Source organism: Corallococcus terminator, assembly GCF_049194865.1.
GTDB classification, from domain to species: Bacteria; Myxococcota; Myxococcia; order Myxococcales; family Myxococcaceae; genus Myxococcus; species Myxococcus terminator_A.
On record NZ_JBLZWL010000111.1, the window covers coordinates 1 to 47,935 of the forward strand.

Sequence of the window (47,935 nt, forward strand, 5' to 3'; positions counted from 1 at the left end):
TCTTGGTGAACATGGCCACGCGGCCCTTGCCCTTGCGCATCACCGCCACCGCGGGCGCTCCGTCCTCGTACGTGGCCAGCACCTGGCTCGCACCGGGCGACGCCGGGTTGTCCGCCTCCAGCAGCATGTACCGGTAGAAGCGCGCGCCGATGAGGCCCTCCTCCGCCCTCCCCGTGAAGGGCGAGAAGAGCACGTGCTCCTGCTTCACCTGCGCCAGCCGCGCCGCCTTCGTCTCCGCTTCCGGGTCCGTCTCGCGCTCCGCGCTGGTGCGCACCACGCGCAGCGGCCTGGGCAGCACCGCCCCCAACCGCTGGTTGTAGTCCTCCGTGTTCACCCGGTCGCCCATGCTCAGGAACAGGCCGCCGCCGTTCTCCACGAAGGCCGCCAGTCGCGCCGCCTCCTCCGGGTTGGGCGCCGGCACGTTCAACAGCAGCACCAAATCGTAAGCGGCGAAGTCCTCGCGCAGCCCGACCTCCGAGTCCCGCACCGCGACCTCCACCGGTGAGCCCGGCGCCGTCAGCGCGGCGTCCACGAAGAACGCCTCGTCACGGTAGCGCGTCGCATGGGGCGCGCCATTCACCACCAGCGCCTTCAACGCCTTGGGCACCGGCAGCACGAAGGCCCGTCGGTCATCCTCCACCAGCGAGTCCGACGCCAGCGTCACCTGACCCACCACCGTGCCACCCTGCGGGAAGCGCACCGTCAGCGCCTTCTGCGTGGTGCCACCGGCGGGCACGTCGACGAAGCCCTTGGCCAGCGTCGTCTCGCCCGTGCGCACCGTGGCCTCCAAATCCTTGGCCGCCTCCGTCCCGAAGTTGCGCACCGTGAAGGTGAACTGGAACGAGCGCGGCCCGGCCTGGAGCGCGGGCTCCACCTTCAGGTCCACAATCGCGTGGTTGTTGAGCACCTCGCGTCCCTCGGCCACGTCGCGCAGCACGACCTCGGGCTTCACCGGCGCACCCGTGGGGCCCTTCACCGTGGGCGGCGGCGCCTCCAACCGGAATGCCGAGGCAGCCATGTCGGAGACCACCACCAGCCGCTTGGCGGCCATGGGGTTCTCCTCCAGCGAGCGCGACGCCATCTCCATGCACCGCGACAGGTCCGCCGCCCCATAGGTCGGCTTCGCTTCATCCACCAGACCCCGCAGCCGCGCCCGGTCGAACCCCGGCGGCGGAGGCGCGGTGGGCGTGCTGGTGCACACCAGCACCGTGGCGGGCTCCTCGGGCAGCAGGTCCTTGAGCGCGTCGCGCGCCTCGTCCCGGCCTCGCTCGAAGAGGGACGTGCCGTCCGTCCAGCGCATGGACAGCGACGCGTCCAGGATGATGGCCGTGGCGGCCGGGCCCTTCACAATCTGCGCGGCCTGCGCGTCGCGGCTCAGCTCCGGCCGGGCGAGTGCAATCGGAATGGCCAGCAGGATGAGCGTGCGCAGCGCGTACAGCAGCAGGCGCTTGAGCTTGAGGCGGCTGGCGGTGCGCTTCTGGCTGCGCAGCACGAAGGCGAGCGGACCGAACGGATGGGGACGTGGCCGACGGCGGTCGAACAGGTGCACCAGCAGGGGGATGAACGCGCCCAGCGCGCCCAGGAGCATCCACGGATTGCCGAACGTCACCCGCGCCTCCCGCGCCGCGCCAGGTAGCGCAGCAGCACGTCATCCAGCTTCTCGTCGGTGCGCACCAGCTCGTAGTCCACGTCCGCTTCCGCGCACGAGGCCTTCACGCTGGCCAGGAAGGCGTGGAACTCCTCCAGGTAGCTCTCCTTGATTTCGCGCGGATTCACCTCGATGCGGCCCTCGCCCTCCATGTCCAGGAAGAGCGTGGGGTCATCGAAGGGGAACGTCAGCTCCGCCGGGTCCACGACGTGGAACAGCGACACGTCGTTCTTCCTCTGCCGCAGCGCCAGCACCCGCTTGAGCGCGTCCTGCTTCTCGTCGAGCAGGTCCGACAGGACGATGACGGTGGAGCGCCGGGGCAGCACCTCCGCCAGGTGGTCCGCCGCGCTGCCCAGGTCCGTGCCTCCGCCCGGGGACGTGGCGTCCAGCGTCTCCAGCAGCACGTTGAGGTGGCCCGCCGACGCGCGTGGAGGCACGTCCTTCCACTTGCCGCCGGTGAGCAGCGCCAACCCCGCGGCGTCCTGCTGACGCACCAGCAGGTAGCACAGCGCACCCGCGAGCGTGGTGGCGACCTCCAGCTTGTTCAGCGCGCCGCTGCCGTAGCCCATGGAGGCGGACGCATCCACGACCATGACCGAGCGCAGGTTCGTCTCGTGCTCGTAGCGCTTCACGTAATACTTGTCGAACTTGCCGTAGGCCTTCCAGTCCAGGTGGCGCAGCTCGTCGCCAGGGGCGTATTCCTTGTGCTCGGCGAACTCCACGCTCTGCCCCTGGTGGGGGCTCTTGTGGAGGCCGGACAGCACTCCCTCCATCACCGCGCGGGCACGCAGCTTCACGCCCTTGAGGCGGGCCAGCGTCTGGGCATCGAGCAGCACGCGGCGCTAGCCCTTCACCACCGTGAGGAGCTGGTCGATGAGCTTCACGGAGGTGATGCCCTCGCTCTCCGCGGTGAAGTTGGGCAGCACGCGGTGGCGCAGCACCGGCCGCGACAGCGCCCGCACGTCCTCCACCGTGGCCACGAAGCGGCCGTGGAGAATCGCGCGCGCCTTCGCCGCGAGCACCAGGTACTGGCTCGCGCGAGGCCCCGCGCCCCAGGACACGTTCTTCGCCACGAAGTCCGGCACGCCGGGCTCCTTGGGACGGGTGTTGCGCACCAGCTCCACCGCGAAGCGCACCACGTGGTCCGGCACCGGCACGCGTCGCACCAGCTCCTGAAGCGCGAGGATGCGCTCGGGCGAGAGAATCTTCTCCAGCTTCGGCTGCTCGCCGCCCGTGGTGCTCTTGACGATCTGCACCTCTTCCTCGGCGGTGGGGTAGCCCACGTCGACCAGGAACATGAAGCGGTCCAGCTGCGCCTCGGGAAGCGGGTACGTGCCTTCCTGCTCAATCGGGTTCTGGGTGGCGAACACGAGGAAGGGCAGGTCCAGCGGATAGGTCCGGCCGCCCGCGGTGATGCGGTACTCCTGCATGGCCTGGAGCAGCGCGGCCTGCGTCTTGGGCGGCGTGCGGTTCACTTCATCCGCGAGGATGATGTTGGCGAACAGCGGCCCCTGCACGAAGCGGAAGTTGCGCCGGCCGGTGGTGCGGTCCTCCTCCAGGATGTCCGTGCCGGTGATGTCCGACGGCATCAGGTCCGGAGTGAACTGGATGCGGTTGAAGGAGAGGTTGAGGACGTCCGCCAGGGTGGAGATGAGCAGCGTCTTGGCCAAGCCTGGCACACCGACGAAGAGGCAGTGGCCTCGGCTGAAGAGCGAGATGAGCAGGTGCTCGACGACTTCCCGCTGGCCGACGACGCGCTTCTCAATCTGGCCGACGATGGCGTTGCGAGCCTCGGCGAGCTCCTCGACTGCGCGGAGGTCGTCGCTCGAGGGGTCGGGCACGGGACGTGGGGCGGGGGCGGCGCTTTCCATGGAAGGAGTCTCTTAATTCGCGGGCGGCGCCCGGACCAACGGTTTCCTCCTTCCGAGCAGCCGAGTCGTGAGGTGGCAACCGTTGGAGCGGGGGGCTATTCCGCTGTCATACACTCTGGGACAGGCCCCGAAGGAGCCCGGGGCCCCTCGCGCCTGCACGCCCCCCGAGCAGGGCCAGCCCCCCGGAGGGCAGGGGGAATGCCGCTTCGCGGACACGCTGCTTACCGTCTCCGGAGAACCGGCCTCCGACGGACGGCGGCTGCCTTCCGGGGTGCGCGCATGCGGTCTGAGCGAGCGGGACGTTGGTTCCACGGCTGGCGGGTGATGGGGCCCGTGGCCCTCCTCTGGGGGGCCGGGCTGGCGTGTGGCTCGGAGCAGGATGCCTCCGCGCCCTCCGAGGAGACCGCCCCACCGAGCCCAGGTGGCGTGTCGCCCTCCGGGCCGGGAGCGCCTCCCTCGGAGTCGACCTCCCCCTCCGAGGGGACGCTGCCCCCGGGCACCCTCTGGGAGACCCGGGTGGGGGGTCCTCAGGATGACACGCCCTCCGGTGTCGCCGTGGGCCGTGGAGGGGACGTGGTGATGGTGGTGTCCCAGACACCCCGGCAGGACGGGGACCGCGAGCCGGTGGAAGGGGAGCTGCTGGGGGTGGAGCTGGCGCGGTACTCGCCGGAGGGGACGTCGCACTGGGTGCAGGACTTCCCCCGGGAGCGGCTGTCGGACCTGCGCGTGGCGGCGTCGACGGGCTCGGAGGGCGCGGTGTTCCTCACGGGCAATGCGTTCCTCTACCCGGCGAACTTCGGGTTGGGGGCGACGCAGGATGGCTTCGTGGTGCGCTTCAACGCGGACGGTCGCGCGACGTGGCAGCAGCGCGTGGGGCAGAAGGCGCACGCGGTGGTGGCGGACCCCTCGGGCGGTGTGGTGGTGGCGGGGGAGGAGTGGGAGGGCGAGGTGCAGGACCCGGTGCTGACGCGCTACGCGGAGGACGGCTCGGTGCGCTGGACGCGGCGCTTCACCGGGACGGGCGAGGGCACGGCGCTGCATGCGGTGGCGCTGGCGCCGTCGGGGCGGACGGTGCTCGCGGGGCAGCTCTCCGACACGCTGGAGGTGGATGGCGAGTCGTTTGGAGCGAAGGGCCGGCGCGGCTTCGTGGTGCTCGCGTTCGACGAGGCGGGGAAGCTGGTGTGGGGGCGCGAGCTGCCGGGCGCGAAGGGGAGGGTGTCGTCGGTGGCGGTGGGGCCGGACGGCACGGTGACGGTGGCGGGTGACTTCGCGGGCCTGCTCGTGTGGGGCGGCACGTCGCTGGGGACGCAAGGGCCGTTCGTGCTCGGAGTGGGCGCGGAGGGCGAGGTGCGCTGGCTGAAGCAGCCGGAGTGCGGCGAGCAGGCACAGGAGGGCGTCGCGGCGGCGGTGGATGCCACGGGCGCCGTGACGGTGGCGTGCGGTGACGCGCTCACGCGCTACGCGGCGGATGGGACGCCGCAGGGCGAGCGGAAGCTGCCGGTGGAGGGCTGCGTGAGCGGGCAGTGCTCGCTCGCGGTGACGGGGCTGGCGGTGGTGCCTGGTCGCGGGCTGGCTGTCGCGGGCTGGCAGCGCGATGGCGCTGGGGACACGTGGAACCAGGATGCGTTCCTGCGGGTGGTGACTCCGGAGTGAGCAGGGCCCCGGCGTTCGCTGGGTTGCTCAAATGTTTGTGTAAAATTCGAGAGACATTGCTCGCTGCTCCGTCGTGACGGTGTGCAGGTGTTGTTTGTTGCTCGCAGTCGGACACATGGCGTTCCCGGAATGGGGCTTGAGTGATAGCTCAGGCTGGAATTCGGTATTTCGCTGTAAAAGCCGAAGCGAAGCCGATGAGCCCTGTTTTCATCCCACCCTGGAAAGAGACACCATGAGTCCCTTGAGAGTCGTTGCATCCCTGTCGCTGTTGGGCGTGCTTTCAGCCTGTGGCGGCGGTACGTCGCCAGACGAGGTCTCCGAGACCGCGTCCAGCAAGGCTGGGCTGGACTGCGCTGCCCTGAGCGCGCCCGTGTATCACCGGATTCGCGCCAGCAACGGCGACAGCCTCTACACGCCCAACGCGAACGAGGCGGCCAACGCCGCGACGAACTACGGCTACACCGATGACCGGGGCGTGGCCTTCCGAGCCTCCGGCATCACGGGCACGGGGCTGTCCCCGGTGTATCGGCTGTACAGCCCGAGCCGCAACGAGCACTTCTGGACCATCGACGCGGCGGAGAAGCAGCAGCTCGCGACGCAGGGCGGGTTCACCACGGACGAGGGGACGGGCTTCTTCGCGTCGACGACGGCGGAGCCGTGCCTGGTGCCCGTCTACCGCTATGCGAACGACACGCTCCGCAAGCACCGCTTCGCGACGACGGCGGCGGAGCGAGCGGCGCTGAGCGCGGCGGGGTGGGTGGACGAGGGCATCAAGTTCCATGTGGCGCCCACGACGGCGCAGCCCGTGGACACGAAGTTCACCCTGGTCATCATCCCCGACACGCAGAACGAGCTCGTCTCGCAGTCCACGCTGATTGACCACCGGATGCAGTGGCTGGCGGACAACAAGGACGCGCTCGACATCCGCTTCGTGGGCCACACGGGCGACATGGCGAACTGGGACACGGCGGACCACATCCAGTACGTCCGCGCGAGCAATGCGTTCCAGAAGCTGGACGCCGCGCAGATTCCCTATGCCATCGCCATTGGCAACCATGACACCGCGGCGACGTGCCCTGGTGGCAGCGCGTGCCCTGGCAACGTGAATGCGAACCTGCGCAACACCACCACGTTCAACACGTACTTCCCGACGACGCGGTTCCGGGCCCTGGGCGGCGTGTTCGAGGCGGGGAAGTGCGATAATGCCTATCACACCTTCACGGCGGGCGGGCTGAACTGGCTGGTCATCAACGTGGAGCTCTGGGCGCGCACGAACGCGGTCAACTGGGTGAAGAGCGTCGTGGAGCAGCACCCGCGTCACAACGTCATCGTGCTGACGCACTCACACCAGACGAGTGGCGGCGGCATCGAGCAGGGCAATGGCGGGTATGGAAACAACAGCCCGCAGTACGTGTTCAACACGGCGCTCAAGCCGTACGCCAACGTGCGGTTCATCTTCTCGGGGCACGTGGGCTCGGCTGCGTACAGTGAGGTGACGGGCACGCAGGGGAACAAAATCTACCAGATGCTGACCACGTACCATGACGCGTCGTCGAACCCGACGCGGCTCATCGAGATTGATACCGCGGCGAACACGTTCTCCTCGCGGGTGTACCTGCCGTACACCAACGTGGAGAAGCAGGATGGAACGAAGTTCACCATCACCAACGTGAACTGGGTGCGCTGATGAAGTGAAGGGGCCGGCGGAGCAGGTCGGCCCCTTCTTCCGACGCGTGAATCAGGGGTCGTACAGGTAGGCCCAGTTCACGACCCACTGTGAGCTCGAGAAGCTGTTGATGGCCTGGTAGGCGTTGAAGCTGACGTAGATGAGCGAGGAGCAGGAGGTGGCGGTGCAGTACTGCAGCGAGCCCGGGTCCTCTCCGGACCAGAGGCTCCGCACGCGTCCGCCCCAGTTGCTCAGCACGGGGTAGTAGACGAGCCCCAGGTCCAGCCAGGCCATGTCATAGGCCACGGGCTTGATGAGGCAGAGCTGATTGCCGGTGCGATTGGCGGCGCTGTAGAGCCACAAGGCATTGCCATTCGAGCAGTCGACCTGCTGGAGCGCGTCCAGGGCCTGCTCCACGTTCCGGCCGCCATTCTCCGCGAGCCGCTGGATGTGGGCTGTCCGAGCATCCGCCTGGGCCTGTTGCTCCTGGCGCGTGACGTGCCGCTCGCGCACCTCGAACGTTCCATCCTGGCGCGCGAGGATGCTCGTCTGGATGACCCAGTTGCTGCCTTCTTCGCCGGGAAGCGGGTCGGTGGACGCCTCCTCGGGGGCTTCACCGCATCCCAGCGCCAACATGGATAAACAGGTCGCGAACACACCCAGGCGCGTCATGTGCATCTCCTCGATGAGAGAGCCCGGAGGAGTCCGGGCTCGTGGAGCGCTTGCTGTGCGGATACGGCGGAGGTCTGTCGAGGTGTCGAAGCGCTATTCAGGCGTCGGGTCAGGATAGTCGAAGTCGGGCCTCGCCTTCCTGCGCTTCGTGGGTTGCGCCTGGGCGAAGGTCGTACATGTCGAAGGGGGGCCTCGATTCGGATGAGGACATCCAGGAACGAGGAGAGGTCGTGCTGGCGATCCCGCACCCTGTCAGGGAATGATGGCGACGCACCTCCCACGGCGACTCTCCACGAACCACAGCCCGGGCCGAAGGGGCGCGCTCAACCCCGGTCTGGAGGTTCACTGATGCGTCGTGTCCTGGTGATGTTGGCTGTGTTCGTCGGTCTGTCGTGGGTCGGCTGTGGTGGCGCGGTGGGTGAAGTCGCCGGTGAGGAACTCGAGGTGTCTTCCGAGGAGCTCACGGAGTGTGCGGCCACGTGTCCCACGGGCACGGTCAGCTGTCCGGCCTCGACGATTTCCTGCTCCGCGACGAACAATGTGGGAGTGACATGCGACGGGACGTTCTATGCCTGTCCGCCGACCCCGACCTGCCCCGACTCCCGGCCTCGGTGCTCGTCTTATCAGAACAGGGCTTGCGGCACGCTGGGGACGCAGGTGGCGTGTTGTTTCAGCAGCACCGAGCCCGGTGTGTGTACCTGCGAGCCGATCCAGGGGCGCAGGTTTGACTGCGCCTGAATGTAGTCGCTGAGTGGGCCGAAGGGGCCGGCGGAGAGGCCGGCCCCTTTGTTCCGTCAGTGAATCGCAAACGTACCGATGCGTTTGCTCGGCTCAGGACTGTTGATGAGAAGATTCTTCGAAATCAATAGTCACGAGGGTTTTCGGGTATGCACTCGGTGAGTGGGGGACAATAGCTGCACCCTTCGTCAGTCAAACCATTACAGTTGTTGTCGGCGCGGTCGTGGCAGGCTTCAAGTACGCCAGGGCAGATGGAGCCGTCCAAATCATTGCAGTCGTTGCTGTTTGTAACATAGCCTGCCGGCTGGCCGCAGGATGGGTATGGAGCGTAATAGTCTCCAAATCCGTCCTCATCCGCATCGCGGTACCACATCTGGAGGGTAAGCCCCTCGTCGGCGGAGCCGTTGCAGTTGTTGTCGGCTCCGTCGCAGACCTCCGAGGCCCCGGGTCGCACGCCGGCGTTGGTATCGTTACAGTCGGTAGTGTTGGTCACGTAGCCAGCCGGCTGTGAGCAGGCCTGGGTCGGTACGCCCGCGTTGCCGTACCCATCTCCGTCCGCGTCCCGGTAGAATGTCGACTTCACTCCTTCGTCCGTGGAGCCGTCACAGTTGTTGTCCAGGGCGTCACACGTCTCCGTCGCACCGGGCCTGATGCTGGCGCTGGTGTCGTTGCAGTCGCTCGCGTTCGATACGTAGCCCGCAGGCTGGCTGCATTTCTGCGCGGTGATGGAGGTCGCCCCGTATCCGTCGCCGTCAGTGTCGCGGTACCACGTCTGGGTGGCAAGCCCCTCGTCGGCGGAGCCATTGCAGTTGTTGTCGACGGAGTCGCAGACCTCCGTGGCTCCGGGGCGAATGCTCGCGCTGCCGTCGTTGCAGTCGTTGCCGTTCGACACGTATCCACCGGGTTGGGCACATGCGTAGGTGGGCTGGCTCACGTTGCCGTACCCGTCCCCGTCCGCGTCCCAGTAGAACGTCGACTTCACATCCTCGTCCGTGATGCCGTTGCAGTTGTTGTCCACCGAGTCGCAGACCTCCGAGGCTCCGGGACGGACGCTGGAACTGGCGTCGTTGCAGTCACTGGCATTCGACACGTAGCCCGAGGGCTGGTTGCAGCTCTGCGCGGTCGTGGAGGCTGTACCATATCCGTCGCCATCGACATCGCGGTACCACGTCTGGGTGGTGAGCCCCTCGTCGGCGACGCCGTTGCAGTTGTTGTCGACGGAGTCGCAGGTCTCAGTCGCACCTGGCCGGATGTTCGCGTTGCCGTCGTTACAGTCCCCGGCGCTCTGCGCATAGCCAGCGGGTTGTGCACAAGCCTGGGTCGACTGCGCCGCGTTGCCATACCCGTCCCCATCCTGGTCGCGGTACCACGTGCCAAGCGTGCCTTCGTCGACCTGGGCGTCGCAGTCGTTGTCCACACCGTCGCAGACCTCGTTGCTGCCGGGTTTGATGGCCGTGTTGCCATCATTGCAATCGCTGGAGTTCGCCACATAGCCCTGGGGTTGACGGCAGTTCTGGATGGCCTGTCCGACGGCACCGAAGCCGTCTCCATCCTGGTCGCGGTACCAGGTGTGTGTGGCCAGTCCCTCGTCCGCTTGCCCATCGCAGTTGTTGTCCACGGCGTCGCACACCTCCGTGGAGCCAGGATGGATGTTTGGCTGTGCGTCGTCGCAGTCACCCGCGTTCAGTGCATGCCCTGTGGGCCGGGCACACGCCTGCGTCGACTGGGACGCCACGCCGTAGTTGTCGCCGTCCTGGTCCCGGTACCACGCCTGGAAGGTGAGGTCCTCGTCTGACTGGCCATCGCAGTCGTTGTCCAGGCCATCGCACGTCTCCGTGGAGGCACCTTGCTTCTGCACGCACTCGATGGCGCCATGGGTGCAGTACGTTACGCCCTCTCCACAGATGCCCTGGGCGCCCGTGGCACACGCCACCAGTCCGCCAGGGTTCTCCTCGTCCGACTCGCCGTCACAGTCGTTGTCCAGGCTGTCGCACGCCTCGGGGGACGCGGTCCGGTTCTGCGCACAGACCACGCTCCCTTCGGTGCAAGCCGTCGTGCCCGCCGCGCACACGCCGAGCCGCCCCGTGGCGCAGCTCTCACCGCCGCTCGGGTTTCCGTCGTCCGCTTGCCCGTCACAACTGTCATCCACTCCGTTGCACTGCTCCGGTGCGCCCGGATACGTGGTGGGCATGTAGTCGTCGCAGTCGAGCTCCTCCACGAATCCAGGGGAGGGCTCGCAGGCGGACTCGTAGATGAACTCGTCTCCGAAGCCGTCCAGGTCCCCGTCGAAGTAGAACGTGTTGGTAAGCAGCGTGGACAGGGGTGCCGTCGTCGGCGTAGTGGACGTGCTGGCGCTGGTGCCGAGCTGCCCCTGAGTGTTGTTGCCCCAGGCCCAAACGGGGCACCCCGGCCGCACCGCCACCGCGTGTTGCGCGCCGGCCGCGATCGACCTGGCATCCGCGAGCCCTGTCACGTCCACCGGCGAGGCGCTGTTCACCGTGGTTCCATTGCCGAGCTGACCCGACGCATTGTGGCCCCAGGTCTTCACCAGTCCGTTGCCCATGATGATGATGGACATGTTGTGTCCAGCCGCGATGGCCGTGGCGGCGAACACGCCTCCCACCGGCGAGGGCGACAGCACGGACGTAGAGGTGGCACTGCCAGTCCCCGTCTGCCCGAAGGTGTTCTGTCCCCAGGCCCATACGTTGCCGAACTGCTCATCGATGAGGAGCGAGTGGCCGGCTCCCGCGGCAATCGCCTTGGCGCGCGGCACTCCCGTCACCCGAGTGGGTGTCAGCACCATCGAGGGAGACGTGCTTCCCGTGCCCACCTGTCCAGCGTTGTTGAAGCCCCAGGCCCAGACCTGTCCGTCCGCATCCAGCGCGAGGGTGTGATTCACGCCTGCCGCGATAGCGCGGATGGTTGGCAGTCGCGTCACCTGAACAGGGGAGGACACCGATGCGCCGGTGGCTCCAGTGCCCAGCTGTCCCGAGGTGTTCTGCCCCCAGGCGAACAGCTGTCCATCCAGTGACAAGGCCAGGGAGAAGCTGCCGTTGGCCGCGATGGCCTGGATGTTGGACAGCCCGGGCACCTGGGTGGGAGACAACACCGCACCGCCCGTGCTCCCGAGACCTGCCTGACCCGAGGCATTCTGACCCCATGCCCAGACACGTCCATCCACGCCGAGTGCCAGGGAATGGTATGCGCCGGCGGCGATGGTCTTGATGGCGGGAAGTCCATACACCCTGGTGGGTTGAGGCAGAGACGTGGTGCCGCCCGTGCCCAGTTGGCCGGAGTTGTTCTGTCCCCAGGCCCAGACTGCCCCGTCCTTCTCCAGGAAGAGGGAGTGAAAAGCGCCCGCTGCCACCTTGCGCGGCACTCGCACGGAGGAGAGCTTCTGCTGCTTCGTGGAAAGGGCTTCCTCGGAGATGTCAGGGACAAGCTCCCGCTCATCCCCGCAGCTCACGGAGGCCAGGATGACGAGGACCGCGAACAGCCTGCGGGCTCGTGACGCTTCGGGACATGGACTTTTCAAGGCGCGGCTCCTGAGGGCCAACCCCGACCCGGCCTCCCTCGGGTCATGGATGTTTTTACAGACAGGCTCCCGGCCGGATGCGGCGTAAGTCAGGCATGGCCTTCGGGGTGTCTGAGATACCCCGGCCGTGGCCGCGAGCCGGAGGGAGCGAGAGGCGAAGGCTTTGTCGTCCGAGCAGGATTTCCTGGGACACCGTGCCCGTCATTCTCCAGGGGCTGTCTTGCCAATGTCTTACAGCCTGGATTATGAAGAGCGCTCTTCATCGCCTGACGGGAGGAGGGTGGACTCCGGTCGCGATGCGGTCGCGAAGCTTCCTGTTTCCGAACCGTGTGCCGGCGATCCGGGTGTCAGCCATGTCCTTTCGGCCAGCACGGCGGCAGACCCCAGCAGGGGTACCTTCCCCATGTCTGGAGTTGAGCGAACTCTATCTTCGACATGGGCGGGCCCTGCGTCAGCGGGCGAGAGCGTTGCTCGGAGGACAGGACGAGTCCGAAGACGTGCTCCAGGACGTCTTCCTGGCCATGTTGGCGAGCCCGGGGTTGCACAGGGGGGAGGCGTCGGTCTTCACGTTGCTGTACCAGATGGTGACGCACAAGGCGTTGGACCGGTACCGGGCGCGAGCGCGCCGTCAGGTCCGGCACGCTCGCCTGGAGGGTGAGGCGCGCTCCGATGATGGGGGCGAGAGCCTCCAGGGCGTCGAAGCGGCCAGGGATCTGCGCTGGGTGGTCCGCTCCACTCCAGCCCAGGTGCTGACCGCAGCCCAGTTGCACTTCGTCGAAGGACACACCCAGGGAGAGGTCGCGGTGGTGCTCGGCGTGTCCCGCAAGACAGTGGTGCGCATGCTCCAGCGGTTGTCCGCCCAGGCCCGCTGTTGAGGGATGGGGCGCCCCGTGCCGCTGGCGAGGTCCGGGGTTATTTGTGGACGAGGAGGAAATTCGCCGAGCCGCTGTTCCAGTAGCCGTCCCGGTTGCCCCACGGGCGATACTTGTACCGGGCGACCACCTGCCATGTGTACTGGTTGATCTGCACCACGTAGCACTCAATCTTGAGGAGTGCGTTGTCGGCCTCGGAGCCGGGCTCCTCGAACCCCATGCTCTGCGGGGACACGTGGATGACCCAGTCGTTCACCGTGCCGGAAGGGACGGTGATGTAGTTACCGTCGTTCGCCGTCCCGGTCCGAGCGTTCTGCGCGAAGCTCTCGTTGGAATAGAGGCAGGTGAAGAGTGAGAGCATCGCCAGGATGGGCAGCGGGGTACGTCGAAGCATGGGGGCCTCCTCGGAGGTGGAAAGTGGCGCGTCACCGCGCCCGGGGAGCCCGGAAGCTAGGCATGCGAGATGCGATTGCAATCCGTTTGCACTTCAGGATGGGCTGGCGTGAAGTATTGGAAAGACAGTCATTGAAGGTGGAACGCCAAGGCTGCGGGCAGCAAGTGCGGGGCGCGTCAGGAGCCGCTCACGGCCTGGGTTGGCACCGCATCAGCCTGGCGCGCCTGTCGTCACTTCCAGCTTCAAGTCCTGATGCAGTCCCTTGTCCCGACTCACCCGCCAGATTTTCTGGTCCAGATAGTAGTGGTGCAAGGCGAAGCCCCAGATGACGCCCGCCATGAAGTCTTTCAGCGTCAGGCCCGCTCCCAGCGCGAGCTTCGCGTCGAACCCACCACAGCCCGGATGCGCGCCGAAGCCACAGCCCACGCCTCGGTACACGAGCGTGAAGACCACGCCGCACGCCGCGTAGATGAGGAAGCGCTGGCTCACCTTCGGCGCCCAGCCGAACGACGCCGCATCCACTCCCGGCGAGTGATAGCGATTGCGGTGATAGAACCAGACGACGCCGTGGTACTGCACGTTGTGGAACGCCGTCACCGCCACGGCGAACATGATGAAGTCCATCCGCGCGGACACCGACGGCCAGAACACCACCGTCGACAGTTCCACCGCCGCGCCCATCATCAACAGCTTCGGCCCGTTCACCCGCTGGCCCGTCCTCCACCGCCACACCTGCCGCCCCGCGCTCAGGACCACCACCGCGAGCACCAGCGTGAAGCACGCCGCCGCGACGGCCGGCTCCCACGTGGGTGTCCCCGTCAGGCCCAGCTGCTTGCGAGCCCCCGGATGCGTCACCGCGAACGCCACGAAGGGCGCGAGCAACCCCACGTACAACGTCACGCTGTCGAGCCTCCGGTCCACGGGTGACGACTCGCCACCCTTGCGCTGGTACAGCGCCATCAGCCCGTAGTGCTGCCGCACCACGTGCCAGTACGCCCACAGCGCGGCGAACGTGAGGAACAACACGAAGGGCAGCTTGCTGCCCAGCACCGTCGACACCGCGAAGCACAGCGGCCCCAACGCGAACCACCCCAGGCTCCCCAACAGGAGCCCTCGCCGCGTCTTCCACTCCCTCGCGTCCAGGTACGTGCGCGACACCGTCGCGAACAGGTGCGGCCCATCCAGCACCAACACCCACGCCCACCACAACGCCAGGCTGCTCACTCCTCCCCAGACGTGAAGTCCGACAAGGACGAGGCTCGCGCAGGCGCCGCCCACCGTGGAAATCAAGTCATGGCGGCGGTCGACCAGCCAGTCAGGACGCGGCGCCTCGGAGGCGGTGAGAGGCAGGGTGCTCATGAGGCTCCTCGGAGGCTCCAGAAGATACAGGAAGGTGCAGGTAGGCCGTTGGCCCACCTGCCATCCGCCATTCGCCGGTCGACCGACCAAGGGCCCAAAACCCTCTTGAGCCGCGCGCTGTGTCCCGCGATGGTGGTGCGTTATGGATCAAGGCAGGCGCACCACGGACCGGAAGGCAGTCGGTCTGTTGGTGAAGCTCAAGCATGAGAGCGTGGGGAGCTTCGCGGAGGAGTTCGCCACCAACCTGAGCCCGGGCGGGATGTTCATCCGTTCGCGCACCCCGCAGCCGGTGGGGACACCCGTCAAATTCGAGGTGCAGATCGCCGGCGGCGTGCGCGTGCTGCACGGCACCGCCGATGTCCGCTGGGTCCGCGAAGTGGGAGACCCCTCGGGCCCTCCCGGCATGGGCCTCCAGTTCCATGAGCTGGACCCGGCCAGTCGCGCCCTCGTCGACATGATGCTCCTCCAGCGCAAGCCGGAGGCTCCCGCCGCCGTCGTCTCGCCGCTGCCCGCCATTGCTCCCGCTGTCGCCCCGCTGGCTCCCGCAATCGCCCCCCTGGCGCCCGCCGTCCGGCCCCTGGCCCCGCCCGCCGCGAAGCCCGCGCCGCGTCCGGTGGAAGGCGTGGCGCTCGACTCGCTCTTCGACGACATCGAGGCGCCGCCCACTCCCACGCTCGACGAGCCCTTCGACTTCTCGCCGCCGTCCCTGGCGGATGAGCCCTTCGACTTCTCGCCGCCCCCCGCCTCGGCGGAGAGCGACGTGGACATCCCGCTCGACGAGCTCATCGCGAGCACGCCGCCGCCCGTCTCACTCGCCGGTGACGAGCCGCTGCCCGAGTTCGACTTCGACCTGGAGACCGGACTCGCTGACGCGCCCCTGGCGCTGGGCGAGGTGCTCGATGAGCCGGTGAGCCTCGATGAAGCACCGCCCATCGAGGTCGGCATCACGGTGGAAGAGGACTCGTCCTCGGGCTCCAGCGGGCCGCTCGAGTTCGACATGGATATGTCCGAGGAGGCACTGGCGCCTCCGCCCGCTCCTCGCGCGGCGCCGTCGCGCGCCAGCGGACCGCTGGAGTTCGACCTGGACCTCAGCGAGGCGATGGAGGAGTCCCCTCCCGCGCCGCCCGTGCGTCCCGTCACCGCACCCGCGCGCCCCGCCGCGCCGCCGCCGCCCCCCGCCGCCAAGCCGAGCGGGGGAGCCTTCGAGTTCGACCTGGACTTCAGTGAGGCCGTGGAGGAGGCACCTCCCGCGCCGCCCGTGCGTCCCGTCACCGCGCCCGCGCGCCCCTCCGCCCCGCCGGCCCCTGCCGCCGCCAGGCCGACCGGGGGAGCCTTCGAGTTCGACCTGGATTTCAGCGAGGCCGTGGAGGAGGCACCTCCCGCGCCGCCTCCGCGTCCGGCCGCCCCGCCGCCTCCGCCCGCCGCTTCCAGGCCGAGCGGTGGAAGCCTCGAGTTCGAACTCGACTTCAGCGAGGCCGTGGAGGAGCTGCCTCCCGCGGCGCCTCCTCCGACGCGGACCGCGCCTCCTCCGCCTCCGTCAGCGACTCGCCCCGCTGGTGGCAGCTTCGAGTTCGACCTGGACCTGTCGGAGATGGACGCGAGTCCCTCTCCCGGAGTCGCGGCGCCTCGGGTGCCCGCGCCGCCGCCTCCCGCTGCCCGGCCGCCACCGCCGCCCGCCGCGTTCCAGCCGCCGCCCGCGCCGCCCGCGTTCCAGCCTCCTCCGCCGGCTCCCGTGGCGCCGCCTCCCACGGCGCAGGCGCTTCCCAACGTGCGTCGCGAGGCCCCTAAGGCTCCCGAGCCGGTGGGGACTCCCACGCTGCTCTCCCCGACCGCCGCGAAGCCCGCGACTCCGCTCGCCGCGCCGCCGCTCGATGAGCGGGGTCTGCCGAAGACGGTCTTCCTTCCGCCGCCTTCGCAAATCGCGGGCACCGGTCCCGTCATCGGCATCGACCTGGGCACCACCAACTCGTGCGTGGCGCTGCTGTCCAACGGGCGTCCCACGGTCCTTCGCTCCCGCGAGGGCTACAACACGATTCCGTCGGTCATCTCGCTCAACGCGCAGAACAAGCTGCTCGTCAGCCACCGCGCGAAGAACCAGCTCGTGTTGCGCCCGCAGCACACCATCTACGGCGCGAAGCGACTGGTGGGTCGTCCCTACGACAGCGCCGTGGTGAACCAGGTCCGCGAGCGCTTCCACTACGAAATCGTCCCCGACGCAGCCGGCCGCGCCGCCGTGCGACTGGCGGACAGCGTGCTCTCGCTGGAGGAGGTGCAGGCCATCATCCTCCGCGAGTGCAAGGAGATGGCGGAGGCCCACCTCAACCAGAAGGTGGAGCGCGCGGTGGTGACGGTGCCCGCGTACTACTCCGAGCCGCAGCGTGAAGCCGTCCGCAAGTCCGGCATCCTCGCGGGCCTCAAGGTGGAGCGCATCCTCAACGAGCCCACCTCGGCGGCGCTCGCGTACGGCCTCAACCGCGAGCTGAACAAGAAGGTCCTCGTCTACGATTTGGGCGGCGGTACCTTCGACGCCACCATCCTCAAAATCGAGAAGAACGTCTTCGAGGTGCTCGGCACCGGCGGCGACATCTTCCTGGGCGGTATCGACTTCGACAACCTCATCGTCGACTTCCTCCTCCAGCGCTTCCAGGAGAAGGAGGGCATGGCCTTCAACGGCGACGGCATCGCCCTGTCGCGTGTCAGCGACGCCGCCGAGCGCGCGAAGATGGCCCTCTCCGAGCGCGCCACTTTCGAGGTCCACATCCCGATGCTGATGATGGACAACGACGGGCGCCCCCGGGACTTGCGCGTCGTGATGACGCGGCAGGAGCTGGAGAAGATCTGCGACCCGCTGCTCAGCCGCACCGTGGACGTGGTGCGTGACGTGCTGCTGGACGCGAAGCTGAAGGCCAGCGAGGTGGACGACATCATCCTCGTGGGCGGCATGAGCCGCATGCCCCTGGTGCGCGAAAAGCTCAAGGGGCTGTTCGGCAAGGGCCCGCAGGCGAGCGTCAACGCGGACGAGGCCGTCGCCCTGGGCGCGGCGCTCTACTCGGGCTCGGTGGACAAGGTGAGCAGCGTGGTGCTCATCGACGTGCTGCCCATGACGGTGGGCGTGGCCATGCCCGGTGGCGTCTTCAAGCGCGTCATCGAGCGCAACAGCCCGCTTCCCGCCCAGCGCTCCTTCGCCCTCAACACGACGAAGGACAACGAGGAGTCCCTGGAGTTGTCCATCTTCCAGGGCGAGGACAACCACATCTCCGCCAACGAGTACCTGGGCACGGTGCGCATCGAGGGCCTGCCTCGGGGACCGAAGGGCTCGGTGCGCGTCGCCGTCACCATCAAGCTCGATTCGGAGTGCGTGCTGCACGTCGAGGCGCGCGAGTACTCCACGCGCAAGGAAGTGAAGGCCACGCTGGCCACGCGCTACTCACCGGAGGAGCTCCAGAAGCAGCTCCAGGTGAGCAAGGAGTCGGTGAAGGCCGCCGAGGAGCGCCGTGGCGCGGACCTGAAGGAACGCGCGGGTGGCTTCTGGGGCTTCGTGAAGAAGGCACTGGGCCGCAAGTAGCGGGCACTCCGAGGGATGAAAGGACCGTCCATCTTGAGCCAGCACACTCCTCCCCGGCGGCGTTGCTCCTTCTGTGGCACCTCCGAGGAGCAAGCGGGCCGACTGCAACAGGGCAGCGGTGGCGCCACCATCTGCGACCCGTGTGTGGTGCGCCTGTTCGCGGAGCTGGACCGGCAGGCGTTCGCCGCGGGCTCGAAGCCACAGGGGAAACCCACCACGCTCCACGGTGGCTCGGACGACGCCTGACCTCGGGAGCTCCATGTCGTCTGTCACAGCGCCCCGGTACCTGACGCGCTTCCAGTGTCTCGCGGAGGCGTGCGAGGACACCTGCTGCGCGGGGCTCGTCGTCCCGGTGAGTGAGTCGCGCTGGCGGATTCTGCGCGACGTGGTGGCCGGCGGCCCCGATGCGGCGCGAGTGGCGGCGCTCGTGGTGCCGGACCCGGGCAGCGGCGCGGGAGCCGAGGCCGCGTATGTCACCAAGGGCGAGGATGGGAACTGCTCTTTCCTCGACGAGCGCAAGCTGTGCTCGCTGCACAAGAAGTATGGAGAGGTCGCGCTGCCGGATGCTTGCGCGATGTTTCCCCGCGTGGCGACGCGCAGGGCAGGGCGGTTGGAGGTGACGGGCTCGTTCGGTTGTCCGGAGGTGGTGCGCCTGTGCCTGCTCGCGGAGGACGCGATGGAGCAGGTGCCGGTGGATGCCTCCCTCGTGGCTCGGCCGGAGATTGCGCGCGTGCCAGGGGGCGAGGACGCGTGGATGGTGCACTCCACGAGGGTGCGCACCGTGGCGCTGAGCATCCTGGAGCGGCGTGAGTTTCCGTTCGCCTCGCGGCTGTTCATGCTGGGCGAGCTGGCGCGGCGGCTGGGGTCCTTCTACTTCCGGGGCACCGAGGTGTTCCGGGAGGAGGGCGCGGAGGCGCTGCTGACGGAGACGCTCGCCACGTTCGAGGTGCCGGAGACGCTGGCCGCGCTGCATGTGGCGGTGTCCGGGGTGTCATTGCCTGGAGGCCCGTGGGCGGGCATCTGCGGCACGGTGCTGAAGGCTCGCCTGGGCGCGGTCGGCAGTGCGCGGTTCGCGGGATGGGCTCGCGCGGTGCTGGCGTCGTACGGTGGGCCGCAGGCGTCGCCCGACGAGGTCTGGGCTCTCCATGGTGAGCGCAAGGCTCGGCTGGAGCCCGTGTTGGGCGAGCGCGTGGAGCAATACTTCCGACACCACGCGATGAACCACTGGCTGCGCCATCCGTTCACCGATGTGCCGTCGGTGCTCGACTATGTCTTCAAGCTGGCGCTGCGCGCGGCGGTGTTGCGCTGGTCGCTGTTCGGCCATCCGACGGTGGTGGCGCTGTGCGAGCGCGAGGACCTCCAGGCCACGGAGGAGGCTCGCGCCCAGCTCGACGCGGCGGCGGTGGAGTGCTTCCAGCTCAGCGCGAAGCACCTCGAACAGTCTTCCGAACTGCACGCGCTCGCCCAGGGACTCTCGGGCGGCGCGGGACCGGACTCGTTGCCCCGGCTGCTCGTGCTCCTCCAGGGACTCTGAACAGCAGCGCGCCGAGGTTGCCTCACTCTCGGCTTCACGCGCGGCAGACCCTCGCGCTCAGGTCGCCGAGCGGGGCTTCGCGCCCAGCCGCTCCATCGCCTGTCGGAAGACGGCGATGTCCTGCGCGCCCTGGATGCCGAAGCGGTCCCCCACCACGAACGTCGGCACCGCGCTGACGCCCATCTCCCGCGCCTCGCTCACCGCGTCGTCCACCACCTTCTCGAAGTGTCCGCCCTCCACGGCCTGCTGGAGCGCGTCCGCCTCAAGGCCCACTTCCTCCGCCGCGCCGCGCAGCGTCTCCCACTGCCAGAGGTCCTGTCCCTCGCTCCAGTAACGGCGCAGCAGGGCCGCGTGGTACGGCTCCAGCTTGCCCTGGGTTCGCGCGTACTCGGTCGCCTGGTGCGCCCGCTTCGTGGACGGGATGACGTCCCGGTCCACCATCGTCAGGCCCTCCTTGGCCGCGCGCACCTTCAGCGGGTTGTTGGGGTCCTTCATCTTCTCGCGGATGTGCGCGGGCAGGGGCAGCCCCTCCGGCGGTGTCTCCGGACGCAGGAAGAACGGACGCCAGTCCACCTGGATGTCGTACTCCTGGCTCAGCTTTTTGACTTCCTGCAGGCCGACGTAACACCAGGGACAGACGAAGTCGGACCAGACGCGGACAGTGACGGGCTCGCTCATGCCCTCTCACTAACCGGGGTGGCGCGTCACGTCATGGCTTCCGTGCTTCCAGGGTGGACAGCGTCCAGAGGAGCGGGCACGGTCCACCCCGAATGCCCCCAACCCGGGTGCTCGCCTGGAGGCCAGCGCCTGGGTCCACCCCAGGAGGACACCTTGTCGCTGTCGCTTGTCGCGGCCCTGGCCATCGCCGCCTCTCCGGCGCCCGCCCGGCCCCAGCCGTTCACCCACCACGACATGATTTCGATGCGCCGGCTGAGCAGCCCGCGCGTCTCCCCGGACGGCAAACAGGTCGCCTACGTCCTGCGCACCACCGACCTGGAGGCCAACCGGGGCCGCAATGACTTGTGGCTCGTCAACATCGACGGGAGCGGCTCGCGCCAGCTCACCTCCCATCCCGACTCGGACTCCGACCCCACCTGGGCCCCGGACGGCAAGAGCCTCTTCTTCCTCTCCTCGCGCGGCGGCTCCTCGCAGGTGTGGCGCCTGCCCGTCGACGGCGGCGAGCCCCTCCCGGTGACCAAGCTCCCCCTGGACGTGGGCGGCTTCCGCCTGTCCCCCGACGGCACGCGGCTCGCCGTGTCCATGGACGTGTTCCCCGACTGCACCTCCGGCCTGGAGTGCACCACCCAGCGTGAGACCGAGCGCACCAAGCGCAAGGCCACCGGCCGCACCTACGACAAGCTCTTCGCCCGTCACTGGGACACGTGGAAGGACGGCCGTCGCTCGCACGTGTTCGTCGTCCCCGTGGCCGGCGGCACGCCCGTGGACGTGATGAAGGGCATGGACGCGGACGGCCCCTCCAAGCCCTTCGGCGGCCCGGAGGAGTACACCTTCACCCCCGACGGCAAGAGCGTCGTCTTCACCGCGCGCGACGTGGGCCGCACCGAGTCCTGGTCCACCGACCTGGACCTCTTCGTGGCTCCCGTCGACGGCAAGGCCAAGCCGCGCAAGCTCACCGACAAGAACCGCGCGACGGACACCAGCCCCCTCTTCAGCCCCGACGGCAAGACGCTCGCGTACCTCGCCATGGCCCGCCCGGGCTACGAGGCGGACCGCTACCGCGTCATCCTGCGCACGTGGCCAAATGGCCCCGAGCGCGTGCTCGCCGAGGACTGGGACCGCTCCGCCGGCTCGCTCGCGTGGAGCCCGGACAGCAAGACGCTGTACGCGTCCGCCGGCCACATCGGCCAGGCGCCCCTGTTCGCGCTGGATGTCGCCAGCGGCCAGGCGCGTCAGCTCACCAAGGACGGCACCGACGACTCGCCTCAGCCCGCCGCCAACGGCAGCCTGGTCTACGTGCATGACGACCTGGACTCGCCCGCGGACCTGCATGTCCTGAGCGCGGACGGCACCTCCAAGCAAATCACCCAGGTGAACCAGGAAGCGCTCTCACGCATCCGCTTCGGCGGCTTCGAGCAGTTCGAGTTCCCCGGCTGGAACAACGAGACGGTGCGCGCCTACGTGGTGAAGCCCGTCGACTTCGACCCGAAGCGCCAGTACCCACTCGCCTTCCTCATCCACGGCGGACCGCAGGGCTCCTTCGGCAATCACTTCCATTACCGGTGGAACCCCCAGGTCTACGCGGGCCGCGGCTACGTGGCCGTCATGGTCGACTTCCACGGCTCCACCGGCTACGGGCAGGCGTTCACCGACTCCATCCGCGACGACTGGGGCGGCAAGCCGCTGGAGGACTTGCAGAAGGGCCTGGCCACCGCGCTGCAGCGCTACCCCTTCATCTCCAAGGAGAAGAAGTGCGCGCTGGGGGCGAGCTACGGCGGGTACATGATCAACTGGATTGCGGGCAACTGGCCGGACGGCTTCAAGTGCCTCGTCAACCACGACGGCATCCTCGACGAGCGCATGGGCTACTTCGACACCGAGGAGCTGTGGTTCCCGGAGTGGGAGCACAAGGGCACGCCTTGGGAGAACCCGGAGGGCTACGGCAAGCACAGCCCCATCAACCATGTGGCGAAGTGGAAGACGCCGATGATGGTGGTGCACGGCGGCCAGGACTACCGCGTCGTGGAGACGCAGGGCCTGGGCACCTTCACCGCGCTCCAGCGCAAGGGCATCCCCTCCAAGCTGCTCTACTTCCCGGAGGAGAACCACTGGGTCCTGCGCCCCGCCAACAGCATCCAGTGGCACGACGAGGTGCTGGCCTGGCTGGACCAGTGGACGCGCAACTAGCCGGATGACACCCCGGGGCCCGCTTCACGCGAGCGGGCCCCGGAGGCAGCTCAGGGAATGACGAAACACTCGTCGATGCAGTGCTCCAGGTACTCGGAGCAGCTCTTGTCGGCGGCGCAGTCGGAACACTCCGCCACGGCGTCCTTCCGGTCCTCGGTGTCGCGGTCATCCACCCAGTCGTTGATGGTGTCCGCGCACTTCCCCGTGTCGAGGTTGGAGTCGAAGCACTCCTTGCGATGGTCACAGATGGTGTCGGCGTTGCTGGAGCAGCCGGTGAGCACCGCGCTGAGCGCCAGGAGGGTCGTCACTGTGATGTTTCGGATGGACATGGGGCGGTGTCCTAGCGCACCCGGTCCGCTTCGGGAAATAGCCCTTCACGCTCAATGTCGAGCTGCCTGTCCCGTGGGCCGTGAGCGAACCACCCGGGCGGGGCGCACAGGGGGTGGGGGCGGGCGGGGTGGAGAGGGCGCGCGGTGTTCTCGCTCGGGCTGCCATGGCCAGCGGCCCTCGAGCTCCACCGTCAGGGTGAAGCTGAGGAAGGTCCGGACGAGGACGATGAGGCCCAGCACCAGGACATCGCGCAGGGTGGGCTCGTCGCTCACGGTGCGCAGGATGTCGGCGGCGACGAGGAACTCCAGGCCGAGCAGGATGGCGCGGCCCAGGTTCAGTCGGAAGTGGCGGTAGGCTTCACTGGCCGTCAGCGCCCGGCGCCGGAACAGCAGCATGACGAGCGCGAGCAGGGCGCCCAGCACCATGGCACTGACGCCCGCGCCTTCCATCAGCCGGGCGGACACCGAGACGAGCGGCCGGATGTCCATGACGACGCCTCCCCGGCTGAACCTGGACACGGAGGGCGCCGGGCTTCAGTGGCGGGCAGGGCCTCGGCTGGCGGCTCGCAGTCGGGCCTCAGCGCCCCGCGTCCGTCGGCCCTGGCGCGGGCGTGGCGGGCTTGCTCGGCGCACCCCCCGTCGCGGGGACATTGGTCTCCGACAGCCCGCCCTCTTCCCGCAGGAACTGCTGCGCCAGCTTGTCGACCTCGGCGGGCTCCAGGCCGGTGAGCACCGCCGTCGCCGTCTTGGCGCGCGTCGCCAGCGCCGTCTCGCCGAGCGCGCCATGGATGCGCGTCAGCGCCACGTGGATTTCAGGGTCGAACGGGTCCGAGGCGAGCGCCTCCAGGTAGGCTGTCTTCGACTTCGGGTAGTCCTTGCGGTGCAGGAGGATGCGGCCCAGGTGCACGTTGGTGGCGGGCGAGCCCGGGTGCACGCGCAGGCTGCCGCGCAGCACGGACTCCGCCTCGTCCAGCCGCTTCAGCTCCAGGAGCGCCAGCGCGTACTTGTTGGAGACGGACTCGTACTTGTCGCCCACCAGCTTGTGCGCCTTGGCGTACTCCTCGGCGGCGGCCTTCACGCGGTTGCGCTCGCGCAGGAGCTCTCCCAGGTGCGCGAACTTGCGCGCGGGCACCTCCGCCACCTCGTTGAAGTCGCCGAAGGAGATTTCACGGCCCTTCTTCTCGCCGTCCTCCTTCCCCTTGTTCTTGGCGTCCTCCTTCAACACGACGCGGTCGTCGCGCGGCACCAGCTCCGAGGGGAAGGGCTGCTTCTTGATGTGCGAAAGCCACGTCTTCTCGAACAGGGCGAAGGGCATGCCCGTGGCCACCTCCACCGCCTTCTTGTCCGTCTGTCCGGCCTTCAGCTCGCGCACCACGGCGCGCAGCCCCGCCGCGCCCTTCGTCTGGTGCACGTAGTCGATGGCGTAGAACACCTCCGCGAACGCGGTGGCCGCGTCCTCCGCCGTGGGCAACAGCGCGATGGACGGATGCATCTTCTCGAACGGGATGAGCGTGTCCGCCTTCACGCGCTTGCCCAGGAGCGCCTGCGTGGAGGGCGTCATCGCCAGGCCCGCCTTGCCGCGCCAGCGCGACTCCAGGAACTTGGCCATGCCCTCGTGCAGCCAGATGGGCACCGTGTTGCGGCTCATCTGACTGACGACCAGGTGGATGTACTCGTGCGCCAGCGTGTCCTGCCAGTCGTAGCCCTGCGCCACGGCCTTGGGGCTGGTCACCATCAGCTTGTTGAACTTGCAGATGGCGATGGTGCCGGTGGTGCGAATCTGCTTCTCGGTGAGCGTGCTCACCTTCGACAGCTCGCGCGCGTTGTTCACCACCTCGACGCGAATCTTCCCGCCCGGCGGCGTCCAGCCCAGGTCCTCCGCCATGGCGCGGTGGATGGCCTCCAGCGTCTCCAGCGCGTAGGGCACCAGCACCGCTTCCTTGCCCTTCGGGTAGAAGAAGATGAAGTGCTCGCTCTCCGCGCGCTCGTGGCTCTTGACGATGTCGCGCGTGTCCTTGGCCAGCCGCAGGTAGCTGCCCGGCTTGTCCTCGATGTTGGCGCCTTCGAGCAGCCCCACCGCGTCGTCGTAGCGGCCCTCCTCGAAGGCCACGCGGCCCTGGTAGTACTTCAAGGGCTCCACGTCCGAGGGGATGAGCTGCTCCACCGCGGTCAGCTCGCGTTTGGCGCCGGGCACGTCCCAGTCATCCAGGCCCTGCTCCACCTGGCCCAGGCGCGTCTTCACCTCGTCCTTGAGGGAGGAAGACTCCTGCTGCCGCGCGACGGCGGCGGGCGAGGCCACGCCCAGTCCCAGGGCCAGCGCGAGGGCCACCCAGCGATTCATCCGGCGGTCTCTCACTTCACCAGCTCCTCGTAGTAGCGCTTCACCTGCTCGCGGTACTTCTCCGGCGCGCCCTGCTTCATCGCGTCCAGCAGGTCCTTGCGGAACTCCTTGGGCGCCTGGAACGCGTCCTCGTCGGGCAGCTCCACCTTGTCCTTCGGGTCTCTCCCGGAGTTGCCCTGCTTGCGCCCGCTCATGCCGCCGGGCAGCGGCAGCCCGCCCTTCTGGCCCTTCTGGCCCTGCTGCATCTGCTGCTGGAACTGGCGCAGGCCCTCCAGCGCGGCCTGCTGCTCGCCGTAGCCCCGGCCCGGGTCCTTGCCCTGCATCCGCTGCGCGGCCTCGCCCATGCGCTGGCCCACGCCCTCCATCTGCTGCGAGGCCTCCTCGCCGAACAGCGGCGCCGTCTGCTCCATCTCCTCCATCTGCTGGCGCAGGTCCTGCGTGCGCTGCTCCAGCTGCTGCTGCTGCTGGGAGAGCTGCTGGAGCTGCTGCTTCTCCTGCTGCGAGAGCTGCGAGCCGGGGGGAGGGAAGAGCGACTGGAGCTGCTTGTTCACGTCCTGCACGTTGCGCGCGTCGCGGTCCAGGCGCTGGGCCAGCTCCGAGGACTGCTGCCGCACCTCGGGCGGATTGCCGAACATCTCGTCGAGCTGCTTCTGCTGCTCACCCATGCCGGCCAGCTGCCGGGCCGCGTCCTCCGCGCGCGCTGCGGCCTCCGCGGCCAGGTCGAAGTCGTTCACCTTCAGCGCGTTCTCCACGTTGCGCAGCTCCGACTGGGCTTCTTCCAGGGGGCGCGCGGCGCGGCTGTTGAGGTGCTCCGGGTTGAGCTTGTCGTAGCTCTGCTGGGCCTGCTGCACCTTGCGCATCAGCTCGCCCTTGATGGACTCGCCGCGCTCGGAGAGGCGCTCCTTGTTCTGCGCGCGGGCCTGGTCTCTCAGCTGGCGCGTCTGCTCGGCCACGCGCTGCTGCTCGTCCACGGTGCCCTTCAAGTCCTCCATGAACTTGCCGAACTTCTCCGCGAGCTCCGGGTACTGCTCGCCGCCGAACTCCTCGTTGGCTTCGTCCAGGCCCTTGAGCATCTCGTCCATCTGCATGCCCAGCTCCTGGAGCTTCGCGAGCGCCTCGTCCGTCTTGCCCTCGCGCATCAGCTTCTCCACGTCGTCCAGGGCGCTCTGCATGTCCTGGTCCTTCATCATCTCGGACAGGGCCTCGGCGTTGAGGTGCTCGTCGCGGATGCCCTTGCGCATCTCCGCCATGCGCTTCATCAGCTCCTGGATGCGCGCCTTGAGCTGCTGAATCTGCTCCATCACCGCCTGGCGCGCGGACTCGTCCGGGTTGGCCTTGAACTGCTCAATCAAACGCGACAGCTCGCGCCGCTCACCGGCCAGCTGCTTGCCCATCTCCTGGAGCGCCTCCAGCTTCTGCCTGTCGAGCAGCGCCTCCAGGTAGAGGATGTCCTTCTCCAGCTCCGCGATCTCCTCCGTCACCACGCCGGACAGGCGGTTGCCGGTGCCCCAGTCCTCGCCCCGGGCGCGTTGGGTGCGCAGGTAGAGGCGGCGGAAGTCCGCGGTGCCGTTGATGTGGCTGCCCAGCGACTCGGAGATGTTGGCGAGGGCGGAGACCAGCTCGGTGGGCACGTCGCGCTCACGCGACAGCGTCTGCGCCAGCGTGCGCATGTCGGTGATGAGCTGCTGGCCGCTGGTGTCCACGGACCCGGCGGCGGCGATGGCCTGGGCGTCCTTCTGCTTCTCGCGGTCCGGGCCCTCCAGCCGGTCCGCCAGGTGGTCCACCATGCGGCCCCAGAGCTGCTCGGCCTTCTCCAGCGCGGCGCGGTGGTGCTCGGCGGCGGAGTAGATGCGCAGCACCTGGGTGCGGCTGACGCCCTTCTTGGGGCCCTCCACCGCGTCGTTGTCCTGCGCCTCCACGAAGTACGTAATCCTGTCGCCGGGGTCCACCTTGAGCGACCCCAGGTCCCACGCGTACGTGTCGCGGCTGCGTCGGCCATCCTCGCGGCGCAGGGGCACGCGCGTGTCCTTCTGCGCGCCGGGCGTGCGGAAGACGAGCGACAGGCCGGACAGGCCGTAGTCGTCGGTGGCCTCGTACTTGAGCGTCACCTTCTGGCCGGGGTCGACCTCCAGCTCCGCGGCGGGCGTCATCAGCGTCACCTGGGGCGCCTTGTCCGCCTCCACGGTGAGGGGGATGTCGGGGCCCACCGCGAGCGGCTTCTCGCGCCGGGCGTAGAACACGAAGCGGTAGTGGCCGGTCTGCTTCGCGATGAAGGTGCCTTCCAAATCGCGGTTGCCCGTGACTTTGAGCGGCACCGACTCGTTGTTGATGACCAGCTCCGCGCGCTCCACGGGGCGGTCCGAGCGCGTCTTGAGGACAATCTCGGTGCCGGCCGGAGCGCTCACCGCGCCATCGGTGCCGGGCACGGTGCGCTGGGACAGGCCGGTGTACGCGGGGTAGCGGTACGTCAGCTCGATGTCGCCGGTGATGGGCTCGACCTGCGTCTGGGCCTCCGGAGCGCGAGCCACCTCGAGGATGCGCTTCACGCCCGCGCCCCACTGCTCACCGAACAGCCCCAACACCAGCGCGAGCACCAGCAGCACGCCACACGCGGCCAGGGCGCTGCGCTGCACGGGGCGGCCGTCGACGATGGAGCGCACGTCCACGGTGCGCACCCGCGTGTCCATCTGCTCGAGGAAGGCGTCCGCCAGCTCCGGCGAGCCGTTGACGTGCTCGCCCTGCCCGCCCTGCTCGCGCCGCAGCTCCACCGCCGCCAGCACGTCCAGCGACAGCTCCGGCCGGCGCTGGCCCACCAGGCGCGCGGTGAGCAAGTCGTCGCCCACCCGTCGCCGCGCGAGCCACAGGCCGAAGACGCACGCGACCGCGGCGCCCACCGGCACGGCCATCCCGAGCAGCGAGCCGCCGATGCGCGGGGCCACGAGTCCCAGCAGGCCGCCGCCCACCCACAGGAGGCAGGCCGCCATGAAACCCAGGGCGATTCCCTGGAGCCACAGGTACCGGCGCTGCCGGGTGCGCACGGCGGAGAGCAGGGCTTCCACGCCCCGGCCTCGCGAGGACCTGCCCACCCGCGTGGGAGAGGCCGGTGGCGGAGGCGGCGGGGGCGGTAGCTCGGGGCCTGGGCTCTGCGGGGTGTCGAGGTTCACGCTGTCCTGTCCGCTCAGTGGCGAGGCAACTCCCGGCGGAGGTGCCTATTTCCCGATTCTCTAGCAACGTCCGACGGGCCGCGAGGTGCTTGGGCCCTCGGATTTCACTCAGGATGGGTGGGGCTGTCCGACGCCGGAAGGACACAGGCGCCGGAGGGTCCGGGAGGCAACGCGGCGGAGGGCGCCATTCGTCCCGTCCCGCCCCGCCAAGTGCCCGTCATGACTCAGGGACTGGCCGAGGGAGCCGCCCGTGGGGCCGGGGCGCCGGACGCGGGCCGACCTGGGTGGAGCCCTGAGCGGCGTGGCCGCGCGGGAAAGTGCCCCACCAGGTGTCGGTGCGCTGGGAGGGGTGGAAGGGAGCGTCGAGGGCCTGCGCGGAGGCGGCACCGGGTCGACGCTCGTCGGGTCAGCGACCTGCCAGGCTGGGGCCCGCCAGGAGAGGGGCGGGCCGTGACAAACCTTCTTCAGCGAAAGTCCGGCTTCTTCGCGGCCGAGTCGGCGGCCAGGTCCTCTTCTGGATGCGGCACGCCACCCAGCTCCTGGGCGAGCGCGGTGAGCACGTCCTGCGTGCAGAGGATGCGGTTGCGCGACATCCGGGAGAGGACGCGCTGCACGGCGGACTCGACGGTGCCCTCGGAGGGGATGTCGAGCGAGCGCCCCGACTCGGTGAGGGCGAACAGCGCCTTGCGCCCATCCAGCGGGTCTGACTTGCGCTCCAAGAGGCCGCGCTTCTCCAGCCGCTTGAGCACGCCCGTCAGGGTGCTGGGGTGCACATGGAGAATCTGGGCGAGCGTGCCGGCGGTGATGCCGGGGAAGCGTCCCACCAGGCGGATGACGAGCCGCTGCGGACCGGTGAGGCCCAGCGTCGACTCCATCCGCTTCGAGGTGGACTGGAGCCCGTGGTCCACGGCCCACAACAGGCGCATGAACTCTAGCACTTCGCCGAGCGGCGGGCCCTTGAGCCGCTCACCTTCTTGGGGTTCCGGCTCCCCACTGGCCGTGTCCTTCATGACTTCATCTTCCCTCACCTGCCGCCTCCCTGTCGCCGCAAGTCTTTGAGTCGCGGGGGGTGTATCTCTTCGCGGTCCCCCCCGCTGTAAACTTCGTTGTGTATCAGTCACCAGAAGACGTGGGGAGGCTTTCACCTTCCGCCAGGTCTGCCTTCCGAACCCGTGCTGCCCATGACCTGGAAGGGGGGCGCCCGTCCCTCCACCCCGTGGGGTGGGAGGCGGGGGGCGCCCCGCCTGCGTGAGCCCGCTCGGTGGCGGGGCCCCGGAGGTCCTCCCTGGATTGAGGGCCAGGGAGGGGGCGAGGGCTTCAGGGTGCGGGCGCCACGGTGGGCTTCGGCGCGGGCGGCGGAAGTGCCTTCGGGCCGGGGCCGGGGGCGGGGGCCGGGACTGTCTTGAGCTCCTGGGGCTCGGGCGGCATCTCCACCGTCTTGCCGCGCTCCTGGGCGATGCGCCGGTACCAGCTCTCCGGGTACTTGGGGTGGTTCACCTTGCCCTGCTCGTCGCGGACGTTGCCGTCGATGTACTTCACCAGCAGCGTCTCGCCGAGCTTCCGCCAGCGCGCGTGGACCTTCTCGCCCTGCTGCACCGAGTAGGTGGTGAGGTACTGCCGCGCCTCTTCCGGGCTGCGCTTGTAGTGCTCCAGCGCCGTCTTCTCGATGTCGGCCTGGTCCGCGAGGAACTGACCCTCCAGCGCGCCCTGCTCCTTGTGCACGTCCACGGACATGTCGCTCCAGCGCGCATAGGCCTGGTTGGACACCCAGTTGAACACCCAGAAGGACGAGTCCCAGGAGAACGCCCCGCGGCTGGCCACGCCCTGGGCGAAGTTCTTCGGCACCTGCCGGATGCCCGCGTACATCGGCGTATAGACGGTCATCGACGTGTCATCCACGCCGAACCAGAGCACGCCACCGATGGGGGCCGGCATGGAGCCGCGCATCTGCGCGACGAAGGAGAAGCCCGTCTGCTGCGTGGAGATGGCGCGCTCGTGGACGTACTTCTTGCCGTCCACCTCCCACGTCATCGGCCGCCAGCGGTACGGCGCCGCGTAGGGCCCCGCGCCCACGTCCTTGGTCATGTCGAGCGGCGTGTTGTCGAAGTGGTCGCGCATCAGCGCCATGACGTCCTGCACGGACAGCTTCTTGTCGGGCTTGACCCACAGGGGCAGCCGCTTGGCCGGCGCGGAGCCATCCGCGAACTCCGGACCGAAGTTCTTCGACGGCGCCGCGCGGCGGAAGATGCTCCACACCCGCGCCTCGGAGAAGCGCTGCCCGCCGAAGTCGAGCGGGTTGTACGTCTCCGCGAAGCTGAAGTCCTTGTCCGCGCCCTTGAACCAGCCCTTCTCGCGGGCGAAGGAGATGACGTCCGGAGAGTACAGCACGTTGTCCGAGTCGTTCAGCGGGAACTGCTCGATGCGCGCCTGGTTGGCGTGAGCGGTGATGTGCCCCTCGGGCAGCTTGCGGGCCACCCACACCGCGCCCTTCTGGCCGGTGCCCTTGCCAATCAGCTCCAGCAGCCACGCCTCCTTCGGGTCGGCGATGGAGAAGGACTCACCGGTGGACGCGTAGCCGTGCTCGGCCACCAGCTTCGTCATCACCGAGATGGCCTCGCGGGCCGTCTTGGAGCGCTCCAGCGCGATGTAGATGAGCGAGCCGTAGTCGACGATGCCCGCGGGCCCCTCCAACTCCTTGCGGCCGGAGAAGGTGGACTCGCCGATGGAGAGCTGGTGCTCGTTCATGTTGCCGACGACGGAGTACGTCACCGGCGCCTCGGGGATGCGCCCCAGGTGCTTGCCGGTGTCCCACTCGATGATGTCGCGCTGCGCACCCGCGGCGTGGCGGCGCGCGGGCGTGTAGTACAGCTCGCCGTACAGCTCGTGCGCGTCCGCGGCGTACGTCATCAGGGTGGCGCCGTCCGCCGTGGCACCCTTGTTGACCAGCATGCTGGTACACGCGAGCACGGGCGGAGCAACCAGCGCGGCCGAGACGGGCAGCGCGGTGAGCAGTCGGGGCAGTCGTCGGTTCATGGCGGCGGATGCTCTACCAGCCGGGTTCCAGATACAAACCTCACTTGCGTGGTGCCTGGCCGCTCCCCTGGCGCGACGCCGGGACTCGACAGGGCCGCCGCCCGGGCCACGAGGCAAGCCCGGGCGGCGACCCCACTCCCCCTGAGTGGATGCGTCGTGTCAGTTGCTCGTGGCGACCACCTCCTTTCCGTCGGGAGGCGGGGCCACCTGCTCCACCTTCAAGGTGGTGGGGCCGCTGAGTGTCAGGTGGGCCTTGAGCTTGAGGAACTTCTTGCGCCCGAAGCCCTTCACCCGCACCAGCTCCTCCACCCGCTGGAAGGGGCGCTTGCCCCGGTGCTGGATGATGCGCTGCGCCGCCGCGTCACCCACGCCGGGCAGCAAGTCCAGCTCCGCGGCCGTCGCCTCGTTGAGGTTCACCACGCCCGAGTACTGGGTGCGCAGCCGCGCCGCGTCCGCCACGCCGGGCTTCCCCACCAGGAGCACCAGCGCCAGCAGACCCCACGCGGCCCTCACGAGTGGCCCCCCACGGGCGCCGCGTCCAGCCCCACCTCGGGCGCGTACCGCCCACTGACTCCCGGCGTGTCCCGCTTCTCCGCCGCCTCACGCACGTGCAGCTTGCCGTCCAGCGGCAGCACATCCAGCAACACGTTCAACGAGCCGTCCTTGTTCACGAACGCGCTGCCCGCCCGCACCCAGATGCTCCCGCCCTTGCCCTCGCGAATGGAGAACACCGCCAGTCGCTTCCCCGCCATCAGCATCTTCCGCCTCCACACTCCACACCGCGCCACCACGGCGCGACCGCCTCGCCGGCTCGACCGCCTGAGGTCGCCACCTGCTTGAGCAGTCGCCGTGCCAGGGCCGTCTCCCTCGGAGGCGCGTCGTCACCACCGTGCACGCGCTCGTGAGGTGTCCCACTGTGAGGACGGGCGGCGAGGCTCCAGTGGCTTCTCACCGCGCGAGACCCGTGAGCTCCCCCGCGAGGGCTCGAAGCGCATGAGGCGCCCGCGCGAGGGGAGGGTGGCCCGCGAGAGGTCGTGGGTCGGTGCCGTGGGACGCCGTGGCGCGTGGGAGAAGTGACGCCGTCGGGAATGAACGGGCGGCCGGTTTGCTAAGACGCCCGCCGACGCATCCCCCGTCGTCTGGAGGTCGCATGAAGGCCGTCGCCGCCGTGCTGGTCCTGCTCCCTTGTCTCGTGCTCGCACAGGACCGGGACTTCTCCCAGGTGGAGGTGCGTGCCACGCCCGTCGCCGGCAACGTGCAACTGCTCCAGGGCGCCGGTGGCAACATGGCCGTCTCGGTGGGGCCCGACGGCGTGCTCCTCGTGGACGACGACTTCGCCCCGCTCATCGACAAGGTCCGCGCGGCGCTGAAGACGTTGAGCAAGCAGAAGCTCGTCTACGTCCTCAACACGCACGTGCACAGCGACCACACCGGAGGCAACGCGGTGCTCGGGCGCGAGGCGACGCTGGTGGCGCACGAGGCCGTGCGCGCGCGGATGTCGAAGCCGAGGGTCCGCCGGGGCGAGACGTTGCCTCCCGCGCCGGAGCACGCGCGCCCCGTCCTCACCTTCCAGCAAGGCCTCAGCCTCTGGTTCAACGGAGAGGAGGTGCGGATGACGCACCTGCCCTCGGGCCACACGGACGGCGACAGCACGGTGCTCTTCGTGGGCAGCAACGTGCTGCACCTGGGCGACCACTTCTTCACGGACCGCTTCCCCGTCATCGACCTGGAGGCGGGCGGCAGCGTGGAGGGCTACGTGCGCAACGTGGAGGGCGTGCTCGCGAGCCTGCCTCCCGGCGTGCGCATCATCCCGGGCCATGGCGCGCTCGCGGGACGCGAGGAGCTGGAGCGCTTCGTCGCCATGCTCCGCGAGACGACGGCGCTGGTGCGAAGCAAGAAGGTCGCGGGCAAGACGCTTGAGCAGGTGAAGGCCGAGGGCCTGCCGGAGCAGTACCGCGGCTTCGGTGAGGGCCACGTCAAGACGGAGAAGTGGCTGGAGACCGTCTACACGGGCCTGGGCGTGGTGGGGCAGGGCAAGCGTCCCTGACGTCCCTTCATCCCGCGCGGGCTCCGTGGGAGAGTCCCCGCGTCCCGTCGTTTCGAGGTGCCCGCGTGAACCGCTCCGTCCTCGCTGCCCTGCTCCTCCTGGGCGCGCCTTCGCTCGCCGCCGCCCCCGCCGCGTCGCCGCCCATCTCCGCGAAGGCCCGCGCCATCCACGAGTCGGCGCTCATCATCGACACGCACGTGGACACGCCCCTGCGCATGCTCAACGAGGGCTTCGACCTGGGCTCCCAGCCGCCCAATGGCCAGGGCCACCTGGACCTGACCCGCGCCCGCGCCGGCAACCTGGGCGCGGCCTTCTTCTCCATCTGGGTGGAGCCCAAGGAGTTCGCTGGCCAGTACACCCACCAGACGCTGCGCATCATCGACTCGGTGCTCAGCGCAGTGGAGAAGCACCCGGACCAGATGGTGCTGGCCCTGTCCTCGAAGGACATCGTCGCCGCGCGCGCCGGCAAGCAGAAGAAGCTCGCCACGCTCATGGGCATCGAGGGTGGCCACTCCATCCAGAACGACCTGGGCGTGCTGCGCGACTTCTACCGGCTGGGCGTGCGCTACATGACGCTCACCTGGTCCAACACCAACGAGTGGGCGGACTCGTCAGGTGATATCCAGGACGCGTCGGTGAAGCACCATGACGGCCTCACCGACTTCGGCCGCGACGTCGTGCGCGAGATGAACCGGCTGGGCATGCTCGTGGACATCTCCCACGTGTCGGACAAGACGTTCTTCGACACGGTGAAGGTGACGCGCGCGCCTGTCATCGCGTCGCACTCGTCCGCCCGCGCGCTCACGGACCATCCGCGCAACATGAGCGACGAGATGCTCAAGGCCGTCGCGGCCAACGGCGGCGTCGTCATGGTGAACTTCTTCTCCGCCTTCGTCGACGACACCTACCGCAAGGCGTACGCCGCCATGGCCGCCGAGCGGAAGGTCGCCCAGGACGCGGTGGAGGCGAAGCACAAGAACTCCGACCCCGTCACGCGCTACCTCGCGAACTCCGAGGCGAGCTGGGAGTGGGCCGCGAAGGTGCCACGCCCGCCGTTGGAGGCCGTCATCAACCACATCGACCACATCGCCAAGGTGGCGGGCGTGGACCACGTGGGCCTGGGCTCGGACTTCGACGGCATCAACTCCTCGCCCCAGGGACTCGACTCGGTGGCGGACCTGCCGCGAATCACGGAGGCGCTGGTGGCCCGGGGCTACACCCGCGAGCAGCTCCACAAGATTCTGGGCGGCAACCTGCTGCGCGTCTTCCGCGACGCCGAGCGCGTCAGCCGCGAGCTGCGCGCCACCCCGAGCGCCAGGCGCTGAAGCCGCTCGCGAGGGCAGCCTGGAGTCCGAGCCCATGCCGCCCGTCCGCCGGGGGATTGCAGGCGCAGCGCGTCTTTTCCGGTGCGCCTGCCACCCCGTGTCGGTGGGGTGAGGCTCGTTTGCCCCGGGGCTTCCCGCGCGCACGCACGAGACGCTAGCCTCCCCGCCATGGCATCGGGCGTCGCGTTGATTCGGCTGGGGCTCGTCGCCGCCCTGTGCCTGGGCGTGGAGGCACGCGCGGCGGACGGCGGCTCGTGGCTCGCCGTGGCGCGCGTGTCCTCGGAGGAGGATGGCGCCCTGCTCGAGCGCGTCCGAGGCCAGAGCAGCGACCTGCCTATCGAGCTGCGCGCCATGCCGGGCCCGTCCCTGGAAGGCACGCCCCAGGCGCAGTGGCGCTCCGTCGTCGAGCTGGCGGATGCCCAGCAGGCCCGCGCCGTCCTCTGGTTCCAGCGCTCCGGCTCCGAGCTGCGCGTCCACTTCGCCGAGCCCGGCAGTCGCCACCTCTTCGTGCGCGTCGCGCGGCTGGAAGGACAGCCCGGCGCGCTCGAGTGGTCCGCGGGCGCCGAGGCCGTGGCGCTCGTCGTGCGCTCCGCCCTGCGCGCGGTGGAGGCCGGCACGCCCCTGGGAGACGTCGTCGAGGTCGCCGCCCCGCTGCCCGCGCCCGCTACCCCCGAGACGGAGCGCGAGCCCACGCCGATGCCGCCGGAGCTCTGGCCCATGCCACCGGCCGCCCTCGAATCGGTGCCGCTGCGCTGGCAGGTGATGGTGGGCGGGGTGATGACGCTGGATGGGTATGAGCGGTCCGGCCATCAGGGCCTGCTGCTCGCGTCCGGCTGGGAGTTCCGCACGCTGCGCATCCGCTTCCAGGTCCTCGCGGGACTGGAGAAGAAGCTCCCGGATGGCCGCACGGACGTGAAGCTGGAGCAGTACGCCGGGGGCCTGTGGTTGGACACCCCGCTCATCGAAGTGGGGGGCCTGCGCTGGGGCGTGGGCGCGGGCCTGGGCCTGCTCATCTTCGGCCGCAGCACGGAGTCGTACTTCCGGGGCATCGAAGCCGCAACGCCCCGCTTCATCCCCGCCCTGCTGGCTGGCCCCGACACCTCGCTGCGCTGGCGCTTCTCCCAGCTGGTCGCCATGGAGGCCACCGTCGCCGCCGATGCGGTCCTGGGCCGGCCCCGGCTTGGCTACTCCGAGGACGGAGTCTTCGTGCCGCGCAATGAGGGCTGGGCGGTGCGACCCCGGTTCGCGCTGGCGCTGGTGTTGCTGCCGTGAGTGGAGATGACCCGTTTTCGACTCGACCTCCCTCCATGGGGTCGATGACGAGCACGGGACGGGAAGTTGTCGGCAGGGCACGCCCTGGAGCGGACCCCCGCATCCAGGCGGCCATCCAGGGACGCAAGGAGGCCGCTGAGTCCTTGCTGCTGGAGCTGTTGCCGCGGGTGCGCAACCTCGTCCGCTATCTGGTGCATGGAGACGGGGACGTGGAGGACATCGCGCAGGAGTCGCTCATCGCGCTGTTGCGGGGGCTCTCCACCTATCGAGGCGAGGGGCAGTTCCAGTCCTGGGTGGACCGGGTGGTGGCGCGGACGACGTTCGCCTGGCTGAAGCGCGCTCGGGGCAACGAGGCGCGGCGCGGCGATGACTCCGCGGAGTTGATGGCGGTGCCGTCCGAGGACGCGCCTCCCGACGAGTATGTGCACCGCCGTCGCATGGTGATGCTGCTGGACCGTATCCCCGACGAGCAGCGACATGCGATGGTGTTGCACCATGTGCTCGGCATGAGTGTTTCAGAGGTATCGGACGAGCTGGGAATTCCCTTCGAGACGATTCGCAGTCGGTTGCGGCTGGGGCGCACGGCGCTCCGCGCGCTGGCGACGGATGACGGCACCGTTCCGGATGGAGGCGCGGAATGAGCCGGCCTCTGGATGATGAAGGGCTGCCGCCGGGGATGCTCGTGTCGCTGGACGAGGACCCGGGGCCCGCGCGTCGGCTGTCCCGGCAGAAGTCCGCGGCGCTGGTGCAGGCCGCGGTGCTCGCCGCCCTGGATGCGCCTGTGTCGCCTCCGCGTCCTCGTCGTCGGCGCGAGTGGTTGATGGGAGGGGCGCTGCTCGTGGTGGGCGCCGCGGCCGTCGCCACCTGGCACCTGTCCCGACGCAGCGAGCCGGTGGCCCCCGTCGAGCCGTCTGTCGCGCTCCCCTCCGTGGTCGAGCCCGCGCGCGCGGAGCCCGGAGCACCGGAGGTCGGCGTGGAGCGGGCCTCGCCCGGGGTGGCCGGTGTCGGTGGCGAGCGAGCTGTTCCGGATGGTACCGAGCCCGGGGTGCCGGAGGTCGACGCGGCGTTGACCGAGCCCAAGGTCGCCGTCGCGCCTCCGTCCGCGAAGCCCCGGGTGGAGCAGACACTTCCCGGTGCACCCGCGCCGGAGGACCTGTTGCGCCGAGCCAATGAGCACCGCGCCACGGGGCAGTGGAAGGCCGCGGAGGCGCTCTATCTGCGGGTCATCCGGACCGACCCACGGGGCATGTCCGCGTATGTCGCACGCGTGGCCTCGGGTTCGCTGCGGCTGGAGCACCTGGGTGATGCGCGAGGCGCGCTGCGTCAGTATCAGGAGGCCCAGCGGGGTTGGCCGGGGGGCGTCTTGGAGGAAGAGGCGAGCCACGGCGTCACGGAGGCCTTGCGCGCCCTGGGCGACAGGGACGGCGAGGCGCGAGCGCTGGAGTCCTTCCTCGCGCGCCATCCCGATTCGCCCCATGGGGTGGCGGCTCGGACCCGACTGAGGGAGATTTCAGAGCGATGACTCGCGCCTTCGCATCGCGGTGGAAGCGTTCTCCGGGCAGCTTCGTCCTCGTGGGCTGGCTCGTGGCGGGGGCCGCGTGCACGGTGAGGGACCCGGTGGCCTTCATCAACACGCCTCCCAACGACGCGGGCCCGGTGGCCTCGTCGGACGGCGGGACGACGGGAGAGGACGAGACTCCCGATGACCAGGCGGCCTTCTGTACCTCCACGGGTCCTCTGCTGCTCGTGGGCGACAGCGTCACGGGCGCGAAGGTGTGCAGCGGTCACCTGGCGGAGCGGGCCTTCCGGTTCGCGCTGTGCTCGTGCGACAGGCTCGCGTTCAGCGCGGCGCTCACCACGGACGCGTTCCGGAGCTCCATGGGCAAGTACGTGCCGGGAGGGCAGGGCGGCTCGGTGGCGACGAATGGTGGCGTCGCGGCGAACGACACGCTGAAGGTCGGCGGCGGGCTGAGCGCGGGCGGCGCGGATGGAATCTCCCTGGGACGCGGCCTGTCGGTGGGCGGTGGCCTGTACAGCGGCGGTCCGCTCACGGGCAATGTGTCCGCCCAGGTGACGGGGAATGCGTGGGTGCGCGGTGACGTGGGCCTGGCGTCGCTGACGGTGGAGGGCAAGCTGGCCGTGCCCGCCGAGCGCAACATGTCCGGCACGGTGACGGCCTTGGAGGTGCTGCGCGAGCCGGTGGACTCGGTGGCACCGTGCGCGTGTGATGACGCCTCGCGCGTGGACATCCGCGGCCTCATCGCCAATCACGCCGAGCGCAACCACAACGAGGCCATCGGCCTGGAGGCCACGTCGCTGGCGGGCTTCAACGGAGAGCGCACGCTGGAGCTGCCGTGCGGGCGCTTCTTCCTGACGGGCATCGAGGGACAGGGGCGGCTCAACCTCGTCGTACGCGAGCGCACCGCGCTGTTCGTGCGCGGCGACGTCGTCATCGGCGAGCGGCTCTCGGTGGATGTGGTGCCGCCCGGAGAGCTGGACCTGTTCATCGGCGGCGACGTGACGGTGGCGGGGCAGCTGCTCCTGGGCTCCGTCGACGCGCCGGCCCGGGTTCGCGTCTACTCCGCGGGCACCGGGACGCTGGGCATCTCCGCGGGCAGTGTGATTGCGGGAAACTTCTACGCACCCGCCGCCACGATGACGCTGAGTGGTAACGCGGAGGTGTATGGCTCGCTCTTCGTGCGCCACATCGAGTCCTCTGGCGCCCTGGGGCTGCACTACGACGCGGACGTGCTCGCGCTGGGAAGCGCCTGCGGCCTGGAGAAGTGAGGCGCGGGCTGGACAGATGAGAGGGGCGTGCACAGCTTAGCGAGCACACCTTCCTTCCGGCCTGGAGGACCCACGTGCTCCACCGCTTGTCCGCGCTGATGGCCCAGTTCCAGGAGGACCGTGAGGCCCTGCTGCGAGGTGTCGGGTGGCCCGTGCTGGTGTGGGACTCGATGCCGCGTCGTCCGCGCTCGGTGTCCCCGGCGGAGGCGCCGACATTGCTGGGCCCGTCGCCGATGCGCGTCGTGGAGCCCGTCGTCTTCGAGCTGCGACCGAGGCCTCCCGCAAGTGGTCGCGAGGTGACGGTGGGGCGCAGCCCGGAGTGCGACATCGTCCTGCCCGAGCCCACCGTGTCGCGTCAGCACGCGCGGTTTCGTCCAGAGCCGCACACGGAGGTGTGGAGCGTGACGGACCTGGAGAGCCACGGCGGCACGTACCAGGAAGGCGTGTTGATAGTGCCGGGTCGCTCCTCGCCGCTGTTCAGTCGGGCGTCGCTGCGACTGGGTGGCGCGGAGGTGGTGTTCCTCCAGGCGAGTGCTTTCGAGCAGTACGTGCGCTCGTGTGCCGCGTCGTCCCGGGTGCGCTTGACGCGCCGGAGGTGACCCCCTAGAAGGGGTGCGCCCTTGGGTGCCCATGTCGGGCTTTCAAGAGGGAAGCCGGTGCGAATCCGGTGCGGTCCCGCCACTGTGATTGGGCAGCCCTGAAGACAGGGCCCGGGCCCATCAGCCAGGAGACCTGCCCAGGGGTGCGGATGTGTCGCGCTGCGACACGTGCGGATGGCCTTCTCTCTTCGATGGAGAGAGCGGAAGGCGGAGCATGCGGCGCACCTTCTTCGTCGGGCAGCTGGTGTGCCTGGCGCTCAGCCTCCCTTCCCAATCACGCGCCCAGGCGTCGGATGATGCCGATGCCCCTGCGCCCACCGGGCAGGTCGAGGCAGCAGCAGGCGCGCGCTCCACGGTGGTGAGAGGCAAGTCTCCACCACCTCCGGACTCACCCGAGCGCAGGGACCCGACGGGCGCCATCACCGTCATCGATGCCACCGCGCGCGCGGGCGAGGCGCGTGACACGGCGGAGCTGCTCGTCGGCTCGGTGGGCCTCGCGGTGCAGGACTCCGGCGGCTATGGCCAGAGCAAGAGCCTCGTCGTACGCGGTGCCGCGTCGAACGGCGTGCTGGTGTTCCTCGACGGCATCCCGCTCAACGGCGCGGGCGGCATGGCGGACCTGTCCCAGGTCCCCGCCGCGCTGGTGGAGCGCTTCGAGGTGCTGCGCGGTGGCGCGGGCGCTCGCTATGGCTCGGGAGGCCTGGGCGGCGCGGTGAACATCGTCACGCGCGCGCCTTCGACGCACACGCGCGCCAGTGGCGAGGTCACCTACGGAAGCTGGAACACGGCGCTGGGGCACGTGGCCGTCACGGGCCCGCTGCTCGACGGACATGGCCTCGTGCTGCTGCACGCGGGTCGCTCGGATGGAGACTTCGCGTACGAACTCGACGAGCTGCCCGCCGTGGACGACAACCCCGTTACCGCCGAGGCCCGTGCGCGCAACGATGCCCAGGGCGGCGGCGTGCTCCTTCGCTACCGGCGACGACTGCCCGGAGGCTCGCGACTGGATGTGCTCTCCGAACTGGCGCTGGAGGACCGCGCCATCCCCGGAACGGTGCAGAACCCCCAGTCCGCCGGGCGACAGGACCTGGACCGACTCTCGCTCGGCGTGCGCTGGTCAGGTGCGCTCGGAGGCGGTGGAACGCAGGGCAGCGCGCGCGGCTTCTTCCGGCGTGACGGCCTGGAGGTGACGGGCGGGCTCCTCGGCGCGGGAGGTCCGCAGCGGCACCTCGTGGGCGGCGTGGAGCTGGAAGGACGGGTGCCCTGGGGCGGCACTCACACGCTGACCACCACCGTGGCGTCCTCGGGTGAGCAGGTCACCGAGGCTCGGGGCTCGCAGTCCGCGGGTTGGTGGCGCGGCAGCGTCATGGCCATGGACGAGTGGGCGCTGTTCGGCGGCGTGCTGGACGTGGTGCCCTCGCTGCGTCTGGAGCGCGTGGGGCCTTACTGGCTCTTCTCTCCGAAGCTCGGCGCCGCGGTGTCGTTGGGTGGTGGCTTCGGCCTGCGCGCCAACGCGGGCCAGTCCCACCGCGCGCCCTCGTTCCTGGAGCTGTACATCCGCCAGGGCACGCTCCTGCCCAACCCGGGCTTGAAGCCCGAGCGCGCCCTGTACACGGACGCCGCCCTGGTCTGGGACTCCGAGGCGACGGTCTCCGGCGCGCCTCGCTGGAGCGCGACGGCGGGCGGCTTCGCGGCGCTGTACGAGAACCTCATCGCCTACGAGCTGTATCCCCCGATGATGGCGCGGCCCTACAACTTCGACGCCGCGCGCGTGTGGGGCGTGGAGCTGGAGGGCGAGGCACGGCCCTTCTCCTGGCTGTCCGCCAGCGGCAGCTACACGTGGCTGCGCACGCAGAACCGTCTGGGCGACCCGCGCTACTACAACCAGGACCTGCCCTACCGCCCACGCCACAAGTGGGTGGGCCGCGTGCGCGCCGGGCCCGACTGGCTCAACGCCCGCACCGAGGTGCTCTACCAGGCCTCTCAGCTCGTCAACCGCACCGGCACGCGCGACCTGCCGTCACGCACCCTCTGGAGCGTGGGCGCCTCCAGCACCTTCTTGCACGCTCCGGACGTCACCTTGTCCGTCGAGGTGAAGAACCTCCTCGCCTCCCGAGCCCAGGACTTCACCGGCTTCCCGCTGCCAGGGCGCGCGGCCTACGCGACGCTCGCGGTGGCGCTCGACCCGACCCCCGCTTCGCCTCCTTCCTCCGAGGACTCCCATGCCCCGCGCGCCACGTCCCCTTGAGTCCACGCCGCTGGCGTTGCTGTCGCTCTGCGTCCTGGCATTCGTGCTCACCGGCTGTCCGGAGGAAGGCGTGTTGTGCACCGCCGGCCTCACCGTCTGCGATGGCGCCTGCGTGGACCTGCGCGGCGACACCGCCCACTGCGGCGCCTGTGGAACCACCTGCTCCTCGGGCGAAGTCTGTCAGGACAGCGTCTGCGGGTGTCGCGCCGGCACCGAGTCCTGTGGTGGCGCCTGCGTGGACACCGCGACGGACGTGGCCCACTGCGGCGCGTGTGGCTCGGCCTGCGCCACCGGTCAGGTGTGCGAGGCGGGCACGTGTCGCGAGGGCTGCTCGGAGGGCCTCTTGCGCTGCGGTGGCGCGTGCGTGGACGCTCGGACGGACGTGCTGAACTGCGGCGCGTGCGGCGTCGCGTGTCCGGACGTGCAGTCGTGCCGCGCGGGCCGGTGCTCCTATGACGTGGTGACGGCGTGCTTCACCAACGGACAGCTCGTGGGCATCCAGGCAGGGACGGACCAGCTCGGGCCCCGGCGCGAGTTCGGCGCGGGCGTACAGGCGCTCGCGTCGTGGGATGGCTACGTGCTCGCGGCGGACATGACGAACGGCAAGCTGCTCCAGGCGGCGGGAGGCAACCTGGGCGCCCTCGTCGAAGAGGACTCGCTGGGCGTGGTGTCCGGCTCGCCCAACGACATCCTCGTGGACCCGCCCTACGTGTACGTCATCGACTCGGTGAACAACACGCTCCAGGTGCTCAAGCGCGAGGGCTCCGCGCACGGCAACGGCCTGGGCCTGCGCACGGTGGGCCAGGTGAACCTGGGCGCGAACACCAGTCCGCAGGCGCTCGCGCGCTTCGGCACCACGCTCTACATCCCGCTGTTCGGCACCGCGAGCTCCAGCTTCCAGCACGGCAACGCCGTGGCGCGCGTGGACGTCTCCAACCCCGAGCAGCCGCGCAAGCTGGACACGCTGTCGCTCACGGGCCTGGACCTGAAGCCCTTTGGCGGAGGCCCGGTGATGCCGCTGCCGTACTCGGTGACGGCGACGCGCTCCGCGGTCTACGTGGCGCTCACCAACCTCAACCCCGCCAATGACTACCGCCCCAACGGGCCGGGCATGCTCGCGCGCATCGACCCCGCCACCGGCGCCGTGAGCGCCATCGACCTGGGCGCGGAGCGCTGCCTCAACGCGGGGTATGTGGAGGCGGTGGGAGACCAGCTCGTGGTCGCCTGTATCGGCGAGGCCATCTATGACCCGGAGAATGGCTACATCGCGACGTCCGTGCGCTCCACCGGACTGGTGCTGGTGAAGGACGACGCCGTCGCGGCCTCCTACGCGCTCAACCCCGGCTGCCAGACGGGCGCGCCCGGGTGTGTGCTCTCCGTGGCCAGTCGCTTCGCGGTGGCGAAGGACGCGGTGTACCTGGCGGACACCAACGCCGGCCGCGTCTTCGTGGTGGAGGTGGGAGATGGCCGACTCACCGAGCGCCGCGGCTACTCCACGCCCGAGGCGAAGGGCCCCGCGCTGGAGGCGTGCCCGTTGGACCCGCGCCGCCCCGTGTCGAATGCCATCGACGTCACCGCGCTCCGGTAACTCGCCGTTGCCAGGAGACAGCAAGCCTGGGCGCGCCTTGTCGCGGCATTGACAATGCCCGCCACCCGCCATATCCCGGCCGCGTCCTCGGTGCTGGCGTGGCGACACGGTGGCTCTAGGGAACCCGGTGTGAATCCGGGACTGCCCCGCAGCGGTGTACAGGAACGACCGCCGTCACGAAGCACTGGTCCCTTTCGTGGGACTGGGAAGCGACGGCCAGTAGGTGGGTGCCCCTGGGGCATCCGCGCCTGTGAGTCCGAAAACCTGCCAAGGACCCGTGCCCCTGGGGCACGGACATTCACCGAGGCCTCCGAGGGGAGGCGGCGGAGGCGTCAGCCTTTCTTCCGCGCACGTGGGTGTGCCCGGGCCGCCTTCGACCGCGTCCTCCTGGAAGCCCACCCGCCCGTGGGGGCGGAGAGGGACCGAGGACGCTGATGAAGACCGCTGACTGGAAGCACGTAGCCCCCTGGACCAGGTCTGCTTCGCTGGCTGTAGCCACCTTCGCGGTGGCGCTGCTCGGCACGGGTTGCAATCCCGAGTGCGTCGACCAGTTCGACTGCCGCGCCGACAACGGCGAGCCCCCCGCGGGCCAGCAGTGGGTCTGCGTCGACGAGAAGTGCGAGACGGAGCCGGTGGAGCAGCCTCCGACGCCCGACGCGGGCACGCCCGACTCGGGCACTCCGGACGCCGGCCCCGTGGACTCTGGAACGCCGGACGCGGGCCCGGTGGACTCGGGAACGCCGGACTCAGGCCCCGTGGACTCGGGAACGCCGGACGCGGGCCCCGTGGACCCCACGCCCGACTCGGGCACTCCGGACGCCGGCCCCGTGGACGCGGGCCCCGTCACCTGTGAGACGACGCCGCACGACGCGAAGCTGGGCACGCTCGCGCTCCAGCCGGGCTTCGTCGCCACGGAGACGGCCCCGCTGCCGACCGGTATCGCCGCCCTGGGCTCGTCCCCGGGTCCGACGTACTCGTTCTACGCGGTGCAGGGAGCGGGCAAGGACGCCGCGCTGTACTCGATGGGCACGTGGCCGGACCTCCAGCTGTCTCCCACGAAGCTCTATGACGTGGTGACTCCGGAGGACCGCGCGGGCGCCCCCACCGTCTATCCGGGCGGCTATCTCATCAACGACGGACAGCGCGTCTTCACCGGCTACACCATGGGCGCCACCGGCTCTCCGGGCTCCATCTCGACCTACGACATCGCCACGCCGGCCTCGTCGTCCTTCCTCTCCGCGCCGAAGAACTACTCCGCGGCGGCCTTCTCCAACGGAGACACGCGCGCGGTGCTCGTCAACGGTGGCGGTCTGGGCACCCTGCCCGCGGTGCTCGGCATCTATGGCCTGGTGACGTCCGCGGACCCGGTGGGCAACGTGCTCGTGGCCAACTTCCCGGCGCAGGGCGTGGTCGGCAGCGGCTTCACGGCCGTGGCGGACAACGGCGTCGCCGCGCTGGGCTACTTCAATGGCGACTTCGTCAACGTCATCTACGGCGTGGCCCCGTCGGTCGTCGCCCAGGCCATCACCAGCGGGACGCCGCTGGAGCTGGCGGCGCAGACCGCCATCGACGTGGGCAGTGACTTCGACAACGCCTCCTCCTTCGGCGCGGGCCTGGTGCTCAACCGGGGCGGGTATGATGAGAACTTCACCTTCGTGAGCACCGACGTGTCGCGCTTCGCGCTGTCCGTCAGCACCGGGAGCACCTCCGTCACGGTGGGCGCGCGCACCGCGGTGTTGAACTACGTGGACCAGTGCACCACCGTGACGAGGCTGGAGTCGCTCGGCTCGGACGTGCTGGTGGGCGTCGCCGACAAGAACGGCCGGCGGCTGGTGCGCCTCCAGGTGGCTCCGTGATTCGCCGCGCGTCCTGGCTCCACAGGGGCTCAGCGCTCGCCGTGCTCCTGAGCCTCACGGCCTGCGGAGGCGAGGATCCGTCCTCGCCCTCGGAGGACGCGGGGCCGGGGGGGCCGCCGGAAGACGCGAGTGTCACCGTGCCCGCGGACCCGTACGCGGACCAGGTCGTCGAGTTCCTTCCGGGCCCCGGCGCGGGCTTCGGACAGGACCGCTTCCCGTCCATCGTCCTCGGACCGCCGGTGGGCTCGGGGTTGGACAGCGGCTCGCTGGACGTCCTGTCGCTGGGCAAGTCGGGCTCCGTCACCCTGCGCTTCACGGACATCGCGGTGATGGATGGACCGGGCGTGGACCTGCTCGTCTTCGAGAACGCCTTCCTCGTCGCCGGAGGCCCTCGCGCCTTCACCGAGCGGGCGAAGGTCTCCGTGAGCGACGACGGCGTGCAGTGGTTCGAGTTCCCCTGCGCCCCCTCGGACGCTGCGAACAACTACCCGGGCTGCGCGGGCGTGCGTCCCGTGACGGCCAACCCCGCCGCTGGCATCAGCGCCACGGACCCCGCCGTGGCGGGCGGAGACGGATTTGATCTGGCCACCGTGGGCTTGAGCCGGGCGCGCTTCGTGCGCATCCAGGACTCCGGCACCAACGGCTCCGCCGGCACGTCCGCGGGCTTCGACCTGGACGGCGTCGCCGTGGTGAATGGCGTGCCGCTCACCGCCGCGCCATGACGAAGCTGGACCGCCGCACAGCGCTCCTCACGCTGGCCCAGGGTGGCTGTGCCCTGGCCGCGCTGGGAGTGGGGTGCGGCGGTGAATGGCGGGAGGCCGTCGTCCTGGACCTCCCGCTCGACGGCGCCGCCTGTCCCGGGGCGCCGCTGCCGGGCACCGCCGAGGAGGGCTGGGTGGAGGTGCGGCTCGCGGACCACCCGGCGCTCCAGGCTCCGGGAGGCCATGCCGAGGTGCGCGTGCCCCAGGCGCTCCTGGACGTGGTGCTCGTGCACACGCGGCCCGGCTGCTACGTGGCGCTGTGGCGCATCTGCACTCACGGTGACTGCGCCGTGGACTGGCTCCCGTCCGAGGGCGTCATGGAGTGTCCCTGCCATGGCTCCCGCTTCGCCCTGGACGGCGCGGTGCTCCAAGGGCCCGCACAGCGGGCGCTGACGACCTTCACCGCGGTGCGCCAGGGCGAGTCCGTCTTCATCCACCGGCCCCGCTGAAGTCCCGCCCCGCCGGGCACTTGCGAGTCGTCCCATGCACTGTCAGTCTTGACGCGGCGCATGACATTGGCGCCCACGGTCCGGGTCACTCCTGTCCCCCCCGTGAAGCGGTGTCTCCTTCTCTCATGAGGCAGGAGAGTCGTGTAATGTCGGGCATTCGATGTGGCAGATCATCATCAACGGCCCCGGCTACTTCGATACGTCCTACGATTTGCCGGAGGGCGTGACGAGCCTGGGCCGCGCGGACGAGAACGACATCGTCCTGGGTGGCGACCTCGTCTCGCGCCGGCACGCGCGCCTGTACGTCGAGGCGGACATCCTCCGCATCGAGGACCTGGGCAGCCGTAACGGCAGCCGTGTGAACGGCGCTCCGCTGCAGGGCTCGCGGCAGCTGTCCCCTGGGGACGCCGTGGCGCTGGGCGAGAACACGCTCGCGGTCCGCCAGCCCAACACGGTGGAGAACGCGGCCACGGAGATGGTGGACCTGGGCGCGGGCGGCGTCGTGCGCTTCGGCCATGGGCAGGACGTGGGCCCCTCCGTGCTGCTCGCCAAGAGCGTGCGGGACGCGGACGTGCTGCGCTTGTTGGACAACGTGGGGCCCATGCCCTTCGAGGACTTCAGCGCGTCCACGCCCGTGGCTCCCGCCAGTCCCCGCGTGGGCCAGGAGACGCTGGTGCTGATGTTCCGCACCGCGGAGGCGCTCTCCACCGCCACCACGCTGTCCACCTTCCTGGACACGACGATGGACCGGCTGCTGGAGCGCACGGACGCGACGACGGCGGTGGTGCTGCTCAAGCACCCCACGGGCGCGCTGGTGCCCGCGGCGGTGCGCCACCGGGGCAAGCTGGCCAAGGGCGAGGTGCCCGTGTCGGACGCCATCGTCGAGGAGGCGCTGAAGCAGGGCCGCGCGCTCGCGGTGGGTGACGTGCGCGACGACCGCCGCTTCGCCGCGCGCGAGAGCGTCATCCTCTACGCCGTGGACAGCGTGCTGTGCATCCCCATTGGCGCGGAGCCCCCGTACGCGGGTGTCCTCTACGTCAACACCTCCACCAAGGGGGATGGGCTGGAGCCGATGCTGGACGCCTGCTCGGCGGTGGCCCACCTGGTGGCCACGGGCGTGCAGAAGTTCTCCCCGAAGGACGGCGGCGCCTCGCTGGAGCGCATGCGCCGCGCGCTGGAGCGCTTCCACCCGCCGGACATCGCCGAGCGCCGCGCCTCCGAGGCCCAACGCCAGGGGGGCAGGCTGCCAGGCTTGGAGGAGCGCACCCTCACCGTGCTGCACGTGGAGCTGGTGGGCTTTGGCGCCCTGGCTCCACGCATCGGCGCGGCCAAGGCCACCCAGCTCCTCAACGACTTCCACGCGCGCGCCACGGGCATCGTGTTCAGCTTCGAGGCCACGGTGGAGGGCTTCGTGGGCGACTCCATGCGGGCGCTGTTCGGCGTGCCGTACATGAAGGGCGAGGACTCCGTTCGGGCCGTGCGCGCCGCGCTGTCCCTGCGCTCCGACTGGGAGCGGGCCATGAGCCGCCGCCCCCAGGACGAGCGCTGCGAGCTGCGGCTGGCCCTGCACACCACGCGCGCGCTGGTGGGGATGATCGGCAACGAGGTGCGCTCGGACTACGCGGCGGTGGGCGAGGGCATGGCCATCGCCGGGTGGCTGGCCGCCACGGGCAACCCCGGGCAGGTGCTGATGACGGGGAAGATGCTGGCCTCCGTGGGGGCCCGCTTCGACGTGATGCCCCTGGGAGAGCGGCTGGTCCGCCC

The 47,935-nt window shown here is 69.7% G+C and carries 36 protein-coding genes and 2 riboswitches; of the genes, 20 read left to right on the forward strand and 16 right to left on the reverse strand.

All coding sequences use genetic code 11. The features are described 5' to 3' along the window. The 3 genes from ACN469_RS34100 to ACN469_RS34110 form a co-directional block, all read right to left on the reverse strand. A partial coding sequence (locus tag ACN469_RS34100) for a BatA domain-containing protein (protein WP_498774894.1) occupies nt 1–1,609 on the reverse strand: 1,609 nt, incomplete at its 3' end. Continuing rightward, nucleotides 1,606–2,484: a DUF58 domain-containing protein gene (locus tag ACN469_RS34105; RefSeq protein ID WP_498774896.1), complete on the reverse strand. Its 879-nt coding sequence runs from the start codon at nt 2,482–2,484 to the stop codon at nt 1,606–1,608. The genes ACN469_RS34105 and ACN469_RS34100, both read right to left, overlap by 4 nt. A 6-nt stretch (nt 2,485–2,490) precedes the next feature. Then, nucleotides 2,491–3,519, reverse strand: a complete 1,029-nt coding sequence (locus ACN469_RS34110; protein ID WP_141641671.1) for an AAA family ATPase — start codon at nt 3,517–3,519, stop codon at nt 2,491–2,493. A gap of 279 nt (nt 3,520–3,798) precedes the next feature. On the opposite strand from ACN469_RS34110, the gene ACN469_RS34115 reads away from it, so the two are divergent. Together ACN469_RS34115 and ACN469_RS34120 are read left to right on the forward strand one after the other, a co-directional pair. Beyond that, on the forward strand, nt 3,799–5,172 hold the full coding sequence (locus ACN469_RS34115; RefSeq protein ID WP_498774898.1) for a hypothetical protein: 1,374 nt from the start codon (nt 3,799–3,801) through the stop codon (nt 5,170–5,172). Between the two features lie 232 nt (nt 5,173–5,404). Continuing rightward, nucleotides 5,405–6,859 carry a metallophosphoesterase gene (locus ACN469_RS34120; RefSeq protein ID WP_498774900.1) on the forward strand — a complete coding sequence of 485 codons (1,455 nt, stop codon included), beginning with the start codon at nt 5,405–5,407 and terminating at the stop codon, nt 6,857–6,859. A 51-nt stretch (nt 6,860–6,910) separates the two neighbouring features. Here ACN469_RS34120 and ACN469_RS34125 read toward each other — a convergent pair whose 3' ends face one another. Both ACN469_RS34125 and ACN469_RS34130 read right to left on the reverse strand, forming a co-directional pair. Then, the gene (locus ACN469_RS34125; RefSeq protein WP_498774902.1) at nt 6,911–7,510 is read right to left on the reverse strand and encodes a hypothetical protein; all 600 of its coding nucleotides are present in this window, start codon (nt 7,508–7,510) and stop codon (nt 6,911–6,913) included. An 862-nt stretch (nt 7,511–8,372) separates the two neighbouring features. Beyond that, on the reverse strand, nt 8,373–11,783 hold the full coding sequence (locus tag ACN469_RS34130; RefSeq protein WP_498774904.1) for a MopE-related protein: 3,411 nt from the start codon (nt 11,781–11,783) through the stop codon (nt 8,373–8,375). Nucleotides 11,784–12,136: 353 nt separating this feature from the next. Here ACN469_RS34130 and ACN469_RS34135 point away from each other — a divergent pair, with 353 nt between their 5' ends. Continuing rightward, nucleotides 12,137–12,658: an RNA polymerase sigma factor gene (locus tag ACN469_RS34135; protein ID WP_498774906.1), complete on the forward strand. Its 522-nt coding sequence runs from the start codon at nt 12,137–12,139 to the stop codon at nt 12,656–12,658. A 37-nt stretch (nt 12,659–12,695) separates the two neighbouring features. Here the strand turns inward: ACN469_RS34135 and ACN469_RS34140 are convergent, their stop codons facing one another. Beyond that, entirely contained in the window at nt 12,696–13,049 is a 354-nt protein-coding gene (locus tag ACN469_RS34140; protein ID WP_498774908.1) for a hypothetical protein, read from the reverse strand. A gap of 210 nt (nt 13,050–13,259) precedes the next feature. Further along, a complete protein-coding gene (locus ACN469_RS34145) occupies nt 13,260–14,408 on the reverse strand; it encodes a hypothetical protein (RefSeq protein WP_498774910.1) in 1,149 nt (382 codons plus the stop codon). Between the two features lie 142 nt (nt 14,409–14,550). Between ACN469_RS34145 and ACN469_RS34150 the strand changes: the two genes are divergently transcribed. The 3 genes from ACN469_RS34150 to fliB are packed head-to-tail and all read left to right on the forward strand — an operon-like array spanning nt 14,551 to nt 19,507. Further along, nucleotides 14,551–17,973, forward strand: a complete 3,423-nt coding sequence (locus tag ACN469_RS34150; protein ID WP_498774912.1) for a TIGR02266 family protein — start codon at nt 14,551–14,553, stop codon at nt 17,971–17,973. A 33-nt stretch (nt 17,974–18,006) separates the two neighbouring features. After that, on the forward strand, nt 18,007–18,219 hold the full coding sequence (locus tag ACN469_RS34155) for a ClpX C4-type zinc finger protein (RefSeq protein WP_498774914.1): 213 nt from the start codon (nt 18,007–18,009) through the stop codon (nt 18,217–18,219). 13 nt (nt 18,220–18,232) lie between these two features. Then, nucleotides 18,233–19,507 (forward strand): flagellin lysine-N-methylase, encoded by a 1,275-nt coding sequence (gene fliB / locus ACN469_RS34160; RefSeq protein ID WP_498774916.1) that lies wholly within the window; start codon nt 18,233–18,235, stop codon nt 19,505–19,507. A gap of 57 nt (nt 19,508–19,564) precedes the next feature. Here the strand turns inward: fliB and ACN469_RS34165 are convergent, their stop codons facing one another. Then, the gene (locus tag ACN469_RS34165) at nt 19,565–20,185 is read right to left on the reverse strand and encodes a DsbA family oxidoreductase (RefSeq protein ID WP_498774918.1); all 621 of its coding nucleotides are present in this window, start codon (nt 20,183–20,185) and stop codon (nt 19,565–19,567) included. Between the two features lie 153 nt (nt 20,186–20,338). Here ACN469_RS34165 and ACN469_RS34170 point away from each other — a divergent pair, with 153 nt between their 5' ends. Then, complete coding sequence (locus ACN469_RS34170) at nt 20,339–22,372, forward strand: S9 family peptidase (RefSeq protein ID WP_498774920.1); 2,034 nt, start codon at nt 20,339–20,341, stop codon at nt 22,370–22,372. A 50-nt stretch (nt 22,373–22,422) separates the two neighbouring features. Here ACN469_RS34170 and ACN469_RS34175 read toward each other — a convergent pair whose 3' ends face one another. The 8 genes from ACN469_RS34175 to ACN469_RS34210 all read right to left on the reverse strand — a co-directional run bounded on the left by ACN469_RS34175 (nt 22,423) and on the right by ACN469_RS34210 (nt 31,997). After that, nucleotides 22,423–22,701 carry a hypothetical protein gene (locus ACN469_RS34175; protein ID WP_498774922.1) on the reverse strand — a complete coding sequence of 93 codons (279 nt, stop codon included), beginning with the start codon at nt 22,699–22,701 and terminating at the stop codon, nt 22,423–22,425. Nucleotides 22,702–22,752: 51 nt separating this feature from the next. Next, a complete protein-coding gene (locus tag ACN469_RS34180; protein ID WP_498774924.1) occupies nt 22,753–23,190 on the reverse strand; it encodes a DUF1622 domain-containing protein in 438 nt (145 codons plus the stop codon). An 88-nt stretch (nt 23,191–23,278) separates the two neighbouring features. After that, entirely contained in the window at nt 23,279–25,042 is a 1,764-nt protein-coding gene (locus ACN469_RS34185) for a peptidase MA family metallohydrolase (RefSeq protein WP_498774926.1), read from the reverse strand. A gap of 11 nt (nt 25,043–25,053) precedes the next feature. Beyond that, the gene (locus ACN469_RS34190; protein ID WP_498774928.1) at nt 25,054–28,206 is read right to left on the reverse strand and encodes a DUF4175 family protein; all 3,153 of its coding nucleotides are present in this window, start codon (nt 28,204–28,206) and stop codon (nt 25,054–25,056) included. A 464-nt stretch (nt 28,207–28,670) separates the two neighbouring features. Then, complete coding sequence (locus ACN469_RS34195; RefSeq protein ID WP_498774930.1) at nt 28,671–29,216, reverse strand: MarR family winged helix-turn-helix transcriptional regulator; 546 nt, start codon at nt 29,214–29,216, stop codon at nt 28,671–28,673. Between the two features lie 307 nt (nt 29,217–29,523). After that, nucleotides 29,524–31,239: a dipeptidase gene (locus ACN469_RS34200; protein ID WP_498774932.1), complete on the reverse strand. Its 1,716-nt coding sequence runs from the start codon at nt 31,237–31,239 to the stop codon at nt 29,524–29,526. A 159-nt stretch (nt 31,240–31,398) separates the two neighbouring features. After that, the gene (locus ACN469_RS34205) at nt 31,399–31,752 is read right to left on the reverse strand and encodes a ComEA family DNA-binding protein (RefSeq protein WP_498774934.1); all 354 of its coding nucleotides are present in this window, start codon (nt 31,750–31,752) and stop codon (nt 31,399–31,401) included. Next, nucleotides 31,749–31,997: a hypothetical protein gene (locus ACN469_RS34210; protein ID WP_253998453.1), complete on the reverse strand. Its 249-nt coding sequence runs from the start codon at nt 31,995–31,997 to the stop codon at nt 31,749–31,751. The genes ACN469_RS34205 and ACN469_RS34210 overlap by 4 nt, the downstream gene beginning before the upstream one ends. Before the next feature lie 392 nt (nt 31,998–32,389). Between ACN469_RS34210 and ACN469_RS34215 the strand changes: the two genes are divergently transcribed. From ACN469_RS34215 to ACN469_RS34275, 13 genes are all read left to right on the forward strand, one after another. Then, on the forward strand, nt 32,390–33,286 hold the full coding sequence (locus tag ACN469_RS34215; RefSeq protein WP_498774936.1) for an MBL fold metallo-hydrolase: 897 nt from the start codon (nt 32,390–32,392) through the stop codon (nt 33,284–33,286). A 65-nt stretch (nt 33,287–33,351) separates the two neighbouring features. Then, complete coding sequence (locus ACN469_RS34220; protein ID WP_498774938.1) at nt 33,352–34,611, forward strand: dipeptidase; 1,260 nt, start codon at nt 33,352–33,354, stop codon at nt 34,609–34,611. 168 nt (nt 34,612–34,779) lie between these two features. Next, nucleotides 34,780–35,883, forward strand: coding sequence for a hypothetical protein (locus ACN469_RS34225; protein WP_498774940.1), 1,104 nt, complete (start codon nt 34,780–34,782; stop codon nt 35,881–35,883). A 44-nt stretch (nt 35,884–35,927) separates the two neighbouring features. Continuing rightward, a complete protein-coding gene (locus ACN469_RS34230; protein WP_498774960.1) occupies nt 35,928–36,524 on the forward strand; it encodes an RNA polymerase sigma factor in 597 nt (198 codons plus the stop codon). Continuing rightward, on the forward strand, nt 36,521–37,405 hold the full coding sequence (locus ACN469_RS34235; protein ID WP_498774942.1) for a tetratricopeptide repeat protein: 885 nt from the start codon (nt 36,521–36,523) through the stop codon (nt 37,403–37,405). The genes ACN469_RS34230 and ACN469_RS34235 overlap by 4 nt, the downstream gene beginning before the upstream one ends. Next, on the forward strand, nt 37,402–38,670 hold the full coding sequence (locus ACN469_RS34240; protein WP_498774944.1) for a DUF7305 domain-containing protein: 1,269 nt from the start codon (nt 37,402–37,404) through the stop codon (nt 38,668–38,670). Before ACN469_RS34235 ends, ACN469_RS34240 begins: the two co-directional genes overlap by 4 nt. Before the next feature lie 74 nt (nt 38,671–38,744). Then, nucleotides 38,745–39,269, forward strand: a complete 525-nt coding sequence (locus tag ACN469_RS34245; RefSeq protein WP_498774946.1) for an FHA domain-containing protein — start codon at nt 38,745–38,747, stop codon at nt 39,267–39,269. A 6-nt stretch (nt 39,270–39,275) separates the two neighbouring features. Continuing rightward, nucleotides 39,276–39,424, forward strand: a riboswitch (cobalamin riboswitch). A 59-nt stretch (nt 39,425–39,483) separates the two neighbouring features. After that, nucleotides 39,484–41,517, forward strand: coding sequence for a TonB-dependent receptor plug domain-containing protein (locus tag ACN469_RS34250; protein WP_498774948.1), 2,034 nt, complete (start codon nt 39,484–39,486; stop codon nt 41,515–41,517). Continuing rightward, nucleotides 41,492–43,105, forward strand: coding sequence for an MXAN_6577-like cysteine-rich protein (locus tag ACN469_RS34255; RefSeq protein ID WP_498774950.1), 1,614 nt, complete (start codon nt 41,492–41,494; stop codon nt 43,103–43,105). Before ACN469_RS34250 ends, ACN469_RS34255 begins: the two co-directional genes overlap by 26 nt. Before the next feature lie 71 nt (nt 43,106–43,176). Further along, nucleotides 43,177–43,391, forward strand: a riboswitch (cobalamin riboswitch). Nucleotides 43,392–43,539: 148 nt separating this feature from the next. Next, nucleotides 43,540–44,961, forward strand: coding sequence for a hypothetical protein (locus tag ACN469_RS34260; RefSeq protein WP_498774952.1), 1,422 nt, complete (start codon nt 43,540–43,542; stop codon nt 44,959–44,961). Beyond that, complete coding sequence (locus tag ACN469_RS34265; RefSeq protein WP_498774954.1) at nt 44,958–45,683, forward strand: cell surface protein; 726 nt, start codon at nt 44,958–44,960, stop codon at nt 45,681–45,683. The genes ACN469_RS34260 and ACN469_RS34265 overlap by 4 nt, the downstream gene beginning before the upstream one ends. Further along, nucleotides 45,680–46,171 (forward strand): QcrA and Rieske domain-containing protein, encoded by a 492-nt coding sequence (locus ACN469_RS34270; RefSeq protein WP_498774956.1) that lies wholly within the window; start codon nt 45,680–45,682, stop codon nt 46,169–46,171. Before ACN469_RS34265 ends, ACN469_RS34270 begins: the two co-directional genes overlap by 4 nt. A gap of 160 nt (nt 46,172–46,331) precedes the next feature. Next, nucleotides 46,332–47,935: adenylate/guanylate cyclase domain-containing protein (locus ACN469_RS34275; RefSeq protein ID WP_498774958.1), on the forward strand; the 1,604-nt coding region annotated here is incomplete at its 3' end.

Bases quoted from the DNA above. Each gene is read 5' to 3' on its own strand.
- ACN469_RS34110 (WP_141641671.1), bottom strand. From the start codon at position 3,519: ATGGAAAGCGCCGCCCCCGCCCCACGTCCCGTGCCCGACCCCTCGAGC.
- ACN469_RS34115 (WP_498774898.1), top strand. From the start codon at position 3,799: ATGCGGTCTGAGCGAGCGGGACGTTGGTTCCACGGCTGGCGGGTGATG.
- ACN469_RS34120 (WP_498774900.1), top strand. From the start codon at position 5,405: ATGAGTCCCTTGAGAGTCGTTGCATCCCTGTCGCTGTTGGGCGTGCTT.
- ACN469_RS34125 (WP_498774902.1), bottom strand. From the start codon at position 7,510: ATGACGCGCCTGGGTGTGTTCGCGACCTGTTTATCCATGTTGGCGCTG.
- ACN469_RS34135 (WP_498774906.1), top strand. From the start codon at position 12,137: ATGTCCTTTCGGCCAGCACGGCGGCAGACCCCAGCAGGGGTACCTTCC.
- ACN469_RS34140 (WP_498774908.1), bottom strand. From the start codon at position 13,049: ATGCTTCGACGTACCCCGCTGCCCATCCTGGCGATGCTCTCACTCTTC.
- ACN469_RS34145 (WP_498774910.1), bottom strand. From the start codon at position 14,408: ATGAGCACCCTGCCTCTCACCGCCTCCGAGGCGCCGCGTCCTGACTGG.
- ACN469_RS34150 (WP_498774912.1), top strand. From the start codon at position 14,551: ATGGATCAAGGCAGGCGCACCACGGACCGGAAGGCAGTCGGTCTGTTG.
- fliB (WP_498774916.1), top strand. From the start codon at position 18,233: ATGTCGTCTGTCACAGCGCCCCGGTACCTGACGCGCTTCCAGTGTCTC.
- ACN469_RS34165 (WP_498774918.1), bottom strand. From the start codon at position 20,185: ATGAGCGAGCCCGTCACTGTCCGCGTCTGGTCCGACTTCGTCTGTCCC.
- ACN469_RS34175 (WP_498774922.1), bottom strand. From the start codon at position 22,701: ATGTCCATCCGAAACATCACAGTGACGACCCTCCTGGCGCTCAGCGCG.
- ACN469_RS34180 (WP_498774924.1), bottom strand. From the start codon at position 23,190: ATGGACATCCGGCCGCTCGTCTCGGTGTCCGCCCGGCTGATGGAAGGC.
- ACN469_RS34185 (WP_498774926.1), bottom strand. From the start codon at position 25,042: ATGAATCGCTGGGTGGCCCTCGCGCTGGCCCTGGGACTGGGCGTGGCC.
- ACN469_RS34195 (WP_498774930.1), bottom strand. From the start codon at position 29,216: ATGAAGGACACGGCCAGTGGGGAGCCGGAACCCCAAGAAGGTGAGCGG.
- ACN469_RS34200 (WP_498774932.1), bottom strand. From the start codon at position 31,239: ATGAACCGACGACTGCCCCGACTGCTCACCGCGCTGCCCGTCTCGGCC.
- ACN469_RS34210 (WP_253998453.1), bottom strand. From the start codon at position 31,997: ATGCTGATGGCGGGGAAGCGACTGGCGGTGTTCTCCATTCGCGAGGGC.
- ACN469_RS34215 (WP_498774936.1), top strand. From the start codon at position 32,390: ATGAAGGCCGTCGCCGCCGTGCTGGTCCTGCTCCCTTGTCTCGTGCTC.
- ACN469_RS34225 (WP_498774940.1), top strand. From the start codon at position 34,780: ATGGCATCGGGCGTCGCGTTGATTCGGCTGGGGCTCGTCGCCGCCCTG.
- ACN469_RS34230 (WP_498774960.1), top strand. From the start codon at position 35,928: ATGACGAGCACGGGACGGGAAGTTGTCGGCAGGGCACGCCCTGGAGCG.
- ACN469_RS34235 (WP_498774942.1), top strand. From the start codon at position 36,521: ATGAGCCGGCCTCTGGATGATGAAGGGCTGCCGCCGGGGATGCTCGTG.
- ACN469_RS34240 (WP_498774944.1), top strand. From the start codon at position 37,402: ATGACTCGCGCCTTCGCATCGCGGTGGAAGCGTTCTCCGGGCAGCTTC.
- ACN469_RS34250 (WP_498774948.1), top strand. From the start codon at position 39,484: ATGCGGCGCACCTTCTTCGTCGGGCAGCTGGTGTGCCTGGCGCTCAGC.
- ACN469_RS34255 (WP_498774950.1), top strand. From the start codon at position 41,492: ATGCCCCGCGCGCCACGTCCCCTTGAGTCCACGCCGCTGGCGTTGCTG.
- ACN469_RS34260 (WP_498774952.1), top strand. From the start codon at position 43,540: ATGAAGACCGCTGACTGGAAGCACGTAGCCCCCTGGACCAGGTCTGCT.
- ACN469_RS34270 (WP_498774956.1), top strand. From the start codon at position 45,680: ATGACGAAGCTGGACCGCCGCACAGCGCTCCTCACGCTGGCCCAGGGT.